The sequence below is a fragment of the Vibrio thalassae genome, from assembly GCF_900089835.1.
In the GTDB taxonomy this organism is placed as follows: Bacteria; Pseudomonadota; Gammaproteobacteria; order Enterobacterales; family Vibrionaceae; genus Vibrio; species Vibrio thalassae.
In genome coordinates this window covers 1-43,272 of the sequence record NZ_OANU01000063.1, presented here as the reverse complement: position 1 = coordinate 43,272, position 43,272 = coordinate 1, and the positions used below count along the sequence as shown (strand labels likewise).

The 43,272-nt window shown below is 44.0% G+C and carries 33 protein-coding genes and 5 pseudogenes; 23 read left to right on the top strand and 15 right to left on the bottom strand.

Annotated elements, in window-relative coordinates; translation table 11 throughout:
• The first annotated feature begins 175 nt into the window (after positions 1-175).
• The 4 genes from VTH8203_RS15965 (at position 176) to btuD (ending at position 5,008) form a co-directional block, all read left to right on the top strand.
• On the top strand, positions 176-2,005 hold the full coding sequence (locus VTH8203_RS15965; RefSeq protein ID WP_096994562.1) for a M3 family oligoendopeptidase: 1,830 nt from the start codon (positions 176-178) through the stop codon (positions 2,003-2,005).
• A gap of 188 nt (positions 2,006-2,193) precedes the next feature.
• Complete coding sequence (locus VTH8203_RS15960) at positions 2,194-3,222, top strand: succinylglutamate desuccinylase (RefSeq protein WP_096994561.1); 1,029 nt, start codon at positions 2,194-2,196, stop codon at positions 3,220-3,222.
• A gap of 45 nt (positions 3,223-3,267) precedes the next feature.
• Complete coding sequence (gene btuC / locus VTH8203_RS15955; RefSeq protein WP_096994560.1) at positions 3,268-4,266, top strand: vitamin B12 ABC transporter permease BtuC; 999 nt, start codon at positions 3,268-3,270, stop codon at positions 4,264-4,266.
• Positions 4,250-5,008 carry a vitamin B12 ABC transporter ATP-binding protein BtuD gene (btuD, locus tag VTH8203_RS15950; protein ID WP_096994559.1) on the top strand — a complete coding sequence of 253 codons (759 nt, stop codon included), beginning with the start codon at positions 4,250-4,252 and terminating at the stop codon, positions 5,006-5,008. The genes btuC and btuD overlap by 17 nt, the downstream gene beginning before the upstream one ends.
• A gap of 189 nt (positions 5,009-5,197) precedes the next feature.
• On the opposite strand, the gene VTH8203_RS15945 is transcribed toward btuD, so the two are convergent.
• From VTH8203_RS15945 to VTH8203_RS25545, 4 genes and pseudogenes are all read right to left on the bottom strand, one after another.
• Complete coding sequence (locus VTH8203_RS15945) at positions 5,198-5,770, bottom strand: nucleoside triphosphate pyrophosphohydrolase family protein (protein WP_096994558.1); 573 nt, start codon at positions 5,768-5,770, stop codon at positions 5,198-5,200.
• A 535-nt stretch (positions 5,771-6,305) separates the two neighbouring features.
• Positions 6,306-6,491 (bottom strand): annotated as a pseudogene (locus VTH8203_RS15940) (IS66 family transposase); the annotation flags it as partial.
• A pseudogene (locus VTH8203_RS15935) lies at positions 6,488-7,385 on the bottom strand (IS4 family transposase); the annotation flags it as partial. The pseudogenes VTH8203_RS15935 and VTH8203_RS15940, both read right to left, overlap by 4 nt.
• Positions 7,386-7,389: 4 nt before the next feature.
• Positions 7,390-7,641: pseudogene (locus VTH8203_RS25545) on the bottom strand (IS4 family transposase); the annotation flags it as partial.
• Positions 7,642-7,995: 354 nt separating this feature from the next.
• Between VTH8203_RS25545 and VTH8203_RS15925 the strand changes: the two are divergent.
• Positions 7,996-8,565 (top strand): aldolase/citrate lyase/malate synthase family protein, encoded by a 570-nt coding sequence (locus tag VTH8203_RS15925; RefSeq protein ID WP_096994557.1) that lies wholly within the window; start codon positions 7,996-7,998, stop codon positions 8,563-8,565.
• Between the two features lie 474 nt (positions 8,566-9,039).
• Here the strand turns inward: VTH8203_RS15925 and VTH8203_RS15920 are convergent, their stop codons facing one another.
• From VTH8203_RS15920 to iolD, 3 genes are all read right to left on the bottom strand, one after another.
• Positions 9,040-9,870 (bottom strand): MurR/RpiR family transcriptional regulator, encoded by an 831-nt coding sequence (locus VTH8203_RS15920; protein WP_096994556.1) that lies wholly within the window; start codon positions 9,868-9,870, stop codon positions 9,040-9,042.
• Between the two features lie 356 nt (positions 9,871-10,226).
• A complete protein-coding gene (locus tag VTH8203_RS15915; RefSeq protein ID WP_096994555.1) occupies positions 10,227-11,399 on the bottom strand; it encodes a Gfo/Idh/MocA family protein in 1,173 nt (390 codons plus the stop codon).
• 65 nt (positions 11,400-11,464) lie between these two features.
• A complete protein-coding gene (gene iolD / locus VTH8203_RS15910; protein ID WP_096994554.1) occupies positions 11,465-13,318 on the bottom strand; it encodes a 3D-(3,5/4)-trihydroxycyclohexane-1,2-dione acylhydrolase (decyclizing) in 1,854 nt (617 codons plus the stop codon).
• Between the two features lie 441 nt (positions 13,319-13,759).
• On the opposite strand from iolD, the gene VTH8203_RS15905 reads away from it, so the two are divergent.
• The 5 genes from VTH8203_RS15905 to VTH8203_RS15885 all read left to right on the top strand — a co-directional run bounded on the left by VTH8203_RS15905 (position 13,760) and on the right by VTH8203_RS15885 (position 18,921).
• Positions 13,760-14,665: a TIM barrel protein gene (locus VTH8203_RS15905; protein WP_096994553.1), complete on the top strand. Its 906-nt coding sequence runs from the start codon at positions 13,760-13,762 to the stop codon at positions 14,663-14,665.
• A 32-nt stretch (positions 14,666-14,697) separates the two neighbouring features.
• Complete coding sequence (locus VTH8203_RS15900) at positions 14,698-15,822, top strand: ABC transporter permease (protein WP_096994552.1); 1,125 nt, start codon at positions 14,698-14,700, stop codon at positions 15,820-15,822.
• Positions 15,823-15,854: 32 nt separating this feature from the next.
• Positions 15,855-16,652 (top strand): ATP-binding cassette domain-containing protein, encoded by a 798-nt coding sequence (locus VTH8203_RS15895; protein ID WP_096994551.1) that lies wholly within the window; start codon positions 15,855-15,857, stop codon positions 16,650-16,652.
• A 43-nt stretch (positions 16,653-16,695) separates the two neighbouring features.
• Positions 16,696-17,661, top strand: coding sequence for a sugar ABC transporter substrate-binding protein (locus VTH8203_RS15890; protein ID WP_096994550.1), 966 nt, complete (start codon positions 16,696-16,698; stop codon positions 17,659-17,661).
• A 234-nt stretch (positions 17,662-17,895) separates the two neighbouring features.
• The gene (locus tag VTH8203_RS15885) at positions 17,896-18,921 is read left to right on the top strand and encodes a LacI family DNA-binding transcriptional regulator (protein ID WP_244181235.1); all 1,026 of its coding nucleotides are present in this window, start codon (positions 17,896-17,898) and stop codon (positions 18,919-18,921) included.
• Positions 18,922-18,999: 78 nt separating this feature from the next.
• Here VTH8203_RS15885 and VTH8203_RS15880 read toward each other — a convergent pair whose 3' ends face one another.
• Positions 19,000-20,148 (bottom strand): phytanoyl-CoA dioxygenase family protein, encoded by a 1,149-nt coding sequence (locus VTH8203_RS15880; RefSeq protein ID WP_096994548.1) that lies wholly within the window; start codon positions 20,146-20,148, stop codon positions 19,000-19,002.
• A gap of 94 nt (positions 20,149-20,242) precedes the next feature.
• Here VTH8203_RS15880 and iolB point away from each other — a divergent pair, with 94 nt between their 5' ends.
• The 6 genes from iolB (at position 20,243) to VTH8203_RS15850 (ending at position 25,727) form a co-directional block, all read left to right on the top strand.
• Positions 20,243-21,073 (top strand): 5-deoxy-glucuronate isomerase, encoded by an 831-nt coding sequence (gene iolB / locus VTH8203_RS15875; RefSeq protein ID WP_096994547.1) that lies wholly within the window; start codon positions 20,243-20,245, stop codon positions 21,071-21,073.
• A gap of 83 nt (positions 21,074-21,156) precedes the next feature.
• Positions 21,157-22,152, top strand: coding sequence for an inositol 2-dehydrogenase (gene iolG, locus VTH8203_RS15870; protein WP_096994546.1), 996 nt, complete (start codon positions 21,157-21,159; stop codon positions 22,150-22,152).
• Positions 22,149-23,144, top strand: a complete 996-nt coding sequence (gene iolC, locus VTH8203_RS15865; protein WP_096994545.1) for a 5-dehydro-2-deoxygluconokinase — start codon at positions 22,149-22,151, stop codon at positions 23,142-23,144. The genes iolG and iolC overlap by 4 nt, the downstream gene beginning before the upstream one ends.
• A gap of 11 nt (positions 23,145-23,155) precedes the next feature.
• Positions 23,156-24,025 carry a 5-deoxy-glucuronate isomerase gene (locus VTH8203_RS15860; RefSeq protein WP_096994544.1) on the top strand — a complete coding sequence of 290 codons (870 nt, stop codon included), beginning with the start codon at positions 23,156-23,158 and terminating at the stop codon, positions 24,023-24,025.
• A gap of 9 nt (positions 24,026-24,034) precedes the next feature.
• On the top strand, positions 24,035-24,871 hold the full coding sequence (locus VTH8203_RS15855; RefSeq protein ID WP_096994543.1) for a class II fructose-bisphosphate aldolase: 837 nt from the start codon (positions 24,035-24,037) through the stop codon (positions 24,869-24,871).
• 31 nt (positions 24,872-24,902) lie between these two features.
• Complete coding sequence (locus VTH8203_RS15850) at positions 24,903-25,727, top strand: sugar phosphate isomerase/epimerase family protein (protein WP_096994542.1); 825 nt, start codon at positions 24,903-24,905, stop codon at positions 25,725-25,727.
• On the opposite strand, the gene VTH8203_RS15845 is transcribed toward VTH8203_RS15850, so the two are convergent.
• From VTH8203_RS15845 to VTH8203_RS15835, 3 genes and pseudogenes are all read right to left on the bottom strand, one after another.
• Positions 25,719-26,480: a MurR/RpiR family transcriptional regulator gene (locus VTH8203_RS15845; protein WP_158296162.1), complete on the bottom strand. Its 762-nt coding sequence runs from the start codon at positions 26,478-26,480 to the stop codon at positions 25,719-25,721. The genes VTH8203_RS15850 and VTH8203_RS15845 overlap by 9 nt on opposite strands.
• A gap of 122 nt (positions 26,481-26,602) precedes the next feature.
• Positions 26,603-26,845 (bottom strand): annotated as a pseudogene (locus VTH8203_RS25735) (transposase); the annotation flags it as partial.
• Positions 26,846-26,901: 56 nt separating this feature from the next.
• Positions 26,902-28,101 (bottom strand): ISAs1 family transposase, encoded by a 1,200-nt coding sequence (locus VTH8203_RS15835; RefSeq protein WP_096994540.1) that lies wholly within the window; start codon positions 28,099-28,101, stop codon positions 26,902-26,904.
• Positions 28,102-28,389: 288 nt separating this feature from the next.
• On the opposite strand from VTH8203_RS15835, the gene VTH8203_RS15830 reads away from it, so the two are divergent.
• A complete protein-coding gene (locus tag VTH8203_RS15830; protein ID WP_096994539.1) occupies positions 28,390-30,315 on the top strand; it encodes a bifunctional 5-dehydro-2-deoxygluconokinase/5-dehydro-2-deoxyphosphogluconate aldolase in 1,926 nt (641 codons plus the stop codon).
• A gap of 741 nt (positions 30,316-31,056) precedes the next feature.
• On the opposite strand, the pseudogene VTH8203_RS25540 reads toward VTH8203_RS15830, so the two are convergent.
• A pseudogene (locus tag VTH8203_RS25540) lies at positions 31,057-32,132 on the bottom strand (ISL3 family transposase).
• A gap of 418 nt (positions 32,133-32,550) precedes the next feature.
• On the opposite strand from VTH8203_RS25540, the gene psrA reads away from it, so the two are divergent.
• The 3 genes from psrA to fabV all read left to right on the top strand — a co-directional run bounded on the left by psrA (position 32,551) and on the right by fabV (position 36,939).
• Positions 32,551-33,186 carry a TetR family transcriptional repressor PsrA gene (gene psrA, locus VTH8203_RS15815; protein WP_208617763.1) on the top strand — a complete coding sequence of 212 codons (636 nt, stop codon included), beginning with the start codon at positions 32,551-32,553 and terminating at the stop codon, positions 33,184-33,186.
• Positions 33,187-33,266: 80 nt separating this feature from the next.
• Positions 33,267-35,549: an acyl-CoA dehydrogenase gene (locus VTH8203_RS15810; protein WP_096994537.1), complete on the top strand. Its 2,283-nt coding sequence runs from the start codon at positions 33,267-33,269 to the stop codon at positions 35,547-35,549.
• A 187-nt stretch (positions 35,550-35,736) separates the two neighbouring features.
• Complete coding sequence (gene fabV, locus VTH8203_RS15805; RefSeq protein WP_096994536.1) at positions 35,737-36,939, top strand: enoyl-ACP reductase FabV; 1,203 nt, start codon at positions 35,737-35,739, stop codon at positions 36,937-36,939.
• 68 nt (positions 36,940-37,007) lie between these two features.
• Here the strand turns inward: fabV and VTH8203_RS15800 are convergent, their stop codons facing one another.
• Together VTH8203_RS15800 and VTH8203_RS15795 are read right to left on the bottom strand one after the other, a co-directional pair.
• Positions 37,008-38,690: an aspartate:alanine antiporter gene (locus VTH8203_RS15800; RefSeq protein WP_096994535.1), complete on the bottom strand. Its 1,683-nt coding sequence runs from the start codon at positions 38,688-38,690 to the stop codon at positions 37,008-37,010.
• 254 nt (positions 38,691-38,944) lie between these two features.
• A complete protein-coding gene (locus tag VTH8203_RS15795; RefSeq protein WP_096994534.1) occupies positions 38,945-39,211 on the bottom strand; it encodes a GrxA family glutaredoxin in 267 nt (88 codons plus the stop codon).
• A 408-nt stretch (positions 39,212-39,619) separates the two neighbouring features.
• On the opposite strand from VTH8203_RS15795, the gene VTH8203_RS15790 reads away from it, so the two are divergent.
• From VTH8203_RS15790 to VTH8203_RS15780, 3 genes are all read left to right on the top strand, one after another.
• On the top strand, positions 39,620-40,846 hold the full coding sequence (locus VTH8203_RS15790; protein ID WP_096994533.1) for an iron-containing alcohol dehydrogenase: 1,227 nt from the start codon (positions 39,620-39,622) through the stop codon (positions 40,844-40,846).
• 554 nt (positions 40,847-41,400) lie between these two features.
• Positions 41,401-41,610, top strand: a complete 210-nt coding sequence (locus VTH8203_RS15785; RefSeq protein WP_010434910.1) for a MerR family transcriptional regulator — start codon at positions 41,401-41,403, stop codon at positions 41,608-41,610.
• A complete protein-coding gene (locus VTH8203_RS15780; RefSeq protein ID WP_016788799.1) occupies positions 41,611-42,873 on the top strand; it encodes a site-specific integrase in 1,263 nt (420 codons plus the stop codon). It abuts the gene before it with no gap.
• 263 nt (positions 42,874-43,136) lie between these two features.
• On the opposite strand, the gene VTH8203_RS15775 is transcribed toward VTH8203_RS15780, so the two are convergent.
• On the bottom strand, positions 43,137-43,272 hold a 136-nt coding region (locus VTH8203_RS15775), incomplete at its 5' end, for an ATP-binding protein (protein ID WP_244181236.1).

Below are 43,272 nucleotides of genomic sequence, written 5' to 3'. Positions count from 1 at the left end.
GACCCCAGTTCAACGCCATAATGGAGAGGATAGTACCATCTTAGCTAAGCGCAAAGAGCTTTATAAACAAGCGAGAGCAGCCAACCCACAGCGGTGGTCAAACGAATCTAGAAACTGGGATGAAGTTGGTGAAGTTAAGCTAAATCCTGAAAGGCAGAAAGAAGCTGCTTAAAAAATTAAAGGCGACAACTACCTTGAAAAACGCCGGAACAAAGCCGTTTGGGATCTTTCGATAGCTTATCAAAACCTTGATGATCCAAAAGTAGAGCAAGACATTGCTTTGATTCGACGTTCTATTGAACTGTTGAATAATCACTGTGGCGAACGTCAGAATGTGTCAGCGATGCAAAATGCGATTCAAACCATGGAGGCGGCAGGTACTTTACTGGCGACAGTGAATACGTTAGCCAATTGCTATGCTTCTACCGATGCACAAAATACTCAAGCCAAACAGTTAATTGGGCGTATTGCTCAGCTAAATTCCGAACTAGAACAAGCGTTCACCCCGTACGAAAATACTTTGGCGTTGGCAGACGTGTCGTTTATTGAACAAGTTCTTGACCATGAGGATCCGTCTGTCTCAGGGCAAGGCTTTCAAATTGAGCTATTGCAACGCAAAGCGGAGACTCAACTGAGCATTGAGGAAGAGCAACTGCTTTGTGCGGTGCAAGTGGATGGGCGTGATGCCTGGGGTAGGTTATACGACAATATAACGGGTTCTCTTTCCATTGAAATCAAAACGGACTCCGGCTCGGAGACCGTCGGTTTTTCCAAGGCGGCCAGCCTTTTGTATGGCGGTGAATTTGCAAAACAGCAAGCCGCGTGGGAGGGCATTCAATCTGCGATGAAGGCCAATGAAACGTCGTTTGCCGCCATTGTGAATGCGTTAGCAGGATGGCGACACAATGAAGGTAAGAAACGCTCTAAAGCGAAGCAAGAGCACTTCCTAGATCCTAGCTTGCGAGAGAATCGTATCCAGCGAGAAACACTGGATGCGATGATGTCCGCCGCTCATGAGCACAAAGCCGTAGGTCAAAAAGCGGGCAAGCTGATGGCTCGTGTACATGGACTTGAGGCGATGACACCATGGAATCATCTGGCTGCCATGCCCCCGTTAAACAGTGGAGAAGCGCAGGTCTATTCCTTTGAGGAAGGCATTGCTGTGATCAAAGCCGCGTTTGAACAGGTTGACGCATCCATGGCGGAGTTTGTTCAAACTATGGTGGATAATGGTTGGATTGACGCAGAGCCATCTAACAACCGTCGCTTAGGGGCATATTGTACTAAGCTGGCAGCAACGCGCACACCATTGGTGTTTATGACTTGGGGCGGAAGCCGTTCAGATTTGCTCACATTGGCTCATGAACTCGGACACGCCTTCCATAATTGGGTAATGCGTGACTTGCCGTTGTGTCGCACTCACTATCCGATGACTTTGGCTGAAACAGCCTCAATTTTTGCAGAGAATATCGTTCGGGACTACATGCTCGAGCAGGCCCAAACTGCACAAGAGAAGCTCGAAATGCTGTGGGAAGAATTATCTTCTGCCTATGCTCTGACGATCAACATTCCAGTGCGCTATGAGTTTGAAAAGGCTTTCTATGAGGCCAGAGAGAACAATGAATTAGATGCCAAACAGTTGTGTGATCTAATGTCGAAGACCTGGCGTGATTGGTATGGTGACTCTATGTCAGGCACTGACCCATACTTCTGGGCGAGTAAGCTGCACTTCAGTATTTCTGAGCTGAGTTTTTATAACTATCCGTATTTATTCGGTTATCTGTTTAGTCAAGGTGTCTACGCTCAGCGCGCGACCAAAGGAGACGCATTCTTTCCGGACTATGTTGCTCTGCTAAGAGATACAGGTTCGTATTTGGCGGAAGAGGTGGTCTTGAAACACATGGGCAAAGATCTGACACAATCCTCGTTTTGGAATGAGGGAATGGCTAAGTTGGCAGTCAAAGTAGATGAATTTGAAACGCTACTCGATGGCCTGAAATCATAAATCGAACGAGCAACGCATGGAGTGACGCAATGGTTATGTTACTGCATGCGTAGTGCTCTTCGTCGATTTTTCGGTAAAATAAGGGTTTTGCCTTAAAGTTACGAGACTTACTTCGATAAACGCGATCATATCCGTATAAATTTATTGAATGTTTCATTACCATACCGCTGTTAGATAGGGAGCAGCGCATGACGAAATCGCTTTTTCGCCAGTCATTTCTGAAAGATACATTGGAAACCGAAACTGAGTTCACTGCAAAATCGCTGAGCACTCCAGATGGAGTGAAAATGGAACTGAGTTATCGTGGGGTGTTAGAAGTTACCCCAAAACATCTAGATAAAGACAGTAAACACATCATCATTTCATGTGGAATCCATGGTGACGAAACGGCACCCATGGAACTGGTCAGTAAAATGGTGGAAGACATTGAGTCTGGCTTTTTGAAGCTGAATGCTCGTTGCTTATTTATCATTGCCCACCCAGAAGCGACGAACCGCTTTACTCGTTTTATTGATGAGAACTTAAACCGACTGTTTGGCAACAAGCCACATTCTGTGAATAGGGAAGTAGCGATTGCAAAACACCTACGCGCATTGGTCGATAAGTTTTATCAAGGCACTGACGAATACTGCCGCTGGCATTTGGACTTACATTGCGCGATTCGTGAATCCAAACACTATTCTTTTGTTGTGAGTCCTCGTTCAAGGCATGCAGTAAGAAGTAAAGCGCTGTTTGACTATGTAGCCAGTGCGCATATGGATGCGGTACTGCTATCGAATGCGCCATCGAGTACCTTTAGCTGGTTCTCTGCGGAGAATTACGGTGCACAAGCGTTAACGATGGAGCTTGGTCGCGTCGCCCGAATTGGTGAAAACGACTTAGAAAAACTGTTGGCATTTGATCTGGCAACTCGTGACTTACTTTCACAAGAAACACCAGAGCACTTAGCCAAACAGCCGATTATCTATCGTGTTTCTCGCACTGTTATCCGTCATCATGACGATTTTGACTTCTTGTTTGACGATGATGTTGAGAACTTTACCGAGTTTAAACATGGTGAAGTCTTCGGTCATGATGGTGATAAACCGTTAATGGCAAAGAACGATCATGAGGCTATTGTTTTCCCGAATCGAAAAGTAGTTGTAGGACAACGAGCCGCCTTAATGGTGGTAAAAGTGGCAACCCGCTATGAGGATGACCAACTGGTCTACGATTGATCGAAAAACAGTGGCGTTCTGCATCGCCGCTGTTATGCTTCTCAAATGGAATTCAATCAGTTACTGAATCAAAACCAAAGACGCTGGCGCTATTTAATTATTGCGATGACCGGCGTCTTAGTTGTTTCTGCGCTACTTCACCTCTCGGTTGGAGAGCTTCTTATCAACCCTTTTTCACCCCAGACCTCGCTTGAGTCACGTCTTCTTTATGATTTGCGTTTACCAAGATTGCTTGCCGCAGCAGCAATCGGTGCCGCGTTGGCACTCTCTGGAGCCTCACTGCAGGTCTTGTTAGGTAATGTCCTTGCCGAACCTGGCGTTCTTGGAATTTCAGGCGGTGCCAGTTTAGGGATGGTGATCATTTTGTTCGCGTTTCCTGCAGCAGCAACGCCACTCGGCTTTATGCTTGCTGGGGTAGTGGGGGCGCTTGGTTTCACCATCATTTTGGTGAGTATGGCAAAAACCATGAGACTGACAACAACGCGGCTGTTGTTAGTGGGTGTTGCGCTTGGGATTCTATCGAGTGCCGTCGTAACGTGGGCGTTCTATTTCAGTGACGATTTAAGCATTCGTCAGTTAATGTACTGGCTGATGGGAAGCGTTGGTGGAGTGAGTTGGTACCAGCACGTGCTTACGATACTCATGATGCCAATCAGTGTATGGCTATGCCTACAAGGTAGGGTTCTTGATAAGTTGATGGTAGGGGAAGTGCACGCCAAACAATTAGGCGTGGACGTCAACCGAGTACGCTGGCAACTTATCCTTTGTGTATCGCTTTTGGTCGGAGGTTCAGTTGCTTTAGGGGGGGTGATTAGCTTTGTTGGCTTGGTTGTTCCGCATCTTCTGCGTTTAGCTTTTGGTACTGAAAACCGCTATTTGTTGCCATTGTCTGCGGTAACTGGGGCAACCTTGTTGGTGATCTCTGACATACTTGCAAGGGTGGTGTTAGATTCTGCTGAGCTACCCGTTGGAGTGATGACGACGACAATAGGCGCGCCAATCTTTATTTGGATGTTGGTGAAGAGTCATGATTCAAGTTCATAATTTAGCGATTGGTACTCGATTACTACCATTGACGATCACTATCCCCAAAGGGCAACTCACACACGTCATCGGTCCTAACGGGAGCGGTAAAAGCACATTGCTTGCTGCATTAGCTGGGGTGATTGATTATCAAGGTGATATTGTTATTGAAGGGACATCGCTGTCGACATTGTCTCTTCCTGATATTGCCTTAACTCGCGCCTATCTCAGTCAATCCGCTCGCCCGGCGTTCAATATGCCTGTTTATCAGTTTCTTTCGTTATCCATTCCTGCCAGCTGTAAAGATGATAGTGTAGAGGTAAATAGCGCCATTTTATCCATTGTTGAACTGTTGAATCTGGATACGATGTTGAGTCGTACAGTCCATCATTTATCTGGTGGGGAGTGGCAGCGAGTGCGGTTAGCGGCATGTTGCATACAAGTATGGAAACCCATCAACCCACTAGCACAGTACTTGATTTTGGATGAGCCAGCGGCGCCACTGGATATTGGCCAGGAAAAGTACCTTCATCGACTTATCGAGCTTGTCACCAGTCAGGGTACAACCGTTATTGTGGCAAATCACGACCTAAACGTGACGTTAACTAGGGCTGACAATGTCGTGTTACTAAACAATGGTGTACTTGAAGCAGTGGGGAGTAGTCAAGATGTCTTGACGGTTGAGAACATCAACTCGGTTTACAAGACGACGGTTCAAAAACTTGATCATAACGGGCGAGCCTATCTTATTTTTGAAGATTGATGGTGTGGTGAATGCGATGTGACGGTGAATAGCGTCATCGCTCTGTGCGCTTTCTCATTATATACATAGACGCTCAATCATCCCTTTTTGTTTTGATAGAAGGGAACAGTAAAGCATAACTGAATGATTCGACGGAAAATAAAAATGGCTATCGCAGTGATAGCCATTGTCAAAGCAATTTTGCAGGATTTATACCAACGGAGTTAGGTCTGCTGGACGGTAGTAAACCGATTTAAGTACTTTGCCCTTACGGATAGTCTTCGCTTCAGAAACAAAATCTTCCGCGCATTTTGCGATGATGTATTCACCTTTTTGAACGGCCATTAGAGTAATGCCCTGTTTGGCGTAGTGAGCTTCAGTTTCTGCATACTCTTGCTCAGTGCGGCACACTTTGCTCATATTACTAGAATGGATTTCATCCCAGCATGTAATGAAGTCGATGTCGCGGTTAGCGGCAACATGCAGTAACAGTTCAATAAGGTAGCTAATAGCCACGTTGTCCGCAACTTTGCTATCGCCAAGGTGAACCAAGCGACCCATTAACACATAAACCGAATCGATGATCGCATCCGCTTGTTCCACTTTACTATCGGCTTCCGCCAATTCAGTCATTTCTTCGATAGCTAGCGAGCTATGCAAAGTATCCGCTGCATCATCAAGAGAGTGAGGGTCATTTACTGGCAAATCAAATGTGGTACGGAATTCAGTGATATCACGGTAAAGGTGATCGAAAATCTCTTGAGTAAGTTTGGTTAATTTCATCGATTTATGTCTTTTGGTATAGGTAGCACGATCCTACCAAACACCATAACTTTTCGCTAGCGATGTGAAATATGCGTAGAGTAGATATAAGTGTGATTGAATTACCACTATTGCTGATTTTTATGTACGCTTTGTTCACTAACTAACCATGACTGGATTGATTAAGGTCATGATTGTCATTAGAATTATTTTGAGGCCTAAAACAAGCGTAGATGATAACTATGTTAGGCAACATGGTCATCGATTGACACCTATTTCGACTAATCCACAGTTTCTATCTGGAGTGGGGTGGTCTACCGGTTTCAGAAAGTACACGTACTTTTTGGAAAACGTCGTTTCGGAATTAGGGTCCCGAGTCGTCGTACTTAAAGGCCACCGTTTAAGGTGGCCTTTTAACATTCGGCTATTTTATAGCGTCAGACAACCGCCTTCACAGAATGCTTCACTGCTTTCCAAAAATATCATCGTTTGGTTGGTAATTCCGCATAGAAGCTATTGAAGTTTCCCCATAAATCAAGCAACTGGTAGACATCTCTTCGTTGAAGAGGTCACCTTGAGATACATCGTAAGGCTTTAGCGCCTCCGAGCGTTTAGCGAACTGGCGTTCGAAGGCAAGTTTGAGCTGTTCAAGTAGCGACTGGCGCTCTTGTTTCAATCGGTTTTCTGACGCCATTAGCGCTTTCACCATCGCTTGTAGCTCGGCACTGAGGGATCCCCTCATAACTCCCCCAAAGCACAACCATGTTTGAATAGATTTTGAGCAAGCATAGTTGCAGCTGCGAGCAAGTCTTCCCTCGTTATTGCGTAACCAGAATGCCGCAGAACTTCCATGCCTAATCGCACTGTTGAGAGTACATTTCGATTTTTGACAGTGTTAGCTTGAAAGTGTTTATCCCAACCTTGTTTCTGAGCATGAACTCCAGCAAGCCATAATGTCAGCTGAAGCATTAGGGCGATTAGTAGCATGATATCAAAGCGCTCTGGACTGTTAGTTCGGCTATGGCGGAGGCCTAATCCGCACGCAGGGCTTTTCAAGTCTCGGAATGTTTCTTCAATCTGCATACGCTTCGAGTAGATCCTAACAAGTTGCTTGGGTGTTCGAGTAGATCCTAACAAGTTGCTTGGGTGTTCGAGTTCCAACGGGTAAGTTAGTCGCTAGAACCCACGGTTCTTTTGCCGAAACAGAATAAATTTTAGGTGACGAATGATGACAGTTAGTTCGTGTCGAACGCTGATTTTTGCGGCCTTTAGGGCGAGATTTATACGGTACAATTTGGCATGAGATTGGATTGCTTTTAGTCAACCGCTTATAGCCTAAAGTCTTTGAACGACTTGAGGCCATGCAGTGTAATCTACTGACAGAGAGCCAGTTTTCCGCACCGAGGTTAGCATGTTGCACTTTGCCTCTTACTCGACTTAACCAGTACCACCCTAGCTTCTCAATGGATTTGAACCATGGCACTTTGAATCCAGCATCAATAACAATGAGCGGTGTCGTGTCACTCGGTAGAATGCTTGCAAGGTCGTTTAAAAATTGGTCATGAGCCGCCTTTGAACATTGCTCTGAAAGCGGAAACGCTTTCTCGTAAAGAGTAACAGAACGCCCCTATAGTGCGATTGAAGCTCGCATGCCAACGGTATACAGCGAGTCGCTCTTTGTGCAAGTGACGATTACCTAACAATCGGTCGATTCGTTTGATGTTATGTTTTGTTCTAGCTTTCGTTGGTAGGTTACGACCAAGCTCGGTAAGAGTAAGCGTTTTACACTCAAGTAATGCGTGGCAAGCTAGCGTTAAACTGTTCAGTCTTTTTAAGTGTAATTCAGGGCAGAATTGGTAGAGAGAGTCGTGTAAAATATCGAGTTCGCACATCTTGTTGTCTGATTATTGATTTTTTGCAGAACCATATGATCATACGACAAGATGTGCATCCAGCTTAACTTTATGATTTTTATCCAAATCATTAGGGGATTCCTCAGGGTTTTGTGTCTTCTGCATATCTAATTTTATTAAAGTATTGAAAAATATTGAATAAGTATAATTTCTTAACGTGCGTTATCAATTTTTACACAGAGTGATTTTGTAAAATTGACAGTGTGAAAATTTCGTTGTGAAATTGTTTTTAAAAAGAAGCTATTCTAATGATCAAGCAATAACGAGACAAACCAACAAGGTGTTAAGGGTATTTGCTTAAGCTGTTATTAATTGCCTCTGAAGGAATAGACTATGAATATGCAGACATTCGATAAAACAGAACCCCATAACCCGCAAAATTTTATCGCTGAAGCCGTGTTTGCCGTGGAAATGGTCAACGCTGATAAGCCTACTCAAAAACAACAAATGACTAAGCAACTTCTTGATACCTTGTTCCCACTAGAGAATGGTTCTCACGAAGATGTGGTGAGTTATGAAATTGACTATCGCCACGTTCAAGCCTACTTCAAAAATGGTCAGCATAGCGGCCTTCGTCATGCCAAACAGTTTGTGGCTTATGCCGGAGACAAATGTTCACCAGATTCGATCCTGTTTCGTGATGAGAGTGGCACGCACGTAGAAGTGACACTGGCTCGCCGTCAAGGCAATGGACTACTCCAGTTGGTACAAATTGCAGACATCCAATTGGAAACGTGCACTCTGTTTGGTCAATCGGAAAGTCAACGTGCGACGGGGCTTCGTCACTGGGTGAGTCTAGTGAAAGGCGATAATAAATGCCGCCCAACAGCAAGCAACGAAGACAAGGAATACACAGCGAAAAGCGGGGAAGACTATTTACTAGGTTTTTGCTTTGCTTGTTAAACATGTTTTGGTTTTTGTAACAATATGGACAAACAAACCGCGCATTTATGCGCGGTTTGTTTATTCGAGTTTATTAATTCTTAACTCAAAAAAATTTCCAATCACGATACCCATAGGCGATTTTGTTCAGCGTCTGTATTCGGTTGCTCACACACTCTGTCCTTGATGGCTACGACAACAGAATTTTTAACTTCGAGTGCTCGCTCCCGTCACGCTTGACCTTTCTCATCTAACTTATCTGGATTACTTACGAATAACCAACAAGTTTTCTTAGGGTATTGAGTGTCATTTTCGTTACTCATCGAATTTTTTAGTTCACCCCAGAACTCTACCAGCTTTTTATTGAAACGCTTCACCATGTGAAAACGTCAATGACAAACCTTTGTGCATGAATGGTAGTAACAACTGGATCTAATGTAGCAGCTTTAATGGTGTTTAACGCCAATATCCCAGTGCGCCAGGAAACTCTTTGGATTATTGCTCCTCGTTATTCATCGCCATTGCGACAGCAATACTTTGCACCAAACATAGCGAGGTGGACTGAGAGCGGAAAGCATCCACTTTAGCCTCTTTGATGATAAAACTGATATCACTAAAGTTAGCGAGTGGACAGACTTGGCTGTCGGTAATCATAATCTGCTTTGCGCCTACTTTGGCTGCTAATTCGCATAATACAACGGTTTCATTGGCATAAGGACTGAAGCTTATGGCAATAACGGCATCGTTTGGGCCAATCATTCTCATTTGTTCTTCAAGCATACCTCCTAGGCCATCAACCAAAAATGCTCGCTTATTCAAATGGCGCAAAGTATAGGTGAAGTAAGACGCTACGCTAAAAGACCGACGCAAACCTATTACGTAGATGTTTTCGCACTTTTTTAAAATATCGATAGAGTTTATGAGATCGCGCTCTGAAATGTGGTTTGCCAATGAGTTCATAGCTTGTGAATTGGCATTGGCGAACTCTTGGACAATCCTTTTTGGGCTTTTAGGTGAATATGATTCACTGTGTAGTTGCCGGTGTATTTTTGCTCGGTCGGTGTAGCTTGAGGTTTCTTCGATGATTTTTTCGCGAAATAACTTTTTCATCTCATTGAAGCCACTAAAACCAAATGCGCTAGCAAATCGAATTAAAGTCGAGGGAGGTACTTCTGCTTTTTGCCCTATGGTTGCTACAGTCTCTAAGGCGATGTCATTCGGGTTATCAAGCACATACGCTGCCACTTGTTGAAGACGCTTACTCAACCCTGAAAATTCTAATCGTATTTGTTGCTGTAGTTCAATTAATGTAGCAGCAGGTTTCATTGAGCTCTCCAAAAGCTAAAGGATATACGCCTAAAATACCTTAATTGCTGCCTATTTGAAATATTCATTTCATCTTTACTGCGGTGAGTATGATAAATGTGCTCTATAAAAAACGTGAAAGACAAATCTAAGACGAGGTCCACACAGCGCGGAATTGAGTCTCATCTGACAAAAGTTAGATTATGTTGCAAACAAAAAAACTATCCATAAAATCTATGGATAGTCTGAAATAACTGCCGAGATGGCTGCTGCCAGCTCACTTTGGAGAAATGCTGCAAACTAGCAGTGCAATTCTGGTCATTCAATAAACATATCTTTTTCGATGTTCGGAACTGTGATATCGATGATTATCCACATCAAAAATTAACCCAAACACTTCCTAACTCTGATGATTTGACACATGCATCCACAAGTTTGACGCCGTCGACGCCCGCATCGATGTCAGGGTACCAAATAGTATTCAGTGTTTTAGCATCTTTATTTTGATGAGCGTGAATGACTAGTGCGTAGCGGTGATAGAGGTTAGCCCAGGATTCAAAGAACCCCTCAGCATGACCAGGGCCGATTCGATTTGCCGAGACACCGAAATTGTCATTGCAAAGGTATCCCATACCACGTTCGAGGATTTGTACTGGTTCTCCCTGCAACTCATATCGCAGTTGGTTTGGATATTCATCCCACCACTCTATGCTACCCTTTTCACCAATAACCCTGATAATTTGTTTGTGCATCGAACCTGCATTGACAGCACTTGCCCAAAGTGTACCAACTGCACCACCTACAAATCTAAATAGGACATTTGCATTGTCCTCTAATGGAAAGCGGCTCTCGACAAAGCTTTGGCGAGTGCACAATAGAGATTCCACTTTGACACCAGCGATAAATGAACCTACGTAGAAGGGGTGGGTCCCGCAATCAGCAATAATGAAACTTGGACCGGAAATGGCCGGATTCATACGCCAAGATGCACCGGGACTCTGAGATTCAATCGGTGCACTATGAAAACCATGAGCAAACTGCATGTTGACAATTCTAACCTTTCCTATGTCTCCTCTAGCCACCATCTCTCTTGCCTGATGGACCATTGGAAAACCTGAATAACCGTACATTACAGCAAAAAAACGATTTTGTTTGATGGCTAGCGCCTTGAGCAAAAGCGCATCGGCTGTGTTAATCGTGAGTGGTTTTTCGCAAATAACATGCAGGCCAGCTTCCAGTGCCGCCTTTGCTATTTTGAAGTGTGTGCCGTTAGGAGTGGCAATCGAGACAGCTTGTATACCATCCTGACGTATTGTTTCTTGTTTGAACATTTCTTCGTAGTCTGCGTAACATCTTTCAGGACTCAGACCAACTTTTGTTCCAAACTCCTTGCAGCGAGCAGGGTCAACATCCAATGCTCCAGCGACAAAATTAAACAAGCCGTCTCGGGTAGCAGCGTCTCGATGCGCAAAGCCTATTTCACTTCCTTTTCCGCCACCAACCATGCCCCAACGAATGGGAGTGTATGATGCATGTTCTTGATTAAACATATAAATCTCCGAGGAATTATTCAAATTAGCCTAGATTTTTACTTTTAACAGTCGAGTAAATAGACTCAGACTCCTTTGCGTTGATTTTTTCTTCCGAGCTCCCAATCGGCTATCACTTTCGCTCTAGTCTCATCGCTTGTAACTTCGGGCAATCCTACCTCCCACCAGGCGTTCGTAGAACTCCATTGAGTGGGTTCGATATCAATGACAATCACATAGGTTTTGTCGGACTCTTTCGCGCGTGAAAACGCGTTTTCAAAGTCATCCAAGTTTGTGAGTTTTTCTGAGTTAGCACCCAGACTTTCGGCATGCTGCGTGAAATCGACACGTGGCACATGTGTTTTAAGCTGCGTTGAGCAATCTTTAAGAAGGTTATTGAAACTACTATTACCAGTATTATTTTGCAGCTTGTTGATAACGGCAAAGCCACCGTTATCACAGACTAAAACTATTATTTTATGCCCGGTAAGGACGGAACTGTATATATCGGAGTTCAGCATCAGGTAAGAGCCGTCGCCTACGAGCACGATTGGGTCATGGTCGGGATTCGCAATTTTTACGCCCCAACCAGCAGCGACCTCGTAGCCCATGCAGGAAAAACCAAACTCAATGTCGATTTCAGCTCGATGCCTAGCTAACCAATTCATGTTAAGTTCAGCTGGTAATCCGCCTGCTGCCGTGATGATTCGATCGCCGTCTTCCGCTAAACGATTCACTTCGCCAATAACGTGTGCATAGGATGGGCATGACGTGGAGGTCTTGGCTACACGTTTAGCCACGACGTCAAACCAACTAGCTCGTTCTGCCTGAGCATATTTTACCCACTCCTCCGAAACCTTCGAAGGTCCTATAACGCTTGACAGTTGGCTTACCGCATCCCTGGCGTCTGCAATGATGGCTAGCGAGTTGCTTTTAATGGCATCGTGACGGCAGGTGTTAATGGAAATAAGCCTTAAATCTGGGTTTTGAAAAACGGTCCACGATCCAGTGGTAAAATCTTGAAGACGGGTGCCAATCGCAATGACGACATCAGCTTCTTTTGCTAGGTTGTTGGCGCTGTCAGAGCCCGTTGTTCCTATTGGACCGCAATTGTTAGGGTGAGACGCTAACAGGGCACTGCGGCCTGCAATGGTTTCTACCATTGGAATACCAGTCGCATCAGAGAAAGACTCAACAATTTCTTCGGCATCGCTATATATGACACCACCTCCCACTATGATCATCGGTTTTTCCGATTGGCGAATTACGGTTGCAGCATCCATGATGTCGACATGTTCTGGCTGTGGTCTCCGTATGCGGTGTAACCTAGGCTTAAAGAAGTCGACTGGGTAGTCCCATGCCTCGCCTTGAACGTCTTGGGGCAGCGCAATTAATGCTGGACCACAATCGCCTGGATCGAGCAAAGATGCGATAGCGTTGGGTAGCGATGATACTAACTGGCTAGGCTTGGTTATTCTGTCCCAGAAGCGAGTGACTGATTTGAACGAGTCATTCGCAGTTATTGTTGGGTCGTTGAAGTGCTCTGTTTGCTGAAGTACTGGGTCGGGTAACCGAGATTGAAAGGTATCACCCGCTAGCAGCAAAAGTGGCAAACGGTTTGTGTGCGCTACACCTGCAGCGGTGACCATATTTGTGGCGCCTGGTCCTACCGAAGAGGTCGCAATCCCGATACGCTTTCGTTTGTTAGCTTTTGCGTATGCGATGGCGGCATGTGCCATTGACTGCTCATTTTGCCCCCTCCATGTTTGTATTTTGTCTTGGTTTTCGAATAGCTCTTGACCAAGACATGTCACATTACCATGCCCAAATATGGCGAAAGCACATCCGAATAGGTTAACTTTTTCCCCCTCAACCTCAATCAGTTGGGCAGATAAAAACTTAACCAAGGCTTGGGCAGTGGTGAGACGAACAGTTTTCATCAAAATGGCTCCTTTTCCTCATCAAAGATTTTGTTTTGATTACTTGAATCTCAAAACTACAGACTTTTAGACACGTTCCGATAGCGCAAGTAGTGTGTACATCCGCTTGCTGCGAGGAATATGTTATTAACAAGTTTGTTAGATTTAATGTTATGAGAATGTTTTCAATAACACATCCACTAATGATGATTAGATCATTAAGTAATTCTATTATTGTGACCCATGTCTCGAAAATTACAAAATTTAGTTATATTATTGTTAGAACGATGAAAACATTATCAATACATTTTGTGATTTTTGTGTTGGTGTTGCGTGATGTGTATACCGATATTGCTAACAGGAAATTATCTTCCTAAAGGAGACGTTTATAACACGTTCTCGTTCCGTTCCACTGGCTTGCAGCGCTGTTTATGAACTTATTAATGAGAGGTAAACATTTACATGAGAATACGTCTTTCAAACGCCCCGTGCTCTTGGGGCATAGAGTTCGCGGATAATGTCAATAATCAACCGTGGCAAAACGTGCTGGCTGAAATGTCCTCTGCGGGTTATCAGGCAACTGAACTAGGGCCGTTGGGTTATCTGCCTACTGAGCAAAACGAGCTTTCAGCGGCGCTTTCTTCGAACGACCTTAAATTGGTTGCGGGTACTTTGTTTGATTACCTTCACCGACCGGAAGAAAAACAGGCGATTTTGGAGAAGGCAAGGTGGACCTGCCAGATTCTCCAACAACAAAACGCGCGGTACCTGGTCATAATAGACCATGTTTGCTCCCCAAGGACCGATGAAGCAGGACAGGTTGAAACCGCATCAAGGCTTGATGCAGATCGTTGGGAACATATGATGCAGACACTCAGGGAAGTAGGAGAAATCTGCAACGAACACGGCATCGTGGCAACCTATCACCCACATGCCGGCACTTTTGTAGAATACGAAGATGAAGTTGACAAGCTGATGCAAGATGTGCCGGAAGACTTGCTCTCACTGTGCGTTGATACAGGCCATTGCAAATACGCTGGTATTGATCCCGCAGCGCTGATGCGTCGTTATGCAGAGCGAGTGAAATATATCCACTTTAAAGATCTTGATCCTATCGTTCATCGCTCGTCGCTGGACAACAACAGGGATTTCTATCAATCCGTTTCAGACAACATTTTTTGTCCGCTAGGAAAAGGGTGTGTGGACTTTGACGATGTGAAGTGTGCGCTAGAAGCGATCGACTATGACGGATGGATTACCGTGGAGCAAGATACTGACTTGATGGACGTAGCACATGTGCAAGCGGATGCAACAAAGAGTCGAGAATTTATTGAACAGACTTTTTTCCAAAACTCACCCAAAAATTAGCAAGGAACTTAGGAACAAATAAGGAAACTCTTATGGCAGAGAAGAAGATAGCAAACACAGCACCAAACGCTCCATTGGATGAACGAGTTAGGGACGAATCCCTGATTAAGCAGTTGTTATCAAGACCCGAGTTGGGCTCTGTATCGGGTGCAGTGTTGGTCTTTATATTTTTTGCATTAGTTGCTTGGGACTCAGGGATGTTCAATGCAGATGGTATTCTAAACTGGACAACCGTTTCTGCCCAACTAGGCATTATCGCGATAGGGGCGTGTTTGCTCATGATTGCGGGTGAGTTTGATCTCTCTATCGGTTCGATGATCGGATTCGCTGGGATGATGATCGCGATACCTTCGGTTTATTGGGGTTGGCCTATATGGAGTGCGGTAATTTTTGCCTTCGCAGGGGCGATGTTTATTGGATTTATTAACGGTTACATTGTAGTTAAAACTGGACTCCCATCTTTTATTGTGTCTTTGGCATTTCTATTCATACTGCGCGGACTGACCATTGCATTATCAATTATGCTGACAAACAAAACCATACTGTCAGGCGTCAGCGATTTAGCTGAGGGCGATTGGTTAGCCGCGGCGTTTGGCGGTGTCGTTGGTACGGGCTTGTTTACTTGGTTAGGTGAAGTAGGAGTGATTTCAACTTACAGTGATGGCACGCCTGTCGTGGCAGGTATCCCTATGGTTGTCGTATGGTGGTTTTTGTTGACGTTTATTTGTTCTTTCCTTCTTCTGCGTACGAAATTTGGTAACTGGATATTTGCATCAGGCGGCGATACAAATGCGGCAAAAAACGTTGGTGTGCCTACGGATCGCGTAAAGATACTATTGTTTATGTTCAGTGCCTTCTGCGCCACAGTTTTTGCGGCATGTCAGGTATTAGAGTTTGGTTCTGCTGCTGCGGACCGCGGTTTACTTAAGGAGTTTGAAGCGATCATTGCTGCTGTTATAGGTGGAGCCTTGTTGACAGGAGGATATGGCTCGGTCATTGGAGCGTTCTTTGGAGCACTGATCTTCGGCGTAGTGCAAATGGGCATTTTCTTTACTGGAGTCGACTCAGATTGGTTCAGAGTATTCTTAGGCGTCATGTTGTTAATTGCAGTTCTATTCAACAACTACATTCGTAAAAAAGTGACAGGTTCACGATAGACTTCATCCGCTCGATAACTGGAGAGATAACAATGGATAATTATATTTTGGAGCTAAAAAATGTAAGTCGCTTTTTCGGCTCCGTCATTGCTCTTAAAGACATCAACATGAAAGTGAAAATGGGTGAAGTTCATTGCTTGTTAGGGGATAACGGTGCAGGAAAATCAACGCTTATAAAAACACTTGCCGGAGTTCACAAACCATCAGAGGGTGAATTTTTACTCAATAACAAACCGATTGAATTTCAGTCTCCGCGAGACGCTCTTGATTCAGGTATTGCCACGGTCTATCAAGACCTTGCGTTAGTGCCTTTGATGAGTGCGACACGCAACTTCTTCATGGGACGTGAGTTATGTAAGAAAGTCGGACCATTTAGTGTATTCGATACGAAGCGTGCGAACGAAATAACCAAGGCAGGTATGGCCGATATGGGCATCGACGTTAGAAATTGTGAACATCCGATAGGGACGATGTCGGGTGGAGAACGACAATGCCTTGCTATCGCCCGTGCTATCCATTTCGGTGCGAAAGTGTTGATCCTTGATGAACCAACAGCGGCGCTTGGCGTCAAGCAGTCTGCGAATGTGTTGAAAATAGTTGCGCGAGCCCGTGGTAAAGGGCTAGCTGTGATATTAATTACTCATAATGTTCATCATGCATATCCAATCGGTGACCGATTTACGCTATTAAATCGAGGCAAAAGTCTTGGTACTTGGAAGAAAGATGATATTTCTCGAGAACAACTACTGGAAATGATGTCTGGAGGTCAAGAACTGGAAACCCTAGAAGCTGAATTAGCAGAATTTGCGAGAGCAGATGCTGATAATTGAAGCGCTAGTTCAACCCACTAACGGGAATATATGGAGAATATAGATGAAAACAGTATTACGTAAAGTCGTATCTAATACATCTAAGTTAGTAGGTGCAATCGCAATTGCTTTGTCAGTTAACGTTGCACCCGTGTCAGCAGAACAGGAGAGAATCGTACTGGTCAGCCACGCACCTGACTCAGACTCTTGGTGGAATACGATTAAAAATGCCATCAAACTATCTGGTGATCAGCTTGATGTCGTTGTGGAGTATCGTAATCCGCCTTCTGGTGATTTAGCTGATATGGCCAGAATTTTAGAGCAAACGATCGCATCAAACCCTGATGGTATTATCACGACTTTGGCGGATTATGATGTACTCAAAGGTGCACTCGCCAAAGCGCAGAAAAAGGGTATTCCGGTAGTTACCATTAATTCGGGAACCCATGAGCAGAGTGAAGCGGTTGGTGCGATGTTGCACGTTGGTCAGCCAGAATATGATGCCGGCTTCGGTGCTGGTAAAAAAGCGAAAGCAGATGGTGTCGAGAGTTTTGTGTGTGTGAACCATTATATTACTAACCCTTCTTCAGTTGAGCGTTGTCAAGGTTTTGCTGATGCGTTAGGCATTGAGCTTGGTAATCAGATGATTGATGTAGGGCAGGATCCTACTGGTATCGAAAAGAAAGTGTCCGCATACCTAAGAGCTAACCCTGACACTGATGCGATCCTGACTCTTGGACCAACATCTGCTCATCCTACTCTACGAGCATTGGAGAAGAACCGTCAGTTGGGCAAAATCTATTTTGGGACATTCGACCTTAGTAATGAAATTGCGCAAGGAATCAAAGATGGCAACATACAGTGGGGTATCGACCAGCAACCGTTTTTACAAGGCTATTTACCAGTAGTAGCTTTGACGTTGTACAATCGTTATGGCGTTATTCCATCCAATCACATTAACTCTGGCCCAGGCTTTGTAACTAAAGACAACGTTGAATTGGTAGAGCAGCTAGCGGGTGAATACCGTTAATTGAAGCTCAATATCTTCGCATCTACATTCACTGTTAGGTAAACATGTTGTTATCAGTGAATGTAGTGTGCGGACAAACAAGAGCAGTCATTCAGGTTTATCTTCCATTCTAACAAGTAATATAGCTTGTTAATCAACCTCCTTATACGTTTGCTTTGATAACGCGTATTTCACAGAGATATGATCAAGGCGAGATATCTAATTAAAATTTAAGGCTGTAGGATAGGGTACTTCGTGAGTTCAAGATCAGGAAAAAAACGTAAAGTAACGATTGTTGACGTTGCAAAGTCTGCAAATGTCTCTGTTTCTGCAGTATCTCGAGCGTTTAACCCTAATGCGAGTATTTCTGACGACATGCGTACACGTGTGTTCGAAGCTGCTGGACGCTTGAACTATAAACCCAATCGACTGGCTAGGGCAATCAAATCTAGCTCTAACCTAATCGCTATATTGATAACGGACTTCAATAACCCGTTTTATATCGAAGTACTCGAGGCCTTTACCTCTGAGATTCAAAAATACAACTTTCATTGTTTGCTGGTAAACGTTAATGAGAGCTTGGACATGAGTGCCGCATTTGATCTTGTCATGGAATATCGCGTTGATGGATTGATTGTCACTTCTGCTTCTCTCTCCGATGAATTGCTAGAGAGTTGCGTCGTTAACGACGTTCCGGTGGTGATATTTGGGCGGGAAAAAAACAAAAACACAGTACCTATGCGGTGCGACAACGTTACGTGTGACAATTTTATGGCTGGAGCTATGGCTGCAGACTTGATTCTTGAGTCTGGATATAGCACCCCGGCTTTTGTCAGCGGTCCAAGAGATGCTTTAGTTTCTTTGGAGCGTCAGAGAGGTTTTGTGCATCGACTTGTTTCAAAGAATTGCGTAAATTGGCAAATCATTGAAGGCGGTGATTTTAGTTATCAAGCTGGGTATGAATCTATGATAAAACTCTTTCAGGGGAGCGAACGACCGGATTCAGTTTTTTTTGCTGATGACATTATGGCCTGCGGTGGCATAGATGCTATCAAGTATGTTATCAAGTTGGATATTCCGAACGATGTGGGTATTGTTGGCGTCGACGATATTCAGTTGTCACGCAGCCCCGCCTATAACTTGACTACTATACAGCAGCCCTACGTAGACATGGTTAAAAGAACCATTGAATTGTTGTTTAGGCGTATTGAGGACATCTCATTACTACCTCAATCGTCCACTCTACCTTGTGTCCCAATCAAAAGAGGCTCTCTCAGATAGCTATGCCGCCCAAAAATGCTGCGGTTAGCACTATCTAAGGCATCAATAATCTAGAGTCAGCGCACTGATGCTATGTCGTTAAGAGCGCTTTTTGGCCATCAAAACCAATAACTGTTGGTGAAACTCTTCCTTGTCCCAATTTTCTTCCAAGGCTTGTGCTAACAATTGATAACCAGTTGGAGGGGAAATACTGTTTACGGGTGGATCAAGATCCAGATTCGTAGGAAATGGGTAACCATCAGTAATCGCAGTCAAAATAGCCAGCCTTTGTGCGGGGGTGAAAAAGGGCCTTTTCCAAAAACTTTGCAGTGTTGGGTAAGCGGCTAGACATATCTCTTTGTGATTTATAAATTCCATCGGCTTTGCATAGACTGATGATATTTGGAGTAAGTTTGCACATCTATTAATGTTGGATGACAAGTTTGATCCAGCTGCATGATAGAGCGCAGGATTGAAAAAGAGTGCGTCACCACGTTCCAAGGGTATTTGAACGGCGTGCTCAGTAAAATAGTCTTTACAGGCTTGCTGGTGGAAACCGATATAGCCTTCAGCAACTTGATGGGAGAAGGGTAGTAACTTTGTAGGTCCTGATTCTAAAGGCATATCAGAATGAGCCACCGCACCTTGTAGAGTTAGAAAAGGTGTCAAGTTATGGGTGTGAGTAGGAAAGTCAAGTAGAGCAGTCGAATCTTGAAAGCCCATGTGGTAATCCCTATGAGGCGTTTGTGATTGCCCTCCGGGTAATACAATGTTGACTTGCGCGGTAACTTGGTAGTGTGGGCCGAGCCATGCTTGACTTACCCACATTAATACAGGGTTTGAGAAATAGTGGACGAAAAGTTCGGGTTCTAACATTGCACACTTTTGAAAACTATTCCAAACACGTGCATTTGCCTGTTGGGTGTTTGAACCGAAATGGTCACCTTGATTGTTGTCGGACTCTTGTTCGATGATCTGCCAGAAAATATTTGTCATATCGCTTAATAACTTGGTGTCTGACCAAGCATTTTTTATTAGAAATACTCCGGGACCTGACTGTAGTACTTTCGCTATCTCTGTCTGAAGAATCGTAATATCACTCTGTTCATAGAATGTTTTGGATTCATAAATCACAACGTTTTTGTGAACACCTGATGAGAGCGGATAACTGCTTGAATCAACACTCTTGGAGCAAGTCGTCCGCAAATTATCTGGTGTGCTGTGTAATTCATTTTGGTTAAAAAACATTGCCTGCCTTCTGAATATTAAGGTTGAAATAATTTTTTCATTATAGCATGGTTTGAAATATGTGTTCTATACTTGTCTGTGGGAGGTGAAAAGTATGACAGGAAAATTGTTGAGAAAGCGTACCAATAATGAGGGATCTCTGATTCAAAATATCACACCAGAAACCGCTGGGTGGTCTCACGTTAGCTTTCAGGTGTATCGAATACAAGAGGGTGACAGATTAGAGTTGGTAGATGCTCATAACGAGCAATGCTTGGTTTTGATATCCGGAAAAGTCAGTGCGGAGATCAATGATATTACACCGGTTGAAATAGGTAAGCGAATGTCTCCATTCGAGAAAATTCCACCTTGCTCAATCTACGTCACCAACGGTGATAACGTTGGTATAACTGCCTTGACAGACGCTGAAGTTGCTGTGTGTAAAGCGCCCGGAAAAGGTAGCTACCCGAGTCGTTTGATTGGCCCCAAGGATGTTGGGGTTGAGTTCAGAGGACAAGGTAATAATCAACGTCTTGTTCACAACATCCTGCCTGATTGTGCTGACGCAGACAGTCTTTTGGTCGTAGAAGTCTTCACCAATGAGGGGTGCACAAGCTCTTACCCGAGTCATAAACATGATACTGCCGTAGTTGGAAAAGAGACACAGCTTGAAGAGACCTACTACCATAGGTTAAACCCGACTCAAGGATTCTGTTTTCAAAGAGTTTACACTGATTCTCGCGACTTAGATGAGAGTATGGCGGTGTATGATGGAGACGTTGTGCTTGTGCCACGTGGTTATCATCCTGTCGCCACCATTGCAGGCTATGACAGTTACTATTTGAATGTTATGGCGGGACCACACAGAAAATGGTTGTTCTCATGGGAAGAAGACCATGCTTGGATAAATACAGAAAAATACGTTCACAAGTTAACGGACAAATAGCCGGACTAATACTCACAGGGCAAATTAAGGCAACTTAATAACGTGGACAAAAAACATAACTGAAATCATACGAAGGGACTATTATGATAAACATCGCGCTGTTTGGATCGGGACGTATTGGGAGAATCCACGCTAGCAACATCAATGCACATCCACTTTGCCGCTTAGTACATGTCGTTGATCCTCACAAACCCTCCGCACAAGAGCTTGCCGATAGCTTTGATGCGTCAGTCGTTGAAACCGAATATGCGCTCAAAAGTGAGGAGATTGACGCCGTTTTTATTTGTTCACCAACGGACACTCATGCGACTCTGATCGAGCTAGCAGCTCGTCATCAAAAAGCCATCTTTTGTGAAAAGCCGATAGATTTGTCGTCTCAGAAAGTACGGGAGTGTTTAGCTGTCGTTAAGCAAGAGAATGCACTGTTTATGATCGGCTTTAATCGACGCTTTGATCCAAATTTTGCTAAGTTAAAACAAGCTGTTTCTGAAAACAAAATTGGTAATCCAGAGTCTTTGGTGATCATATCGAGAGACCCGCAAGCACCACCTAGTGAATATATAAGAGCATCTGGTGGAATGTTCAAAGACATGACTATTCATGATTTTGATATGGCTCGGTTTTTATTCGACCAAGATGTTCTCGCCGTCAGCGCCTCTGGTAGATGTTTAGTCGATAAAAGAATAGAACAGGAGGGTGACATTGACACAGCAATGGTTACTCTCGAATTCGCGTGTGGCGGTTTGGCTACAATCATAAACAGCCGACGTTCTGGCTATGGTTATGACCAGCGTATCGAATTTCATGGCTCAAAAGGACTCATCAAAGCAGAGAATGTCAAATCTTCATTGCTCCAAGTCTGGAGTGCAGAGGGATGTATGGCAGAAAAGCCTCTAGATTTTTTCCTTGAGAGATATAAAGAAGCGTATCAAATGGAACTGCAATATTTTGTGGACGTATTTAATGGCGGTGTTCCAAATACATGTGATGGAGACGCTGGCTTGAAAGCAATGCTTCTAGCCGAAGCAAGTTTATTGTCTTTCAAAACTGGTCAAAGAATTGAACTGTCAAAGTCATGAAAACATTAGACGTAGTTTCAGATAGGTATATGGATGCGATTGTATTGGGGCGTGCAGGGGTTGATTTATATTCAGCCGAGTCTGGCACCTCTATGGACAAAGTAGCAGGGTTCAGAAAATTCGTGGGAGGTTCTGCTGCGAATATCGCCATTGCGATGAGTAAACTTGGCAAAAACGTCGGAATGATCAGCTGTGTTTCGGATGACCCATTTGGGAAATATGTCCTCGCATATCTCGGTTCCAATGGTATTGACCTAAGAGGGATATCTTTAGATGACACAGGTTCAAGAACCTCGGTGGCGTTTACGGAAATGAAACCGGGGGATTGCTCTGTGTTGATCTATCGAAATGATGCCTCTGATTTGACAATCAAGCCCGAAGATATTGACGTTGACTATATCGCCAACTCAAAAGTATTGGTGGTTACCGGAACGGCCCTGTCGAAGAGTCCAAGCAGAGAAGCTGCACTGCTCGCGATGCAGTATGCACGACAACATAATACGTTGGTGGTACTTGACCTCGATTATCGCCCATACTCTTGGCGTCATAAGGCAGATGCCGCGCTATATTACCAACTTGCCGTTGGGTTATCAGACATCATCATCGGAAATCGTGAGGAATTCAACGTTATGGAGTCGTTAATGCGCTCAGATAACAAAGACGATGATGTAACAGCTAAACTTGTGCTTCAGCACCAACATGTTCAAATTGTCGTCGTCAAAGCAGGTGAGTTGGGTTGCAAGGTATATTGTAGAGACGGAACTCGATTTGAGCAGGGGATTTTCCGAGTGAAAGTGAATAAACCATTTGGAGCCGGAGATGCTTTTGCCGGTGCGTTATTGTCGCATCTTATAGCTGGTGGAGCTCTTGAGGAGGGAGTGCGACTTGGCTCTGGCGCAGCGGCAATTAACGTTGCCAGTGATAATTGTACAGAAGCGATGCCGACATTGGATGAGCTAACGTCTTTTATAAGTTGCAATGAACAAAGTTAAAGGAGCAAACCATGGGCAAGCATATCCCACCATATGACAATAATAACGAGCCTATTATCAACATCAATGATGATACTACGCCGCTTTGTTATTTTAACCAAGTTATGCTCAGCAAAGGAGAAGAGTTCACATACACATTGCAGGGTTACGAATCCTTAGTCGTCCTTGCTAGTGGAACGTGCCATATTACCGTCAGCCTCAATAATAACATCCATCAGTTTGAGCATATTGGTTCTAGACCATCTGTGTGGGACGGCGAACCAGAGTCCGTTTATGTTCCCGTTGGCTACGAAGCCAAAATTCATTGTATTAGCGACCGAGCAGACGTGTTAATCGCTGGCGGACAATACGAAGAAACCTTAGAGCCCTTTTGCGTCAGATCAGACAGTGTAGATATGATTCAGTACGGTTCTGACGAAACCAAAACGCACCGTAAAATAAAGCATATATTGGGGCAAACTAATACAGAAAAACGAGGACGTCTGTTGGTCAGTGAGCTGTTTACTGTCGGAGCTGGTGGGTGGTCGGGCTTTCCTCCTCACAAGCATGATGAAGACCGCACTTATCAAGATGGTAGTCGCGAGACTTTGTATCAAGAGGTATACCAATTCAGATTCAATCCTGATATTGGCTTTGGCGCGCAATTTTTGTATGAGCATGAAGATGATTGTGGTCCTGTTTATCATGTCAAAACAGGTTCCGTCATTGCTATTGATAAGGGATACCACCCTAGCGTTGCAGCGCCAGGTTATGAGATGTATTACTTTACGATTATTGTGGGTAAGTCTAGTAAGTCATTGATCCAACATTTCGACCCGCATCACAAGTATCAAGTGGACACTATTCCGGGTATTAAAGACATGATAGCTAAGTTTAAGTGAGGTTGAGTCATGCTTTGGAATTTAAATGATATGCTTCCTATGGCCTCAAAGTCTTCCTATGCGGTGCCGTGTTTCAATGTTTTTGGTTACGAAGATGCTAGAGCGGTAGTAGAGGCTGCAGAGCAAATGAGTCGTGCCGTGATTCTGGCTTGTAACAAAGATGTTATTGAGTTTTATGGTGTTGAGACTGCAGCCTCAATAATGTTACCGTTAGCAAGAAAAAGCTCTGTTCCGGTGTGCTTGCATCTTGACCATTGTTATGAAGAAAAGATTGTGTTCAATGCTCTAAATGCTGGCTTTAGCTCAGTGATGTTTGATGGCTCTCAATTATCATTGGATGAGAATATTGCTCGAAGCAAGCATGTGGTGGAAGTTGCGAAACTTTTTGGAGCATCAGTTGAAGGAGAAATAGGCTCTGTCCCTTACCAGGAAGGTAGAGACCACATCAAGTCTATCTATACACAACCTGAGGAAGCTGCTCGCTACGTCGAAGATAGTGGGGTGGACTGTGTTGCCGTGTCCATTGGTAATGTCCATCGCCTAACAAGTGTTAGCAGTGAGATCGACCACGAACGTCTTGATAGAATTGCTGAACTTGTGAAAGTTCCGCTCGTCATCCATGGAACCAGTGGCATCAAAGCGTCGGACATTTTGAAATTGAAACAAACCTCGGTAGCAAAATTTAATATAGGGACCTGTCTACGGCAAGCGTTTGGGTTTGGCTTGAGAGAAGCTATGAACAATGAGTTGAGTAAATTCGACCGTATTTACTTCATGAAAAAAGTGATGCCTTTGGTCACTAAGGAAGCGATTCGACAATTTCAACTACTTTCTAAGCCAACATAGTAACTTCAGCAATATCATCAGAGGATCAATCATGCGATTTGCACTACATGGAATGTGCTCACTTTATAGTAATGTAATGTCCGATATTCGATTGGCGAGAGATACCGGTTATGAAGGACTAGAGATACATACCGATAAACTTTGGCGTTACATAAATGCAGGTATGAAGGCTAAAACGCTCAAACAACAATTAGATAAATTTGATATCACACCATCAGCGATTGATATCATTGGCTCCGTAGAGGTACCTGGCCGCGATGACAAAGCAAAGTTATTCAAAAGGACAGAAGCACTATGCGATTTTGCACAACAAATTGGCGCTTCCACTATCCAGTTGAACGCTTTTGAGGCCCTTAATGGCTTATCGGTTGAAAGTAATATTGAGCTGACTGCAAAAAATATCCGTTCGATCGCGGATATTGGGAGGCAGTATGGTATTCGGTTTCAGTTTGAGGGTGCTGCTTGGACTCCGATAGCGGCTCTGGATGATTTTTATCGCTTGCGTGATGCCGTGTCTCGTGACAATTTTGGCTTGGTTATAGACACCTGGCATTTTTGGGCTGGTAGGGGAGCAACCCCTGAGCAGATAACTAAAATAGATAAAACACAGATTTACAACGTTCACGTGTCTGATGGCATAAGACCGTCCAACAATGCCCCCTGGCCAGATGAAAAAAGTCTGCGAGGCTATTTTCTAGGTCAAGGCAAGATACCACTCAAAGAGTGGGTAGACGCTATCGTTGCGACTGGTTACGATGGTTTTTTTTCAGCCGAATTCTTGAATGACCAAATGTGGGAGCATGATCATACTGAGACGGCAGAAAAAATGCTTTATGGAATGAAGTCATTATTCTGAAGTCGCCATTGCGATGATAATGCTTTGAAGCAAACATTGGGTTATCAACACTGAGCGAAAGCCATGTTGTTTTGCTTCTTGAACATAGAAGCCCACATCAGTCATCTGCTCGAAGGGGCTAATTATACTATCTGTAACTGTAATTATCTTTGCGCCTGCTTCGAATGCTTTCTCGCAAATATTGATACTTTCATTAGCGTAGGGACTAAAACTGATGACTACTAACACATCATCACTGCGGATAATGTTAGCTTGTTCCAGTAGCATTCCACCAGTGTTATCAAGCAAAACAACGCGCTTACTCAAGCGATGTAGGGCGTAAGAAAGGTAACTGGCAGCGCCGTAAGTGCGACGGGCGCCAATAATATAAATAGTTTCGCTGCTATCAAGTAGCTTTACCGAATATGCCAAATTATTCTCAGGAACTTGTTCAGAAAACTTCTTTAATGACTCCAAGTTGGCTTCTGTAAACTCCGTGAGAGTATCCTTGGGTGTTTTTAAGCCTTGTGGTTGGCTACTAAGTTGATAGTTTAATTTAGCCCGTAAGTTGTAGTTTGTGGTTACTTCGATAATGTGATCTCGATATAGTTGTTTCATTTCATTGAAACTATTGAAACCAAATGCCCTAGCGAAACGAATCAAAGCAGAGGGTGGAACGTTCACTTTGTCAGCGATCGTTGATGGGCTCTCGAATGCAATGTCTTGGGGATGCTCAATTGCAAACTTTGCTATGTCTTTCAGTCGTCGACTCAAACATGTGTAGCTTTTCTTAATCTCGCACTGTAGGTCGATTAAATTACTCGATATCACAATTATCCTCCAATGATAGTTTTGTCAATATAGTAACATCAATAATCCGCTCTTGTCTCGCACGGCTAGAGCATTTTAATTCCAGCGTATAGAAGAAGCGAGCGGTACTCATCATCAAGAGCCGCTATCTTCCTCTTTCTTACCATGCTGATGTTCTTACTTGTATCTTGTTTAAAAAGACTTAGTGCGATTTTCCTCAGGACATTGAAAGCTAAAGCTCCTGTGCCTCTGCGGATAGGTGACTCATCTTCTCTAAACGTTACATCTAACATCCAATGCATACTTTCTACCTGCCAGTGGCTTCTTACTGGTAAGCGTTCACCGAGGTATCTTGACTTACCACGCCTGAAGAAGCATGTGCAGTTTATAGATCAAATACATTCGGGTACGGTTTCTTCTCAACGACTGACGTGATGATTTCACTCAACACTGACATTGCTGGTAGACCCCGCTTTTTGCAGGTCTCGATAAGTGTATGGATACGGCTACGGAATTTATCGCCTGCATCCGAGGTCGTTCCGAAGCTAATTTTCCTTTGGATTACAAAGCCTCTAATACATCGCTCGGCTTCATTATTGGTTAAGGGGATTGACGTTTTCTTGAGGAAAACCCACAAGCTCTTTCTATGTTTGAGCAGTAACTTGCATCGCCCTCGATATCGCTTGACCATCACGTCTCTTCCTTTGTTTAACCAATGGTCGAACGATTTTTGTAGCCTGTGCATTCGCCGCAAGTACCGTGAATAATCCAATTCACCTTGCTCGTAACGATGTCGAGTATGTTTGATTACACTCTGTAAACCATCCCAGCGATAATCTTTGTCTAACCCGGCTCTATCGATGATTAACTGCTCGCAATGACGAGTTTCAATACGTCCATGCCCTGCACTTACTTCACTGCACTCGTCATACGTTTCAGAAGTTGTGCCTTCTCGCATTGATTTGTGCCACCAAGCTTCAAGCTCTGCTTTCATTCCAGAGTGATTGCCTTTTAAGGATAATACGTAATCCGCTTTACCTTTAACAATCTGCTTAGCGATGTCTTTTTGACATCCCATTGCGTCTAGCGTGATGATGCAGTTCTCAATATCAAGTAATGTGAGCAACCTTGGGATAGCGGATATCTCATTGCTCTTCTCGTCAACCTCGACTTGCCCGAGAACTAGCTGATGTTGACTACTCCAAGCGCTGACCGCATGAAGTGGATTTTGCCTTTCACGCGTATCAAAAGAGCGTCGAGCAGTTTTGCCATCAATGGCAATTACATCACTTCCTGTAGACTCAATAAGACAGCTCATCCAGCGTTGAAACGCTGTCTCTATTTCTTCCGGCTTAAGGCGGGATATAACTCGAGCGATGGTATCATGGCGTGGAATACCATATTCGAAGGGACGATAACGTCGTAGCCAATTTAGGCGATGAATGCCAAAATCTTCAATTTGTTCCCAGCCTTCGGCTCCTGACAGGACAGCGCTGACGGTTAAAAGGATAATATCGAGAAGTTCATGTCGCTTGCATCGGTCAATACGTGGGTCTTCAAAATGTTGGAGAAAAGAGTCGGTCATACTTTAGAAGCTACAATAAGTGATTACTCATTGATCTGATCGCACCTTCACTTAAAAGTTCGAATTAATAATGATCTTGCCGTGTCTTGTCTCGCACCCATTGCGCAAAGGGTTTAAATTTTGTCTTTGATGGGAGGATAATTGTTACAGAAGAGGGCGCAATAGCAACTTTCTTGTAAAATGTAAATTTCAAGTTATAATAAAATGAAATATAAATTTCATTTTATTGTGGCAAGAGACAATCTTTGCGGGTATTCACAGTATTTTGTGTCATTGTGGAGTGAGTAAATGAGTCAGAATAATAAACGTTTCGATGTAATATGTATGGGGCGTGTAGCGGTTGATCTATACGGCCAGCAAATTGGTTCTCGCTTGGAGGATATGACGACGTTCTCAAAGTATTTAGGTGGCTCGTCGGGTAATGTCGCCTACGGCACTGCGCTGCAAGGCTTAAAATCGTCCATGCTTGCTCGTGTCGGAGATGAACACATGGGACGTTTCGTGCGAGAGGAACTGGATAGACTAAACGTCGATACCAGTAACTTAATTACTGATAAAGAACGCCTGACAGCACTTGTGATACTTGGGATCAAAGATGAAGAGACGTTTCCTCTTATCTTTTATAGAGAAAACTGTGCAGATATGGCGATTACCTCTGATGATATCAGTGAAGAATATATTGCATCTTCAAATTGTCTTGCAATCACTGGCACTCATCTTTCTAACACTAAAACCCGGGGCGCGGTTCTCACAGCTCTAGAGTACGCGAATAAACATGGCGTTAAAACGGTATTAGACATTGATTATCGTCCTGTTCTTTGGGGTTTAACATCCATAGACGATGGAGAAACAAGGTTTGTCGAGTCAGAATCGGTGACTGAACAATTACAAGAAGTCTTGGGGTGTTTCGACGTGATTGTGGGTACCGAAGAAGAGTTTCACATTGCCGGTGGATCAATTGATACACTCGATGCTCTAAAAGCAGTACGCAAGAATACGTCGGCGGTATTGGTATGTAAAAGAGGACCTCAAGGTTGTTCTGTCTATGAAACGGCTATTCCCGACCATATCGACGGTGGAATCAACGCAAAAGGTGTACAAGTCGAAGTACTAAATGTTCTGGGTGCTGGAGACGCATTCATGTCTGGACTGCTGCGAGGCTACCTAAATCACGAAGGCTGGCATCAGGCATGTGACTATGCCAATGCATGTGGTGCTCTTGTCGTTTCTCGACATGGTTGCTCTCCTGCAATGCCGAGTAAAGCGGAATTAGATGATTACTTGTCGCGTGCAAATCAAGTAGAAAGGCCAGATCTAGACGAAACGATAAATCATTTACATAGGGTAACGACTCGAAAGCGAGCGTGGCGAGATCTGTTCGTTTTGGCTTTCGATCATCGCAGTCAGTTCGAGGTAATGGTAGCAGAGACCAATGGTAGCCTATCTGATATTCCTAAGCTCAAGAGTTTGATTTTGGAGGCTTTGGATGAGATACGAACAGAGTATGACGTACCGGGGGATATCGGTTTGTTGTGTGACGGCACCTATGGTCAAGCTTCGCTGAATGCATCGACAGGCAGTGGCCTTTGGATTGCTAGACCTATAGAACTCCCTTCTTCAAGACCGCTGCGGTTGGAGCATGGGAACATTGGTTCTCAGTTAGTGTCTTGGCCGATTGAGCACATCGTTAAATGCCTCGTATTTTACCATCCTAACGACGACTCTGCTCTAAGAGAGCAGCAAGAAGAGACGCTACTTGAAGTGTACCATGCCTGTTGTCAATCAGGGCACGAATTGCTTATTGAATTGATTCTTCCATCAACAATGCCTCAAGATGACGAGTATTTAACGAAAAGCATTGAGCGTTTGTACGATCGCGGTATCAAACCCGATTGGTGGAAGTTACCTGGATTGAAAAAAGAGGGTTGGCTTGTCCTCGAAGAGGTCATTAGGAGTAATGACGAATATTGTCATGGTGTTGTTGTTTTGGGGCTAGACAAACCGCTAGAGGACCTATCAAAGGACTTTGAACAAGCTAAATGTCATTCTATTGTTAAAGGATTTGCCGTAGGGAGATCTATTTTTGGACGCCCTTCACAAGCTTGGTTCTCGAACGAAATTGACGACAAAACGTTTAAGTGTCTAGTTAAGGATAACTACGTCAATTTAATATCGGTATGGGTCCAGCGTGATCTAGACATTCGACCGAGTTAAACGAAAGTTGAGAGTTGCTCCTTTCGCATAAACTTAGTGAAGCTTTCAAGTAATCGTGGAAACGTTCCAGAACGATATGCAGTTTGATTGCCGCTAGCGCTTTGAACGTTTTCCATGCACCGCCTATGATTACGGTACATAAAATCATTTGTGATTCGAAAGACTCACATCTCCCTCAAGTGCATAGTTGTTGTAAAAACTTTTATCGGCAATCAATACTACGTATGCTTTTTCAATTGAACGTCACTGTTACCAACGATTCCGCATTGCTTTGATGGTAGTAGTATTGGCAAAAGTGATGTTTACAATTACGCCAACTCCCCAAAAACAAATCACTGTCAGGCTAAAGCCATAGTTGTTTCGGCGCTCTGCAACTCTTGAATTAATATTAACAGAGATTATCCCCTTATCTTTGTCTGCTTTTTTATATTGAGGTTAGTAAAGCAATATTTTGTCTTGCCGTCATGATAAGTACCGTTTGTCGACCAAACTCCGTATCAGTGTACAAAGGTTTGAAAAGTATCCTACCACTCTAAGTCTCGGGTTGTTTTATCGCCTTAATATTGCGTGCGCTTGCGGCAGGCCACGGACAACATATTCTAGCGGTATCCTTGATGTTCTTCATATAGGCAAAGGCGTCAACCAAGCCAGTTAAGCTTGGCCGACGGCGGCAGTTTTTCTTTGGTAAGTAATTAATAGGGGGCCATAGCAACCTAAGAGTTTTAGCGGCATAAAAAAGGTTCATCGCGGTTTTCCGGGGAAAGCAGCTTTTATCTTTAAGAAGAAGTAATCGATATCTCGGTAGCCGTAGCCCATTCGTTTGATTAACTTTATCTTATTGTTGATCCCTTCGAGCGTACAGGTATTGAGTGGGTAGCTTGCAGAAACAATGATGCCGTGAAGATACGGTTTGAGCTTTCTCGCGAAGTCCATAAGCGGCTTGATCCCGCTTTCTTGAACTTGCTCCCTCCACACATCCCATTAGTCTTCCGTTTCGCTTTCTGACTGTCACCTCCATAACTCTTTAAGCTGAGAGCCAAGTAAATACGTCACCATTAAGTCCTTGTTCATACTTAATATCTCATTGAGATAGCTCTCCTGCTTCCCGTCCAAATTTGGCGACTACATGGAATAAGTCGTACACAATGCGGGCGTTAGGACAATGTTGTTGCACTTCGAGGTCGAAAGCCGTATTCATATCCATCGCAACCGCTTCTATGTTCTGGCCATGCTCGCCGAGTAGCTCAAAGAAGGGACGGATATCTTTTCGGCTGCGTCCGACGACTATCCAAAGCACTTGATGCGTCTTAGCATCTGCGATAACAGTGGCATAACGATGTCCCTTGAAGAGAGCAAACTCATCCATGACCAGTTGTCTCAGCTCTGCCTAGTTAACCTCTGGCACCACATTTTGCAGTCGGCGCTTATCTATCTCCTTAACTGTATGCCAATGAACGCCCGTCATCTGAGAAATATGTTTGATAGAGAGAAGAGGCAGCAACTGTTCAATATAACTACGCAAGCGGTTAGTAAGGCGAGCAAAAGGTTCAAGCCAAGAAATAGATTCGGTTTTGATACCGCAGTCAGGGCAGTTGATACGCCTTGTTTGTAGGGGTAGCTCGACGGGTACGCCGAGAATCATTGCTTCCATAATCGTGCGCCACTGATAATCATGTATGGGCTTGAACATGTTGCCCACATGAACATCGAGCAGTCGTACTGGGTTTGAGAGTAATCGAGATGAGAGAAGACGTTTGTACAGACTTTACGACATAAAAACGTTCCCAGAACGATGATAGGAAAGTATGATTCGGCATGAAAACGGTAGTTTGTGTAAGGTTGTGTTTGGCGATGTAATCTTATCATTTACTACCGTTTTTGTTTTAAGTCCCCGCTAATCCGCGATGAACCAAAAAAAGCCCAAACCAACAGTGGTTTGGGCGGATACAAAAATAGGAGTTAATAAGAAAAAGCAGCATATGCTATCAACAATGACAATGGAAATCAGTGTCATGTCGGTAAAACAAGTCATTGTTGATAACACTTAAATAGACCTAGCAAAGATGAATTAGTTCATAAAAAAACACGTTTTTTTGAGAATATTTTCAAAGTTTAAGAAAAACAGGTGGTTATAAATCTTATCCGACCAGTTAGCTGTATTTGTTGAAAAGTTTGATGTTAATCACTTGTTATCTTGCTGTTGCGAGAGTATATTCAAACGTGTGTTTGATACGGATGATTGAAATGACCAATAGAGTAACTACCAAGGATAAGATTCTCGATGTGGCAGAGGTACTGTTTGCTGAACATGGATTCAACGACACCTCGCTAAGAACTATCACGAGTAAGGCCAACGTGAACTTGGCTTCTGTGAATTATCATTTTGGCGATAAAAAAACTCTGGTTCGAGCAGTACTTAATCGTTATCTGGAAGCATTTATGCCAGCAGTAGAAACTGCGCTCTATGAACTTAACGAACGTGAACACTACACAATGGCGGATGTATTCGGTGCGCTAAAAGCGCCTTTGCTGAGCCTGAACCAAGTCAAGCCGGGTGGTGCGAGTCGATTTATGTCACTTGTTGGGCGTGGTTATACCGATGTTCAAGGACACTTGCGCTGGTTTATCACCACTCGATATACCGAAACATTAGCGTTGTTCACTCAATCTGTGATGAAAGCCAATCCAAAGCTCGACGCAGAAACGTTGTTTTGGCGTTTGCACCTCACATTAGGTACATGCGTATTTACTATGGCGTCGAGTCAAGCGTTATCCGAAATAGCGCTCAGTTCGTTCGATAACGAAGTAGACGCTGAGGCCATCATCAACCAAATAATTCCTTATCTCGCTGCTGGAGTAGCGGCGGAATAATGACTACCAAGCTACAACCTTAACCCAAACTTATAACCCGAATAATAACAAGAAATAATCTGAACAAAAGGATAGGTATCATGAGCTCTCTGAGAAGAAAATGGATAAGTGACCCTGCATTCAAAATGTTTAAGAAGGTATTGCCACCACTATCGGCAACCGAGAAAGAAGCAATGGAAGCAGGGAGCGTATGGTGGGATGGAGAGTTGTTCTCAGGAACGCCTAACTTTAAAACACTGCACCAGTACCCTAAGCCGACGCTATCGGCAGAAGAGCAGTCTTTCATTGACAACGAACTTGAAACTCTGCTTGAAATGCTCGATGACAACAAAATAGTGAAAGAAGACCGTGACCTACCAAAAGAAGTGTGGGATTACTTGCGAAAAGAGCGCTTCTTTTCTCTCATCATCTCGAAGCAATTTGGCGGTCGTGAGTTTTCACCGTTAGCAAACTCAACTATCGTTACTAAGATAGCCACGCGCAGTATTAGTGCCGCGGTATCGGTGATGGTACCCAACTCGTTAGGTCCGGGTGAACTTCTGTCGCACTACGGAACTCAAGAGCAGAAAGATTATTGGTTGCCGCGCTTGGCCAACGGTACCGACATCCCATGTTTCGCGCTGACAGGGCCAGAGGCAGGCTCTGATGCCGGTGGTCTTCCCGATAAAGGAATCGTCTGCTATGGCGAACATGAAGGAAAAGAGGTTCTGGGTATTCGTCTTAATTGGAACAAGCGTTATATCACGCTTGCGCCCGTTGCAACGGTATTAGGTCTTGCGTTTAAATTGCACGATCCCGACAAACTCATGGGTGATAAAGAAGATATCGGTATTACTTGTGCACTGATCCCAGCAGACCATAAAGGGGTTGAGATCGGTGAGCGTCATGACCCATTGCATTTGGCGTTTATGAACGGACCGACGCGCGGCAAAGATGTATTTATCCCGATGGAGTGGTTGATCGGTGGTCAAGAATACGCGGGTCGTGGTTGGAGAATGTTGGTGGAGTGTCTGTCTGCAGGTCGAGGTATCTCGCTTCCAGCACTTGGTACCGCTATTGGTCACCTAACGACACGAACAACGGGTGCTTATGCGTATGTTCGTAAACAATTTGGTATGTCTATCGGTAAGTTTGAAGGTGTCGCAGAGGCAATGGGTCGTATCGGTGGTCTCACGTATTTGCTAGAAGCAACGCGTACCTTGACGACTACATCATTGGATATGGGTGAGAAACCAGGGATTGTAACTGCGATTGCTAAATACCATATGACAGAGATGGCGCGTACTATTCTCAACGACTCGATGGATATCCACGCTGGACGTGCTATCCAAGACGGTCCGATGAACTACCTTGCATCAAGCTATTTGGGTATACCGGTCGCTATTACGGTAGAGGGTGCAAACATTCTGACTCGTAACTTGATGATCTTTGGTCAGGGCGCGACACGTTGTCACCCATATGTACTGAAAGAGATGGAAGCTGCAGCCAACCCTGATGAGAAACAAGCGGCCAAAGACTTTGATAAGTTACTGTTTAAACATATCGGTCATGCCACTAAGAACACGTTAGGTGCCTTTACTGCTGCTCTAACGGGCTCTGCGTTCGTGAGCGCTCACATGAGTGGCCCAACGAAACGTTACTACAAAGACTTAACTCGTCTAAGTAAGGCGTTGGCGGTGAGTGCAGACTTTGCCATGTTGACATTAGGTGGTGATCTAAAACGTAAAGAGATGATTTCCGCTCGTTTAGGTGATGGTCTTGCTTATTTATTTATGGCTTCCGCAGCACTGAAGAAATATGAAGACGATGGTCGTCAACAAGCCGATCTAGATTATGTGCATTATGCGGTTCAGCACTGTTTCTATCATGCAGCGAAATCGTTAAACGAAGCGTATCGTAACTTCCCAGCACGTTGGGCAGGGGTAACGTTGAAAGGTTTACTGTTCCCAATTGGTAACCATTTCGAGAAACCATCTGACAACCTGGGGCTGAAACTTGCGAAAAGCATGATGGTACCTGGGGCACATCGTGACCGTTTAACACACCTATGCTACATCGGACCAAAAGAAGACGATAAAGTCGGTTTGATGGAAAACGCTTTCATTGCGATGTACAACATTCGTGACCTAGAGAAAAAGCTGTTTAGGGGGGTGAAAGAGGGTAAGGTGGCGAAAAAAGGTCTACTGGAAGACAGATTAGCTCAAGCCATTGAGGCGAACGTGCTGACTGAAGAGGAAGTAGCAAAAATTCGTGAAGCAGATGCTCTTCGTTACAAAGCGATTCAAGTTGACCATTTCAGCCATGATATGTCAGAAGTAAGAACACACCCTGAAGCTAAACCGAAGCTAAACAGTGTCGCTTAGTTGAAATATCATTAACATTTATTGTGTACACAAAAGCGCCTTTTCATAAGGCGCTTTTTTAATAATTGTATGAATTAGGAGGCGAAAGTGCTCCAACCACTTAGAAAATTCAAGGAAATTGACAGAAATAAGATGCGAACTGGGATTGAAACTCTTATCCTACTAGGGATTTTTTGAGGAACTGAATATGATCATCAAACCAAGAATTCGTGGATTTATTTGTACTACTACTCACCCAGTAGGTTGTGAAGCAAACGTAAAAGAACAAATCGCCTATACAAAAGCTCAAGGCCCAATTGCTAACGCGCCAAAGCGTGTACTTGTTGTTGGTTCTTCTAGTGGTTATGGCCTGTCTTCTCGTATCGCTGCGGCATTCGGTGGTGGTGCGGCAACAATCGGCGTATTTTTCGAAAAACCAGGAACAGAGCGTAAGCCTGGTACAGCGGGTTTCTACAACTCGGCGGCTTTTGACAAGCTTGCAAAAGAGGAAGGCTTGTACTCGAAAAGCATCAACGGTGATGCTTTCTCTAATGAAGCAAAACAGAAAGTTATTGATTTAATCAAAGAAGATCTTGGTCAAATCGACATGGTTGTTTACTCATTGGCGTCGCCAGTTCGTAAGCTTCCAGAAACCGGCGAGCTAATTCGCTCAGCACTAAAACCAATTGGTGAAACTTACACTTCGACAGCGGTTGACACTAACTCTGACACTATCATTGAAGCAAGCGTTGAGCCTGCAACAGAGCAAGAGATCGAAGATACTGTTACGGTAATGGGTGGCCAAGATTGGGAACTGTGGATCAACGCTTTGTCAGAAGCGGGTGTACTTGCAGATGGCTGTAAGACGGTAGCGTACTCATACATCGGTACCGAGCTGACATGGCCTATCTACTGGGAAGGTGCTCTAGGTAAAGCCAAAATGGACCTTGACCGAGCAGCGGCTGAACTTAACGACAAGTTGGCGAAAACGGGTGGCAGTGCGAATGTGGCTGTTCTTAAGTCAGTGGTCACTCAAGCAAGTTCTGCTATTCCTGTTATGCCTCTTTATATCGCGATGGTATTTAAGAAGATGCGTGAAGAAGGTCTGCATGAAGGCTGTATGGAGCAAATCTTCCGCATGTTCTCTCAGCGCCTATACAAAGCAGATGGCAGCGCAGCTGAAGTCGATGAGAAGAATCGTCTACGTTTAGATGATTGGGAACTTCGTGATGATATCCAAAAGCACTGCTCAGAGCTTTGGCCACACATTACCACTGAAAACCTAAAAGAACTGACGGATTACGTTGAGTATAAAGAAGAGTTCTTGAAGCTGTTTGGCTTCGGTGTTGATGGTGTGGATTACGATGCGGATGTTTCACCAGTTGTAGAGTTTGATGTTATTGATCTATAAGTAAATCATTAACTGATAATGAAAAGGGGCGCTACATGCGCCCCTTTTGCTATCTGTTGTTTTGCCAATTATGACAAGATGATAAGTATAGTACCTGCCAATGTCATCAATATATTGGCGATGGCGTAAGTACCGGCATAGCCGAGAGCGGGGATGGTTGAACGTGCATGTTCGTTAACCACGTCCATCGCAGGTGCACAAGTACGAGCACCCACGATAGCGCCAATCAGCAATGCTCTATTCATCTTCAAAATGTATGCGCCAACAAGATAAGCCAGCACAACGGGCACGACACTGACTAAGAAAGCAATGACGATGACTTGTGGGCCAACTTGAGTCAAATGTTCAAACATCTTACCACCAGCACTCAGCCCGATACCCACCATAAAGAACATCAACCCAAGATCTTTGACCATATTCAAGGCACCTTGAGGCACGTAGCCAAAAGTAGGGTGGTTGGCTCTTAAGAAACCCAAGGTAATGCCTGACAGTAATAGACCTACGGCGTTGCCTAGGCCGAATGAAACCTGTCCGAACGTCATGGTAATCAAGCCAAACATAATGCCTAAAATGAAGAAGCTGCAAAACGCGAGCAGATCGGCGATCTGACTATGGATCGAGATGAAACCAATTTTCTCCGCTAGACCGTGGACGCGGCTCTTCTCACCACTCACTTGGAGAATATCCCCTTTTGCAAGGACGATATTCGCATCCATTGGCATTTCAATTTGAGCTCGAATAACGCGGTTTAGGAAACAGCCATACTCAGAAAGATTGAGACTTGATAAGCTCTTTCCTGCGATGTTATCGCTTTTTACCACGATTTCTTCTTCAACGATTCTAAGGTCAAGTAAGTTCCGGTCGAATACCTCTTTGCCATTTCGAAAACTAGGATCGAGACGCGCATGACTGTCAGGGAAACCAACAAGCGCGATCTCATCGCCTTCTTGCAAGATGGCATCACCATCAGGGTGGGCCAAAATGCCATTGCGGCGAATACGTTCGATGTAACAACCTGTTTGTCGATAAATACCCAGCTCACGTAAGTTCTTACCATCGGTCCAGTCGATAAGCTCTTGGCCAACACGGTAAGCACGAATAATAGGTAGATAGACTTTTCTCTGACCAGAGCCCCCTAGACCTCGCTCTTGAGCAATTTGCTGAGCAGAGTCATGTAGGTTTTGCTTTTGAAGTTTAGGCAGTAACTTCGCAAGCATAATCATACTGATGAGGCCTATGAGATAAGCCATTGCGTAACCAACAGATAGATTTTCTAGTACTAAAGAGAAATCCATTCCGCGAGGAATCGTCGCAAGTCCGGAGTTCAAAGCATCTTGAGCCCCCACAAGTACAGGTGTTGCGGTGAGCGCGCCGGCCATGACGCCAGCCGATAAACCAAAATCTAACCCTAAATAATGGCTAGCAAAGTAGGTGACGGTTAACGCGGTAACAAGCACCACTAAGCTGAGAATCAGATAGTGTTTACCATCTCGAAAGAAGATACCAAAGAAGTTTGGACCGGCTTCAATACCCACACAGTAGATAAACAGCATAAAGCCAATGGTGAGCGCTTCTGGATTAAATCTGAAGCCTAAATGCCCCATGACTAGGGAAGCAATTAAAACGCCAATGGAATTGCCAAGTTGAAGGCTACCAAAGCGAATTTTACCAAAGGCAAGGCCAATCGCTAAGGCGACAAAGATAAGGAGAATTGGGTTTTGATCTAGCAAATTTACTACGTCGATGTTCACTGTATGTAGCTGCTCGAAGAGACTGAAGTTGAGATAAATAAAGTGTGGCGATTGTAGCGGAAATAATCAAAAAGATAAGTGATTTTTTTTATGTTTTACTATTAGATTACGTATTTCTATCCTACCCCGGACAAAGCCTGACATACGGTGACAAAGGTTACCAAGAATGATGTTGCTCGCAAATAAAAAAGCCAGCTACTATCAGCTGGCTATTAGGATTCTTTTTTCAACTATACTATTGATAGTGCAGACGATTATTCGTCGAAAAGGCCAAGGTGCTCTTTTGCGTATGCTTCAAACTCAGTGCAACCACCGATGTGCTCTTGGTCAATAAAGATTTGAGGTACTGTTTCTACTGGTTTACCTACAGTTTTCTCCAAATCTGCTTTTGAGATACCTTCTGCATGGATATCAACGTAACGGTAGTTAAAATCGTCACGTTTCTCTTTTAGCTTTTCAGCGTGCTCTTTTGCACGGACACAGTATGGACAACCAGGGCGACCAAAAATCACTACGAACATTGACTTTCTCCTTGAAGATTAGACTTTTTTGAGCGCTAAAGAGACGAAGTCTCAGCTCTTTACATATTGTTGAAATCCACTATGCCTTAAGATGAAGAGGAAATAAAGCGAGAAATCTCTCTTGATCTAATAGGTAAAAACTATCAGCGCAGAATTTAGTCACTTAGCAGGAAAGTTGAACGAGACGGAGTGTGATTTATTGCAAAGTTGTCGATATAAAATAGAGCAAAAACAACGTAGATTGGTTTAAATCAAGTTTTAGCGTCAAAGGAAACTGCATGCTTATTAAAGCTTTTCTTTTCTATGTTTGCACTACCAATAAGACTCACGCTTAGAGTATTTGTGTTGCTAGCTTCATAGGCAATGAGTTGATGAGTGAGTCGGATGGTATACCTAAAGGATATTGGTATGTTTCAGTTCATGACATCGAGTCGTATTATCTTCGGAGAGGGCGCGCTTCAATCTTCTCTCTCCATTCTCAATCAGTTTGGATACAGCGTTTTGCTGGTGACCGGGCAAGAGCGTCAAAGGGCCGAGCCTGTCATTCACTATCTTCATAGTCATAATATGCGATATCAGCACGTTGCTATTCGTGGTGAACCCAATATTACTATGGTCGAGGAAACGGCAATCATGGGCAGGCGTTTCAAGCCGGACATGGTCGTCGCCATTGGAGGGGGTAGTGTCATCGATATGGGTAAGGCGTTGGCTGCGATTATCCCTAATCAGGGAGATGTGTATGATTACGTCGAAGTCGTAGGTCGTAATGTGCCCCTTAAAACCAAACCTATCCCAATGATAGCCATTCCTACGACCGCCAGTACGGGGGCCGAAGTAACCAAAAATGCGGTCCTCAAGTCTGGGCAAGACAAAGTTAAAGTGAGCTTGCGAAGTCCCGATATGCTGCCCGATGTCGCCATTGTCGATCCAGTTCTTACTTATGGCACCGATCCCTATACCTCGGGGAGAGGAGCAATGGATGCATTTACCCATTTAATGGAAGCGTATGTATGCGGTGAGCCTAATCCATTGACCGATATGGTGTGCGAAGAAGGATTGAGACGTCTTAGCTATTCTATTATTTCTGGATGTAAACAAGATAACCCCAAATCTCGCGCTGATCTGTCCTTTGCCGCGATGCTTGGTGGAATGGCGATCACGAATGCCAAACTCGGTGCTGCGCATGGTCTTGCTTCGGCCCTTGGCGGTAAGATTAACGCGCCACATAGCGTCATTACTGCGCGCCTTGCGCCACACGTGATGACCGAAAACATCAAAGCAGCAAAAAGAGCAGGGCGCAGTGACATCCTAAATCGATATCGTAATATGGCGCAAATTCTTACGGGGCGCACCAATGCCAGTATTGAAGATAGTGTGCTTTGGGTGAACATGATTCTTGAACGACTAGAGCTGCCATTACTGTCAGAATTCGGTGTCTGTAACACCTCGTTCGAGCAAGTTGCTGCCGATGCGATGAAATCAGTGGCCATTAAAGGAAACCCAATACCGCTCACCGAAGATCGACTCATCTTTATACTCGATCAAGTGTGTCAATGTCATAGTGATGGACAACCACTCGTGATAGAAGAGGGCACTGAGGTCGAGATTCGCAACAATCCTGTGGAAACCGATTAGTTGGCAACAAAAAAGGGCTTTTAGGCACATTTGAGTGTCGATAAATTGGCTAAATGGCTATTTACTTTGCTAGCTTGATGGCAGGGGCTGAAGTCGGGGCTTTTAGCTACGGTATTTGTCATTTTACTGATCGTGAAGGGGAGTGCTAAGAAGAGGGAAGGGCAAAAGTCTTTAGTAGCCAGAGGTTAAGAGAGTTTTGCTCCCTTTTAAAATGGTGAAACCCCGATGTTGGTAGTAATCTTAGCTGTATAGAATTGATTTATATGCATTTCATGTATTTAGAGCTGGTGGTTAAGCTCTAATTGGCCTAAAAAACGGTTAAAAAGGCCAATGAAATAGTTAAATAAAATCAATAGATTAGCAACTTGGCACTACTGTATTAGTCCACCCTAAAGTGGGCTTGAAATCGATTCGTTGAATCGTTTTACGCTTCGGGAATCCTTTTCGTTAATTGCTGCGCAAATAGAATGTCACTGAAAAAATCGTGCATAGTTTTTCTACCAGTAGATGAAAAATCTTAATTTTCATGTAGTGAGAAAGGTAAGGAGAACGACATGGCGACGCGTAAAATCAGACCTAGACAATTTATTGATGAGTTTTACCCTGATTCAGGGATATGCAATACCACCATCATAAACTGGATTAAACATGGCAAGCTCGAGGGCACTAGAACGCCAACGGGCCGATATTTAGTCTGTGTTGACGACGAGATTGGGAACCCTGCAGACAGAGTGAGTGAACTTTTAAGGTTCTTGGAGTCATAAATGGTTGGTAGAGCTAGAAGCAAAGAAACGGCTCATTATCCTCCATTCTTGGTGAAAATGAGCCATAGGGGGCAATCTCGATTTCGGTTTACAACCGTAGATGGTGTGAAAAAGCTATTTCCTATCGGGACTGTAGAGCAAGAAGCGATACAAGCTGCGCATGTTTACAACTTGCAATATCGTCCTGAGCTAGGAAGCGCGTTTTCCCTTTCTGAGATGACCCCATTTCGCAAAGCTGTCTCTAAAGGCCGTAAGGACAAATTCAATCGGCCTTTAAAAGAGTGGCTTCCATTAGTGTTGTCTCGTGTGAAGAAAGAAGAACGGCTTTCCAAAGACGTTTATCGAAATTTGGAAAGGGACTGTTACCGCCTTGATGAGTTCATGGGGCGGTTGCCAACCAAATCGATCAAGTTACAGCACATCAATGAGTTCCTTTCTAAATACTATTCAGAGTTAAGTAATCGTCAGCTCAATAATAAGATCAGTAACCTTAAAAAGGTATTTTCCTACCTTGCTGATGAGAGCGCTATTGAGAGTAATTTTGTACTCAATAAAAAACAGCGTCGATTGACCAGAGAAGATTACACAAAAGCTCGCCACGACCTAGATATCGAAAACTACCAAAAGGTCTACGATGCAGCGCCACTGTTTCTTAAGGTCGCAATGAGCTTAACACTTGAGACGACTCATGCTGTGAGAGAGATCTATAGGCTTCGTTATCGGATATACAAACCACGGGAAGGCGTTTGTGGGATTCTATGGAACCCTGACAAAGAGGTGGAGTATGTGGATGGGCATGCAGTGTATGGAATGCTTTATGTTCATCGAGAAAAGGTGAAAAAGTCCGATGCTTCCACTGTCGCCATTCCGGTCACTCAGACGATTAAAGACATTGTCGATCTTTCTAAAACATCGAGATTGATTTGTCCTTATATCGTTCACCGTAAACCCAAACAGCAGCAACGTGGTATTTCAAAAGAGACGGACCATCTTTACCAAGTACATCACCACAATATAAGTAAAGAGTTCAGTAAGGTTCGAGACTCATTAGGGCTTTATAGTCACCTAAAGAAATCGTTAAGGCCGACCTATCATGAAATTCGAGGACTAGCTGCCCGGATGATTGAACAGCAAGGGCAGAGTGCTACCGAGCGAATGGCGCATGCGAACGCTAAAACAACAAAAATCTATACAGGCACAAGTGACATTATTTGGCACCAAGTACCCCCTGTTGAGGTTATGCCGAAAAGTGGCCAGAAGTGATTCGTGTTAGTTGTTTAGTTTTGGGGGAATTCGGAATCCGAATTTGAATCCGCATCGCTTTAAATTGCGTTGTAATTCGGATTCCGAATTATTAGATTAAGGAAATACGACTTGAGTTCCTTCACCACAAGAGCCCCCTGTGTCAGGATAGTTGTCGCCCTTAATCCTCAATAAAAGTAAAACAGGGAGCGGTGTCAACGCCAGTTTAAAATTGATCCACTTATCGACGTTATCGCCAAAGTAAAACTGACCCACCCACGTAATTATTTTGTACTTTCAGATAGATTTTCTAGAACTGTTGGTATGGTTCCAGCCGCTTTCTTTCCTCTTAATCGGTAGCTTTCTCCGCTGATTTGTACGATGTGCGAGTGATGAAGAAGCCTATCCAGTAATGCCGCC

Coding starts and splice junctions, on each gene's coding strand:
- VTH8203_RS15960 (WP_096994561.1), top strand. CDS start 2,194: ATGACGAAATCGCTTTTTCGCCAGTCATTTCTGAAAGATACATTGGAA.
- btuC (WP_096994560.1), top strand. CDS start 3,268: ATGGAATTCAATCAGTTACTGAATCAAAACCAAAGACGCTGGCGCTAT.
- btuD (WP_096994559.1), top strand. CDS start 4,250: ATGATTCAAGTTCATAATTTAGCGATTGGTACTCGATTACTACCATTG.
- VTH8203_RS15945 (WP_096994558.1), bottom strand. CDS start 5,770: ATGAAATTAACCAAACTTACTCAAGAGATTTTCGATCACCTTTACCGT.
- VTH8203_RS15925 (WP_096994557.1), top strand. CDS start 7,996: ATGAATATGCAGACATTCGATAAAACAGAACCCCATAACCCGCAAAAT.
- VTH8203_RS15920 (WP_096994556.1), bottom strand. CDS start 9,870: ATGAAACCTGCTGCTACATTAATTGAACTACAGCAACAAATACGATTA.
- VTH8203_RS15915 (WP_096994555.1), bottom strand. CDS start 11,399: ATGTTTAATCAAGAACATGCATCATACACTCCCATTCGTTGGGGCATG.
- iolD (WP_096994554.1), bottom strand. CDS start 13,318: ATGAAAACTGTTCGTCTCACCACTGCCCAAGCCTTGGTTAAGTTTTTA.
- VTH8203_RS15905 (WP_096994553.1), top strand. CDS start 13,760: ATGAGAATACGTCTTTCAAACGCCCCGTGCTCTTGGGGCATAGAGTTC.
- VTH8203_RS15900 (WP_096994552.1), top strand. CDS start 14,698: ATGGCAGAGAAGAAGATAGCAAACACAGCACCAAACGCTCCATTGGAT.
- VTH8203_RS15895 (WP_096994551.1), top strand. CDS start 15,855: ATGGATAATTATATTTTGGAGCTAAAAAATGTAAGTCGCTTTTTCGGC.
- VTH8203_RS15890 (WP_096994550.1), top strand. CDS start 16,696: ATGAAAACAGTATTACGTAAAGTCGTATCTAATACATCTAAGTTAGTA.
- VTH8203_RS15880 (WP_096994548.1), bottom strand. CDS start 20,148: ATGTTTTTTAACCAAAATGAATTACACAGCACACCAGATAATTTGCGG.
- iolB (WP_096994547.1), top strand. CDS start 20,243: ATGACAGGAAAATTGTTGAGAAAGCGTACCAATAATGAGGGATCTCTG.
- iolG (WP_096994546.1), top strand. CDS start 21,157: ATGATAAACATCGCGCTGTTTGGATCGGGACGTATTGGGAGAATCCAC.
- iolC (WP_096994545.1), top strand. CDS start 22,149: ATGAAAACATTAGACGTAGTTTCAGATAGGTATATGGATGCGATTGTA.
- VTH8203_RS15860 (WP_096994544.1), top strand. CDS start 23,156: ATGGGCAAGCATATCCCACCATATGACAATAATAACGAGCCTATTATC.
- VTH8203_RS15855 (WP_096994543.1), top strand. CDS start 24,035: ATGCTTTGGAATTTAAATGATATGCTTCCTATGGCCTCAAAGTCTTCC.
- VTH8203_RS15850 (WP_096994542.1), top strand. CDS start 24,903: ATGCGATTTGCACTACATGGAATGTGCTCACTTTATAGTAATGTAATG.
- VTH8203_RS15835 (WP_096994540.1), bottom strand. CDS start 28,101: ATGACCGACTCTTTTCTCCAACATTTTGAAGACCCACGTATTGACCGA.
- VTH8203_RS15830 (WP_096994539.1), top strand. CDS start 28,390: ATGAGTCAGAATAATAAACGTTTCGATGTAATATGTATGGGGCGTGTA.
- psrA (WP_208617763.1), top strand. CDS start 32,551: ATGATTGAAATGACCAATAGAGTAACTACCAAGGATAAGATTCTCGAT.
- VTH8203_RS15810 (WP_096994537.1), top strand. CDS start 33,267: ATGAGCTCTCTGAGAAGAAAATGGATAAGTGACCCTGCATTCAAAATG.
- fabV (WP_096994536.1), top strand. CDS start 35,737: ATGATCATCAAACCAAGAATTCGTGGATTTATTTGTACTACTACTCAC.
- VTH8203_RS15795 (WP_096994534.1), bottom strand. CDS start 39,211: ATGTTCGTAGTGATTTTTGGTCGCCCTGGTTGTCCATACTGTGTCCGT.
- VTH8203_RS15790 (WP_096994533.1), top strand. CDS start 39,620: ATGTTTCAGTTCATGACATCGAGTCGTATTATCTTCGGAGAGGGCGCG.
- VTH8203_RS15785 (WP_010434910.1), top strand. CDS start 41,401: ATGGCGACGCGTAAAATCAGACCTAGACAATTTATTGATGAGTTTTAC.
- VTH8203_RS15780 (WP_016788799.1), top strand. CDS start 41,611: ATGGTTGGTAGAGCTAGAAGCAAAGAAACGGCTCATTATCCTCCATTC.